This window comes from Halopseudomonas sabulinigri, assembly GCF_900105255.1.
Classification (GTDB): Bacteria; Pseudomonadota; Gammaproteobacteria; order Pseudomonadales; family Pseudomonadaceae; genus Halopseudomonas; species Halopseudomonas sabulinigri.
On sequence record NZ_LT629763.1, the window covers coordinates 1605503 to 1663173 of the forward strand.

Below are 57671 nucleotides of genomic sequence, written 5' to 3' on the forward strand. Positions count from 1 at the left end.
TCGAGGGGAACATCCAGCGGTTGTTATTGGTACTGAACAGCGGCTCGGCCTTGGCCAGGTTGGCATCTTCCTTCGACTGCGACTGCGAGCGCGCCATGTCACGGCGCAGCGCTCGACTCATGTCGCGCACCTGCACCAGGGCACCAAATTCCCAGTTGGGCATATTGTCGAGCCACAAACCGGGCGGCGCCACGTCGTTACTCAGGTAGCCACCCGGCTTGCTGAGCAATTCGCCCATCAACGAGTGCAGCGTACGCGCGGTGTATTCGCCGGACACCATCGGCCTGTCGTCGGCGCGCACCACCAGCGGCGAGAGATCAGGCTCACGACTCCAGTACCAACCCACCACCAGACAAATCAGCAGGTATACCAGCACCACACCCAAGGCGATTCTGCCCACCGTGGAGCCATCCAGGCTGCTGTCGCCAGCCGCATCTGTGCGCTTTCCGAATCTCATCTCTGCACTCCCGTTTCAGTTCGTTGCTCAGCATATCACGGGGCACCCCGCTCCACGCCAACCCGAGCCCACGCCAGACAAGGCACATGGCCATCTTTCATCAAGCTGTAACACAACTGACATTATGCTGGCGCCATCGTTCTAACACTCCCACCTCCAGCTCCAGCGGGTTTGCAATGCGCCTGAAAACACTTACCCTGTTCAATACCAGCCTGCTGGTCGCGGTCGGCATCGCGCTCGGCGCCAGCCTGTGGTGGTCACAACATGCATTAAAGACGCCTTATGCGTTGATGGACACCTACCTGAATATAGTTGCTCAGGTACAAAGCCTGCAGCGCGACACTGAAGCCTACCGTTTGAGTGGCGACGCCCTGCGCCATCAGCAGGCGCAGAACACCGCCGCCGAACTGGCCGATAACCTGCAGCGCCTGCCCGCCGACATTCGCCAGCCACTTGAACAACCTCTCGCGGATTTCACCGAGTTCGTCAGCGGTGATCTGCTGGCCATCGGCAAGCTGGCCGGCGACCCGCAGGCCCTGCTGGTACAGGCCGAGCGCGAACTGATGGCCGAACTGCACAACCTGACCGAGTACGCCAATGCCAGCGCCGAGCAAGGCAACCGCAGCGCACTGCAATACATAGTGCGGCTCGACAGCCTGCAGCAGGACTTGCTGCGCATCAGCCTGGCGCGCGCGCGGCTCTTCAATCAGAACGACCCGGCGTTGATGGACAATCTAAAGCGCCTAATCAGCACCGCCCAGCAGGACGCCGAGACCTTGCAGCAACTCCCCTTGCTTGGTGTGGTAAGCGAAACCGACAGCAGCGAAGACCCTTTCGCCGCGCTATTAGGCGTGGGAGGTAGCGAGGAAACCACCGAGTCCGATCCGGGCGAAGATTACAAGCGCGCCCTGCAATCACTGCTGTCGCGCTACCCGGCGGAGCTGCAGCGCACTGGCGAGCTGATTGCCGAGCGCGCCCGCTTGCAAGGTATTACCGTAGAGCGTACCAACGACCTGCAGCAAGGAGCCGATCTGATTCGGCCGGCTCTGACCGCGGAGCGTGACAACATTACCCACCAGGTGCGCAACGTGCAGCTGGCGATCATTGCCCTGATCATTCTGATCGCTCTGCTGATCGACCGCATTCAGCGCTCGATTGCCAACGCCATCAGCCATTTCGCCCCCACGCTCAGCACCTACGCCAGCGGCGACTTCCGTAGCGCGGTACGCACTCACAGCAACACCCGCGAGCTGGTGCAACTGGAACAGTCGGCCAATCAGCTACGCAACTACCTGATCGAGCTGGTCGCCACCATCAACCAGCAGGCCGAGGCACTCAGCGGTACCAGTCAGCAGCTGGAGCAGCTCTCGGCAGATACCCACGACCGCGCCGCGCAGCAGCAACGTGATACCCAGGCAATCAATCAGGACATTGGCGGCATGGAGGAAGCGGTGCGTCTGGTAGCCACCAGCGCCGGCGAGAGCGCTGAACTGGCGCGCTCGGCCAACCGCGAAGTGCGCGACGGTCAGCAGGTCATCGGCGGCACCATAGCGCAGATGCAACAGTTGGTTAGCGAGGTTGAGACCACCGCGCGCACCATCGATCGCATGGTCAGTGAGTCCGACACCATCGGTGGCGTGCTGCAGGTCATCCAGGGCATCGCCGAACAAACCAACCTGCTGGCCCTGAATGCCGCCATTGAAGCAGCGCGCGCCGGCGAGGCTGGACGCGGCTTTGCCGTGGTGGCCGACGAGGTAAGACAACTGGCACAGCGCACCGCTGGCTCGACGCAGGAAATCCGGCGCCTGATCGAGAGCCTGCAACAGGTTGCGCGGCAATCGGCCGAGCAAATGAACGAACAAGTTCAGCACGCACAGCACACTGCCGAACAGGGCCAGCGCGCGGACGCTGCCTTGAGCGGCATTGTCAGCGCCATCGTGCGTATCACCGAGCTGGCAGAACATATCGCCAGCCACACCGATACCCAGTCTGGCCAGGTACGCACCATTCGCGAGAACAGCCAGCAGATTCATCAGCTGACCGAGGAGAACCTGGGTATGGTTGCGCAAACCCGGGCGCACACGCAGCAGATCAGCCAGCGCAGCGGCGACCTGCTCTCGGCCGTCTCTGCCTTCAAGGTCTGAATCTCCAACCGGCCAGTGGAAGGATTCAGCAACGATTGCCGGGGCGCTGCGCCCCGGACGGCTCTTTCGCCCAACCCGACCAGCCTTTATGATGGCTATCCCTCAACTGGCCGGGTGTGCAATGCGACTGTTCCGTTTTTTCATCTTGCTGAGCCTGCTGCTCACGGCCAGCGCGCAGGCCGCCTTCCCCAGCAGCACCAGCGCATCCGGCTCCTCGCTCACCGGGCTGCTACAAGGCAGTAGCAATCAGGCCGATTTTCTACCCGTCCACGAGGCCTTTCGCCCCGGCCTGCTGGAGGCCAACGATCAGCAGATCAGCGTCATTTTCGATATTGCCCCCGGCTACTATCTCTACCGCCATCGTCTGCACTTCACACTGCAGGGTGAGCACGATCTGCCGCTGACTGCGCAGCTACCCGAGGGCAAGCACAAAACCGATGAGTATTTCGGCGACGTCGAGGTGTACTACAACCAATTGCAGGTAACCCTCGATGTCAGCGACCTGCCCGCCGCTGCCAGCAACCTTGCCGTGGGCTTTCAGGGTTGCGCTGACGCCGGCCTTTGCTATCCGCCGGAAGTCGTCAACCTGACGCTGACTGAGGCTAGCGCCCCTGCCAAGCCAGCTGACACCAGCGATGCGCCCAGTGGGTTTTCGCTTAGCAGCGAAACGGGCGGCCTTGCCCTGCTGCTGTTTTTTGTCGCAGGTCTGGGCCTGACCTTCACGCCTTGCGTCTTGCCGATGCTGCCGATTCTGTCCAGCCTGGTGCTGGGCCGCAGCGCCATCGGGCGGGGCCGCGCACTGGCGTTGGCGCTTGCCTATGTGCTGGGGATGGCCGTCACCCTGGCCATTGTCGGCGCCCTCATCGGCAGTTTTGGCGCGGCGCTGAACATTCAGGCGCGCCTGCAATCACCGTGGATTCTGGGCTCGTTCGCACTCTTCTTTGCGCTCTTTGCACTGGCCATGTTCGGCCACTTCGACCTCAGCTTGCCGCGCTTTCTGCGCGACCCGCTGGAGCGTATTCATCAACGCACCGAAGGCGGCTCACTGGCCGGCGCCGCCAGTATGGGCGCGCTGTCTACCCTGGTGGTTTCACCCTGCATTTCAGCTCCGCTGGCGGGCGCACTGGTCTACATCAGCACCACCGGGGACGCCTTGGGCGGCGGCTTGAAGCTCTTCGCCCTGGGCCTGGGCATGGGTGTGCCTTTGCTGCTGGTGGCGCTGTTTGGCAGCGCTCTTTTACCGCGCTCCGGTCCGTGGCTGAACACCGTCAAACACCTGTTCGGCTTTGGCCTGCTGGCAGTGGCTATCTGGCTGCTTGAGCGCCTGCTTCCGGGCTCGCTGAGCCTGGCTCTCTGGGCCGCGCTGGCCGCCGGCCTGGCGGTGCGCATTGGTCTGTTCAGCGCCGATCACGGCAACTACCTGCGTCGCACCCTGGCACTGCTGATCGCGCTGTACGCCAGTGCCGCCTTGTTCGGCGCTCTCGCCGGCGCTGAAGATCCCCTGCGGCCATTACAGCCGTTCAGTACGACGCGTGACAGCGCTGCGCAGCAGAGCGGCGAGTTCACCACCCTGACCGACCCGGCACAGCTGAACCTGGCACTGCAGAGCGCCGCGCGCCAGCAGCAACCGGCGATCGTCGACGTCTACGCCGATTGGTGCATCAGCTGCAAAGTCATGGAGCGGGAAATTCTCAGCCAGCCGGCGGTACGTGAGGCGCTGGCGGGTTATGCGCGGATCAAGCTCGATTTGACCGACAATACTCCGGCGCAACGCGCCTGGCTTACTCAACATCAACTGTTCGGCCCACCCGCCTACCTGTTCTACCGCGGCGATGGCGAGGAGCAGCGTAAGCTGCGCATTCAAGGCGAAGTAGACAAGGCCCACTTCCTGCGCCTCTTGCAACAGGCGGCCGATGGCAATTTAACGCCTTAATGCAGGCATCATGTCGGCATTTGGTGCTAACCTTCGGGTTGTGGACAGTCCAATCCGAATCCGGCAAACTGCCGGGTAAAGCACTGACCGCTTGGTCACACGGATTCAGCAACGGAATATAAGTAAAATGGCCAGCATACTGGTCCTGCATGGACCCAATCTAAACCGTCTTGGCAGCCGCGAGCCCGGCGTCTACGGCGCGACCACCCTCGAGCAGATCAATCAACACCTGCGCGAGCTTGCCAGCCAGCACGGTCATCATCTGCTCAGCCTGCAGAGCAACGCCGAACATGAATTGATCGAGCGTATTCACGCGGCTGGCGATGAGGCCATCGACTTTATCCTGATCAATCCTGCCGCTTTTACTCACACCAGCGTCGCAATACGTGACGCGTTGCTCGCGGTGAGCATCCCATTCATCGAAGTTCACTTATCCAACGTGTATAAACGCGAACCTTTCCGCCATCATTCCTACTTTTCGGACGTTGCCGAAGGCGTGATTTGCGGGTTGGGCGCCCAGGGCTATGAACTGGCCCTGCAGGCGGCAATACACAAAATAGAACAATCCTGAATACGATTAACCCTGCTCTGGAGTGCACGCATCAATGGATATTCGCAAAGTCAAAAAACTAATCGAGCTTCTGGAAGAGTCCGGCATCGACGAGCTGGAGATTCACGAGGGTGAAGAGTCCGTGCGCATCAGCCGGCACAGCCAGCAGCCCGCTGCACCGCAATACTACGCGCCTCAGCCAGCACCTGCCGCCCCTGCTCCAGCAGCGGCCGCCGCGCCCGCAGCACCGGTCGCTGAAGCAGCACCGGCCGAGCCGTCCGGTCACCTGGTTCGCTCGCCCATGGTTGGCACCTTCTACCGCTCACCGTCACCGACTGCCGCGTCCTTTGTCGAAGTAGGTCACACGGTTAAAGCCGGCGATGTGCTGTGCATCGTTGAAGCCATGAAGATGATGAACCACATCGAAGCCGACAAGAGCGGCGTGGTGCAGGCCATCCTGGTGGATAACGGCCAGCCGGTGGAATTCGATCAACCCCTGTTCAGCATCGCCTGAGCCCGGCCCGGAGGCTGCGATGCATAAAGTACTGATAGCCAACCGTGGTGAAATTGCGCTGCGCGTCATTCGCGCGTGCAAGGAGCTGGGGTTGAAGACCGTAGCGGTGCACTCCACCGCAGACCGTGAGCTGATGCACCTGGCCATGGCAGACGAGACCGTCTGCATTGGGCCGCCAAGTGCCACTGACTCCTACCTGAACATCCCTGCCATCATCAGCGCCGCCGAAGTCACCGGTGCGGATGGCATCCACCCCGGCTACGGCTTCCTAGCGGAAAATGCCGACTTTGCCGAGCAGATCGAAAACTCCGGCTTCACCTTCATTGGTCCCAGTGCCGAAGTGATTCGCCTGATGGGCGACAAGGTTTCCGCGATTGCTGCAATGAAGGCAACCGGCGTGCCGACCGTGCCCGGCTCTGACGGACCACTGCCGGAAAACGACGACGCAGAGTGCCTGCGCATCGGTCAACGCGTTGGTTACCCGGTGATTATCAAGGCGGCTGGCGGCGGCGGCGGTCGCGGCATGCGCGTGGTGCACGATGAGGCAGACCTGATCAAGTCGATCAAGCTGACCCGTACCGAAGCGGGCGCGGCTTTTGGCAACCCGATGGTCTACCTGGAAAAATTCCTCACCAACCCACGTCACGTGGAAGTACAGGTGATGTCGGACGGCCAGGGACACGCCATTCACCTGGGCGATCGCGACTGCTCACTGCAGCGTCGCCATCAGAAAATCATTGAAGAAGCGCCTGCTCCCGGCATTGACGAGAAAGCCCGCGCTGAAGTGCAGGCCCGCTGCGTACAGGCCTGTATCGATCTGGGCTACCGCGGCGCCGGCACCTTCGAGTTTCTGTACGAAAACGGCGAGTTCTATTTCATCGAGATGAACACCCGCGTACAGGTCGAACACCCGGTATCGGAGATGGTCACCGGCATCGACATCGTCAAGGAACAGATTCTGGTCGCCTCCGGCCAGCCGCTGAGCTTTACCCAGGACGATGTGGTGATTCGTGGCCACGCCATAGAATGCCGCATCAATGCCGAAGACCCGAAAACCTTCATGCCCAGCCCCGGCACAGTGAGCTTCTACCACGCTCCGGGCGGCAATGGCGTTCGCGTCGACTCGCACCTGTATAGCGGCTACAAGGTACCGCCCTACTACGACTCCCTGGTCGGCAAGTTGATTACCTATGGTGCCACCCGTGAGGAAGCGCTGGCGCGCATGCGCAACGCTATCGACGAGCTGGTAGTAGACGGCATCAAGACGAACACGCCGCTACACCGTGAGCTGGTGCGTGATCCTGGCTTCTGCAAGGGTGGTGTAAATATCCACTATCTGGAGCACAAGCTGGGTTTGAAATAACACCAGCTCAAGGCTGGAGGCCAGAAGCTGCAAGATGCAGTCCTCTTGAAGCCTGAAGTACCAAAGCCCGGGCCTACCCGGGCTTTTTTCTACCGGGCCACGACGTTAACCTGCGACACCAATTCAGCTCTGGCCAGGCACCATAACAAGGAGTGGTATATGAAAAAGGGATTATTGCTGTCACTGCTAGCACTGGCTTTATCCGCCCAGGCCCAGCCTGAGGAAGAAAAGGTCTACCTGCTGGCCGCGGTCAACGTCACCGATACCAGCGTGGCGCAAAGCATCTTTCTGCATGAGCCGGACATTACCGATCTGTCCGGTTGTCGCGAAGCAGTGCAGCAAGGCAAGCGCAACCGCGACTGGATGAGTTATCACCACATTCAACGCAAGGACAGAGCCCAAGGGTTTACCTTTCAGTTCCAGTATCACTGCGTCACCAGCGCGCAGACAATTGAGCCTTGGTATGACAGGGCGCGCTACGATCATGTTTATCTGCTCCGCGTCGACGAAGAGTCCAAACTTACCGTGAAAGCCATGAGCAGCATGGCCAATTGCTACGCAGCACACCGAGCGCTGTCGGGCGAGGAACAAGCTCTCAGCCATTGCGCAAAAAGCAATCAGCAAGTGCGCTGACCACATGGGTTTTGGTTGTACCAAAGCGGGGAAAAACGGATAGCTCCCCCGCCCCCGCCAAGCGGCCGGGGCGGCACCTCTCCGCGGCAGCGGCGGTAGCTTCGCCGAATATTGCACACAGCGACTCTTTTTCTCCGTAGCGGGCACAGCCATAATAGGGCCTGCTACAGCACCAGACGCAAGAGCGTCTTTTGCACACCTTATTGGAAACCCTTATGTCCTGGCTGCAACTCCGACTCGCCATCACCCCCGAACAGGCCGAAAGCCTCGAAGATAAACTACTGGAACTCGGTGCAGTGTCCGTCACCTTCATGGATGCAGAAGATCAGCCTATCTTCGAGCCAGACCTGGGCACCACCCCGCTCTGGTCCAACACCCATCTGCTTGCCCTGTTTGAGGCAGATACCGATGGGCCAGCGCTGCTGCAACACCTGCAACTGCTATGGCAAGGTGAGCTGCCGCAACACGAGCTGGAGCAGATCGAGGACCAGGACTGGGAACGCAGCTGGATGGACAACTTTCACCCCATGCGTTTTGGCGAGCGTCTGTGGATAGTGCCCAGCTGGCACGCAGCCCCGGAGCCCGAGGCGGTCAACCTGCTGCTCGACCCCGGCCTGGCCTTCGGTACCGGCACCCATCCCACAACCGCTTTGTGCCTGCAATGGCTGGATGGCCAGCAACTTAACGGCAAACAGGTGATCGATTTCGGCTGCGGTTCCGGCATTCTGGCCATCGCAGCCCTACTGCTGGGTGCAAAGCATGCGGTCGGCACCGATATTGATGTACAGGCTCTAGAGGCCTCGCGCGACAACGCGCAGCGCAACCACATCGAGGACCAGCGCTTCGATCTCTACCTGCCAGAGAACATGCCACAGCAACCGGCCGAAGTCGTAGTCGCCAATATTCTCGCGGGCCCGCTGGTCAGCCTGGCGCCGCAGTTGGCCAGCCTGGTACTACCGGGTGGCTTGATCGCCCTGTCCGGCATTTTGGCTGAGCAGACCGAAGACATTCTCGCCGCCTATCAGGATTACTTCGAGCTGGACCCGGTCGCCAATCAGGACGGCTGGATTCGCGTCAGTGGCCGTCGCAAGCCGTGACAGCCTGACTCGCTTGTAGGCAAAATACCCCCTCAAAACCGTTACGCGCACAGGACGTCCGGCATACCATGAGTGAACTGCAGGTCACGCAATGCCCTTACTGCAAAACCCATTTCCGCCTGTCTCAGGAACAACTGAGCGCAGCAGCCGGGAACGTGCGTTGCGGCGCCTGCCTGAAAGTGTTCAATGCGCTGAGTACCAACCCGGCACAAAGCCCACCAGCAGCGCCAATTGAGCGTCATAACGCCGCAGGCGAGCTCCTTATTCACGACGATCTGGAGCTGGACGACCTCGACCTCGAAGCCCTTGGGCTCGACGAATCCATCGTCGAAGAGGTTAACCCTCCCCTCTCGGCGAGCCGGGATGAGGCGCGACTGACCGCAGACGACAGCGAGCCAGGTCTCAGCGCCGCAGACGACGACTTCCTCGACGATGACCAGCCTCTGAGTCTTGCCGAGACCGCGCTGCCGCAGGAACCAACCGACCCGCAGCAGCCCGGCGCCCTGGATGACGACGACTTCGACCTGCACGAAGACTTTATCGCCACGCCACCGGCGCGGGATATCCAGCAGCGCCGCGAGCCGGCATTTTCCGAACCAGACCCGCTGCCGAGCAAACCAGCAGACGCACTACCCCCGCCGGCGCGCATGCTGCCGCTGCAGGATGCCACCGGCCCCGGGGGCATCTTTCTGCGTGACCGCCCAGCCAACGTACCCGAGGACGAACACGCCGAAGTCGAGACCGGCCTGACCGCCCGAGACGAGCCTGATATCGATGAAGCCGAACTGGATGATGTGCCAGAGGACAACATCGACACCCGCAGCGAGCCCAGGCTGGACGATGACCTGACCCTGCCCGACCTGGACGACGAGCCGCTGCTGCTGGATGAGCCGGTACGTGCCAAGCGCCGCGGTCGCCACAACTGGATCTGGACGCCCCTATGCCTGCTTGCTATCGGCGCCCTGCTGGCCCAGATCGTAACCTACAACCTCGAGGCCTGGGCACGCGACGAGCGTTGGCGCCCCACGCTCGAGGGCATCTGCCTGGTAGCCGGCTGCGAACTACCCGTACGGGTCGACATTAGCCAGGTACGCAGCAGCAATCTGCTGGTCCGCCCGCATCCCGACTTCCCTAATGCGGTCGCTATCGACGTGATCATCTACAACCGTGCCGACTATCCGCAGCCTTTTCCGGTGGTGCGCATGTTGTTTACCGATAATCGCGGCAACAGTGTCAGCGAGAAACGCTTCCGCCCGGAAGAGTACCTCGGCGGTGAACTGGCCGGGCGCAACCTGATGCCACCCCAAACGCCGATTCACATCGCCCTGAGCATGGTCGCCCCAGGACCGCAAGCGTCCAGCTATAACCTCGACTTCCTCAGCCCCTGAGCGCCCTAGCGGCGCTCAGGCACCTAGACGCAATCCTCCAATTAGTCAATGCAAAGCTGTACAAAAAACAGCCAGATCAGTCTTTAACCGGTCATGCTTTGCAGGTATCATTACCGCCCTTTTTCACACTTCTTCGTCTGCGACTGAGCCAAGAGTTCGGCGCCGTAGAAGTGACTCCGCAGAACAGACCACCGGGCAAGCGACCGGATAGTACAGGGATGGACCTGGCAGTGCTCAGCATCGGACCTTACCAACTACCGAACCCCGTTATTCTGGCCCCCATGGCCGGGGTTACCGATCAGCCGTTCAGGCAGCTTTGCCGCCGCCTTGGCGCCGGGCTGGTGGTATCGGAAATGGTCACCAGCGACACCCGCCTGTGGAGTAGCCGCAAATCCCAACTCCGCTTGAACCACAGCGGTGAGCCAGAGCCGCGCTCAGTGCAGATTGCCGGCGGCGATCCGCAGATGATGGCCGAAGCTGCCCGCATGAATCAGGACTTTGGCGCGCAAATCATCGACATCAACATGGGGTGCCCCGCCAAGAAGGTCTGTAACAAGGCTGCCGGCTCCGCGCTATTACGCGATGAAGCCCTGGTCGCCGAGATCCTTGAAGCCGTTGTAGCGGCGGTGCAGGTACCGGTTACGCTGAAAATCCGTACCGGTTGGGATCCAGATAACCGCAACGGTGTCAGCGTCGCGCGCATTGCCGAGGCCAGCGGCATCCAGGCACTGGCCGTGCACGGTCGCACTCGCTCCGAGCTGTATACCGGCCAGGCAGAGTACGCCACCATCGCCGCGATCAAGCAGGCCATCCGCATACCGGTCATCGCCAATGGCGACATCACCACCCCGCAGAAAGCCCAACAGGTATTGCAGGAGACCGGTGCCGATGCCGTGATGATTGGCCGTGCAGCCCAGGGGCGACCCTGGATTTTCGGCGAAATAGACCACTATTTGCGCACCGGGAACACCCTACCCGAGCCTGACCTTAATACCCAGCGCACGATCCTAAGTGAGCACCTGCAGGCCCTGCACCAGTTTTATGGCAGCGAGCACGGCGCCCGCATTGCGCGCAAGCACGTGAGCTGGTACCTGCAGACATTGCCCGGTGCTGGCGAATTCCGCCGCAGTTTCAACGCCATTTCCTGCGCAGAACAGCAACACCTGGCCATCAATCAGTATTTCAGCCGCCTGCTGGAAGGAGATCTGGCAGCATGAACCTCGAACCCTCTACCTTTTTTGACGGAAATCCCACCGTGAGCGACAGCAGTCCATCCACTCTTCCTGCCACTGGCAGCGACGAAGCCCGTAATCCGCGCCCCCTGCGCGACAGCGTGGAAGAAGCGCTGCAAAATTATTTCCAGCACCTTGAAGGCCAAGACGTCACCGACGTATACAACATGGTGCTTTCCGAGGTAGAGGCGCCGCTGCTTGAAAGCGTCATGAACTACGTCAAAGGCAACCAGACACGTGCCTCGGAAGTTCTCGGACTTAATCGCGGAACACTACGTAAGAAGCTCAAGCAGTACGGACTGCTCTGACCGACAAAGCGGTTGCGGCGACCCGCCGCAACCGGCTACAGCACATCGAATACCCATTACCTTGAAACTGGATCCAAGATGACCGACCAAACCACTCGCCTGCCCGTACGCCGCGCCCTGATCAGCGTGTCCGACAAGACCGGCGTTGTCGAATTTGCCCGCGAACTCAGCGCTTTGGGTACTGAAATCCTGTCCACCGGTGGCACCTTCAAGCTGCTGCGCGAGCAGGGCATTGCCGCGGTGGAAGTCGCTGACTACACAGGCTTCCCAGAAATGATGGATGGTCGTGTGAAAACCCTGCACCCGAAGATTCACGGCGGCATTTTGGGCCGCCGCGCGATCGATGGTGAGGTCATGCAGCAACACGGCATCCAGCCCATCGATATGGTCGTGGTCAATCTCTACCCCTTCGCTGCCACCGTCGCCAAATCAGACTGCAGCCTGCCCGACGCCATCGAAAACATCGACATCGGTGGCCCGACCATGGTCCGCAGCGCCGCCAAGAACCACAAGGACGTAGCCATTGTGGTCAACGCCGGTGATTACGGCAGCATTGTACAGGCACTCAAAAATGGCGGCCTGACCTACGCGCAGCGTTTTGACCTGGCGCTGAAGGCGTTCGAACACACCGCCGCCTACGACGGCATGATCGCCAACTACCTCGGTACCATCGAGCAGAGCCGCGACACCCTGAGCACAGAAGAGCGCAGCAGCTTCCCGCGCACCTTCAACAGCCAGTTCATCAAGGTGCAGGACATGCGCTACGGCGAGAACCCGCATCAGGCCGCCGCTTTCTACAGGGAAGCGGCGCCGACCGAAGCCTGCATCGCTACCGCAGTGCAACTGCAGGGCAAGGCGCTGTCGTACAACAATGTCGCCGATACCGACGCGGCGCTAGAGTGCGTGAAGAGCTTCAGCAAGCCGGCCTGCGTCATCGTCAAGCATGCCAACCCCTGCGGTGTAGCGGTCGTGCCGGACGCTGAAGGTGGCATTCGCCAGGCGTACGAGCTGGCTTACGCCACCGACAGCGAATCGGCATTTGGCGGCATCATCGCCTTCAACCGTGAGCTGGACGGCGACACCGCCAAGGCCATCGTCGAACGTCAGTTTGTTGAAGTCATCATCGCCCCGCGCATCAGCGCCGCCGCCCGTGAGGTGGTCGCCGCCAAGGCCAACGTGCGCCTGCTCGAATGCGGCGAGTGGGACAGTACACGCAGCGCCGACTGGGACTTCAAGCGCGTCAATGGCGGCTTGCTGGTGCAAAGCCGCGACATTGGCATGATTACCGCCGATGAGCTCAAGGTTGTCACGCAACGCGCACCCACCGAACAGGAGATCAACGACCTGGTGTTTGCCTGGAAGGTGGCCAAGTTCGTCAAATCCAACGCCATCGTGTACGCCAGCCAACGCCAGACTGTCGGTATCGGCGCCGGTCAGATGAGCCGGGTCAACTCAGCCCGTATCGCGGCCATCAAGGCTGAACACGCCGGCCTGCAAGTGCCTGGCGCGGTCATGGCCTCGGATGCTTTTTTCCCATTCCGTGACGGCATCGACAATGCTGCCGCCAATGGCATCAGCGCGGTGATCCAGCCAGGTGGTTCAATGCGCGACGCTGAAGTCATTGCTGCCGCCGACGAGGCCGGTATGGCGATGGTATTCACCGGCATGCGCCACTTCAGACACTAATTGCGAGCTGCAAGCTGCAAGCTGCAAGCCGCAAGCAGAGCGGGTGCCCCCACTCTGCTTGTAGCTGCCAGGTTGTAGCTGGTAGCTCTCTCCATAGGAGAGAGAAATGAACGTATTGATTATCGGTAGTGGCGGCCGCGAGCATGCCCTGGCGTGGAAAGTGGCACAGGACGAACGTGTCGAGAAGGTGTTTGTTGCGCCGGGCAATGCCGGCACCGCGATTGAAGCCAAATGCGAGAACGTCGCCATCGATGTGCTGGAACTGGACAAGTTGGTTGCCTTTGCCCGTGCCAACGTCAGCCTGACCATTGTCGGCCCGGAAGCCCCGTTGGTCGCCGGCGTGGTCGACCGCTTCCGCGAAAACGACCTGCCTTGCTTCGGTCCGACCGCAGGCGCGGCTCAGTTGGAGGGCTCCAAAGCCTTCACCAAGGACTTCCTCGCTCGCCACCAGATCCCTACGGCGAACTATCAGAACTTCACCGAAATCGAGCCGGCACTGGCCTACCTGCAAACAACAGGCGCGCCTATCGTCATCAAAGCCGACGGCCTGGCCGCCGGCAAAGGCGTGATCGTCGCGATGACCCTGCAGGAGGCGGAAGCCGCGGTACGTGACATGCTGGCCGGCAATGCCTTCGGCGAAGCCGGTTCGCGCGTTGTGATTGAAGAATTTCTCGATGGCGAAGAAGCCAGCTTCATCGTCATGGTCGACGGCGAGCATGTGCTACCCATGGCCACCAGCCAGGACCACAAGCGCGTCGGTGATGCCGACACCGGGCCGAACACCGGTGGCATGGGCGCGTATTCTCCAGCGCCGGTGGTGACCGATGAGGTTCATCAGCGCGTAATGCAGCAAGTGATCTGGCCAACGGTGCGCGGCATGGCAGCCGAAGGTAACACCTACACCGGTTTCCTCTATGCCGGGCTAATGATCGACCCCGCGGGCAACCCCAAGGTCATCGAGTTCAACTGCCGTTTTGGCGACCCGGAAACCCAACCCATCATGCTGCGCCTGCAATCCAGCCTGGTTGACCTGATAGAAGCGGCCGAAGCCGGCACCTTGGATCAGATCGAAGCCCATTGGGACCCACGCCCGAGCCTGGGCGTTGTACTGGCCGCTGGGGGTTATCCCGGCGATTATGCCAAAGGCCTTCCGATCAGTGGCCTGCAGGACGCCCAGGCAACCGATGGCAAAGTGTTCCATGCCGGTACTGCTCTGGCTGACGGTCAGGTCGTTACCAGCGGTGGACGGGTGCTCTGCGCCACAGCACTGGGAGCCGACATTCAAAGTGCTCAGCAGGCCGCCTACCGCCTGGCCGAGAAGATTCGCTGGGACGGCAGCTTCTATCGCAGCGACATCGGCTATCGCGCTATCGGCAGACAGTAGGAAAATCGGGCCAGACGGGACAGTTCGCTGTCCCGTCTGGCCCGTTTCAGCAGTACCGGCCTTGGTCTATACTGGGTCGGCTTTTGATTGAAACTGCAGTACCTCAGTATCACCGCCCAAGGACAGGACAACACCGATTGTGAAGCACTTTAGCTCGCTGATGCTCGCCCTTTTGACGGGCCTGGCCTTCACTCTCACGAGCTGGGTAACCTTGGCCGACAGCGTCCGCCCTGACTACAAAACCTTCGTCGATCCTGGTGGCCAGCTTGAACTTGCTGACATCCTCTCCAACCGCTACGCCAACCGCTTCATTCCCGCTCCCGACACCCCACTGACCGTTCCCGGCGAAAGCGCCGTGCTCTGGATTGAGCTTTCCATCGATAACGTACAGGACAAACTCCTTACGCTGAGCAATCCCGCGATCGCGCAGATTACGGTGTATCATCTGACACAGAAAGCCGCGAGACCGCTCTATCAAACAGGCGCCAGCACACCAGTCGCAGAACGCCCGCTGCCCTACCGCGGCTTTGCGCTGCCGCTGGCCGAACTACCCGCCACCAGCGCAACACTGCTGGTGCGCTTGCAAAACGACTACCCGCTAAGCACGCGCCTCAACGTAGTGGAAGAACGTAGCGCTGCAATGCAGCACGACTTGCAACAGAGCGTGCAAGGCATTCTCATCGGCCTGCTGCTGGCACTGTGGCTCCATTGTCTGCTGCAAGGCACGCTCGGGCGCGATCCCTATCATTTATTACTGGGCGCGATCAGTCTGCTGCTGGCGGTTAGCAACCTCGACAACCTCAGCTGGGCTGGCAACAGTCCGTTAAGCCTGCATGGGCACCTGGCCCAGTTGATGTTCCTCGCCGCCTATCCACTATTAACCCTGTTGCTGCTCAGCCGTCTACCGGCCCAATCACTCAACAGCCAGCGTCGAACAATCATTGGGGTCAGCCTTGCCAGCGCTGCAATCCTGGCTATCGCCGGCTTATTTCCGGCCCAGTTCAACCTGGTTTCAGACGTTCTGCGCATCGGCATTCCGCTGTTCGGACTGGGGCTGGCGCTGTATTTTCGTCTCAACGGCACCGCATTGAACCGGCCCTTTTGCGTAGGCCACCTGTTGTTACTGTGTAACGCAGCAGCAGAGCGCTACTTCAGCGGCTTGCCCAGCGGCAGCTATCTGGCCGATGTTCTGCTCTGGACCGCACTGGTCGCTTACAGCTGGAGCCTGTACCGACGCTTGCAGGGCAAGCTGAGCATGCGCATCCGCCAACGCCAGAACATTGCCACCGCGCATGCAGAGCAACGCGCGAAAGCAGAATTCCTCGCCCGTATCAGCCATGAGATTCGCACACCAATGAACGGTGTATTGGGGATGAGCGAGCTGCTGCTCGATACCGCCTTGTCCGCCAAGCAGCGTGACTACGTGCAGACCATCCACGGCTCAGGCAATGATCTACTCAACCTGATCAACGAGATTCTCGACGTATCACGGCTGGAGTCCGGTCAATTGGTGCTGGAGAAGGTGCAGTTCGACCTGCACGCACTGATCAACGATTGCATGGATATTTACCGTGCACGCGCCGAAAGTCAGAGCGTTGAGTTGATCGGTTTCGTACATCCGGACGTGGCGCGCACCATGCAGGGCGACCCCACACGGCTGCGGCAGATTCTGATGAACCTGCTGGCCAATGCCTTGCAGTACACCGACGAAGGCGAGGTAGTGGTGGTGGTTGGCCTTGACCGCAAGAGCGGTAGTCAGCAGCTGCGCTTCGCCATACAGGATACCGGTGGCGGGATGCCACAGGAAGCACGCGACAGCCTGCTCAGCAGCAACCTGAGCACCACTCGCCTGCTGGAACACACGGACAGCGATGGCTATCTGCCGCTAGTAATCGCGCGCCAACTGGTCGTCATGATGAAAGGTCAGCTGGGCGTCAAGTACGGCAGCGACCAGGGCACGACCATCTGGTTCACCTTGCCCGCGAGCAATCTGGATAACAGCATGGTCGCCGACCCCAGCGGGCGCTGCCTGCAGGACCGCAACGTGTTGATAGTCGACGACAACGCCACCTGCCGCAAGGTACTGCAACAGCAGACCGCCGCCTGGGGCATGCGCACCCAGTGCGCCGCCAGCGGCCGCGAGGCGCTCGCGATGCTGCGCACCCAGGCAAACCTTGGCAGCCCCTTCGATATCCTGCTGCTGGATCAGTCAATGCCCGGCATGAGTGGCGTCGAATTGGCCAGCCGTATCAAGGACGATCCGGTGCTGTCGAGCGACCTCCTGATCATCATGCTGACCGGGATCAATCAGGTGCCCAGCCGCGTCATTGCTCGCAACGCCGGCATACGTCGTATCCTCAGTAAGCCCGTGGCGGGCTACACCCTGCGCACCACGTTGATTGATGAGTGGAACCAAGTACGCAACGAAACCCCGGAAGCCACAATAGAGGCGGAAGCGCCGGTATCCCCTACCACCGATACACTGGATTTTCGCGTGTTGGTGGCCGAAGACAACGCTATCTCAACCAAGGTGATCCGCGGCATGCTGGCCAAACTGAAAGTCGCGGTCAGCAGTGTTGACAACGGCAAGCGTGCTCTGGAAGCGGTGCAGCAGGAGCAGTTTGATCTAGTACTGATGGACTGCGAAATGCCGGAAATGGATGGTTTCACCGCAGCAGAACAGATACGGGCGTGGGAAGCGCACAGCGGCAGCCATGCCGTGCCTATCATCGCGCTGACCGCACACATCCTGCCTGAGCACCGTGAGCGGGCACGCAAGGTGGGCATGAATGGTCATATGGCTAAACCCGTAGAACTGAACCAGCTACGCGAGCAGGTGCAGCACTGGCGCGATCAGAAAGCCGGCGACCGCATCAGCCAGCCCTGACCAGCACCGGTGAGGGCGCAGCAACACCGCCAGCCGCTGCAGCGTACTGACTGAGCAGCAGGGAGAGGACCGATAAATAGACGCGCATGGTATACCTCCAGTCGGAGCATCCAGTCCAAGCGCCGACGGCGTTTGCTGTCGACTACAACCTCAGACTAGTACAACTGACCAGGGCCGGCCATTAGCTATTTCCAATCACCTCGATAGCCCCGCCCCGCAGGACAGCTGAACGGTCAGCGCGACGGGCGGTTGCCCTTGCGGCCAGGCTTGCGAGCGGCACCGGTTTCCCGTGGCGGCAGGCCGGTATGCTGAGTTAGCACCCTTCCCGCCTTCTTGCTGCCCGCTGGCGTAGAGTTTTTGCGCCGCGCACTCTGATAACCCTCTACCGCCGGCTGGAACGTCGGGATCAGTTGCTGCTTGCCGTTGCCGATCAAGTCGCTGCGCCCCATTTCCTTCAGTGCGTCACGCAGCAGCGGCCAGTTCTTCGGATCGTGATACCGCAGGAAAGCCTTGTGCAGGCGGCGTTGGCGCTCACCCTTGACGATGTTCACGCCGTCACTCTTGTAGGTCACCTTGCGCAGCGGGTTCTTGCCCGAGTGGTACATTGCCGTCGCCGTCGCCATCGGCGAGGGGTAAAACGCCTGCACCTGATCGGCGCGGAAACCGTTGCGTTTAAGCCAGAGCGCCAGATTCATCATGTCCTCATCGGTGGTACCCGGATGAGCCGCGATGAAATAAGGGATCAGATACTGTTCCTTGCCCGCTTCCTTCGAGAACTTCTCGAACATTTGCTTGAAACGGTCATAGGAACCTATGCCGGGCTTCATCATCTTGGTCAGCGGACCGTCTTCGGTGTGTTCCGGCGCGATTTTCAGGTAGCCGCCCACATGGTGGGTTACTAGTTCCTTCACATATTCCGGAGATTCCACAGCCAGGTCATAGCGCAAGCCAGAGGCAATCAGGATCTTCTTCACACCCGGCAATTCACGCGCCTTGCGGTATAGACCGATCAGCGACGAGTGATCGGTATTCAGGTTCTCGCAGATTCCTGGAAACACACAGGAGGGTTTGCGGCAAGCGGCCTCAATCTCCGGGCTCTTGCAGGCGATCCGGTACATGTTGGCAGTCGGGCCGCCCAGATCGGAAATGACCCCGGTAAAACCTGGCACCTTGTCACGAATCTCCTCAATTTCGCGGATGATGGAGTCGTGCGAACGGTTCTGGATAATGCGGCCTTCATGCTCGGTAATCGAGCAGAAGGTACATCCACCGAAACAACCGCGCATGATATTCACCGAAAAGCGAATCATGTCGTAGGCCGGAATCTTGGCATCACCGTACGCCGGATGCGGAATACGCGCGTACGGCAGACCAAAAATGTAGTCCATCTCTTCCGTGGACAGCGGAATGGGTGGCGGTGCAAACCACACGTCGCGGTCGCCGTGACGCTGCACCAGGGCACGCGCATTACCGGGATTGGTTTCCAGGTGCAGCACACGGTTGGCATGGGCGTACAGCACCGGATCGCTTTTCACCTTGTCGAAAGATGGCAGGCGGATAACCGTGCGATCGCGCTCCAGGCGCGGATGCGGCAGTAGCTGGACTACCTGCACACCCTCGTCGGCTGCATCCTCAGTTGGGCCCTTGGCCTGCTCTACTGCACAGGCGCTGGTGTCCTGGGTATTGACGTAGGGGTTGATGATCTTGTCGATCTTGCCGGGGCGATCAATACGGGTCGAATCCAGCTCGAACCAGCCCTCGGGCGTGTCGCGTCGCACAAACGCGGTACCACGAATATCGGTTATATCGGCAATCGCCTCGCCGCGGCTCAAACGATGCGCGACTTCAACCACTGCTCGCTCGGCGTTGCCGTACAGCAGAATATCGGCCTTGGCGTCGATCAGCAGCGAGTGACGCACCTTGTCCTGCCAGTAGTCGTAATGGGCTATGCGGCGCAGTGAGGCTTCGATGCCGCCCAGCACAATAGGCACATCCTTGTAGGCTTCGCGGCAGCGCTGACTATAGACCAGACTGGCGCGGTCCGGCCGGCTACCGCCCTTGCCGCCAGGGGTATAGGCGTCGTCGGAGCGTACCTTACGATCAGCGGTATAGCGGTTGATCATCGAATCCATGTTACCGGCAGCCACCCCGTAAAAGAGGTTCGGCTTACCGAGCTTCATGAAGTCGTCTTTGCTCTGCCAGTCAGGCTGGCTGATGATGCCGACGCGAAATCCTTGCGCCTCCAGCAAGCGGCCAATGATCGCCATACCGAACGATGGATGGTCTACATAAGCGTCGCCAGTGACGATAATAATGTCGCAGCTGTCCCAGCCCAACTGATCCATTTCTTCCCGACTCATCGGCAGGAAGGGCGCCGGACCAAAGCATTCGGCCCAATAACGCGGAAAATCAAACAGTTGCTGCTTGGCCACCGGAATGGTGATCGACATGGGTTACTCCAGATCCCCGTAGCCGGCATAAGAGCCAGGCGCCAGGTTTTCAAAACGGGTGTATTTGCCCAGGAACGCCATGCGCGCGGTGCCGATAGGCCCGTTACGCTGCTTGCCGATAATCAATTCGGCAATGCCCTTGTCCTGCGTATCGGGGTGATAAACCTCATCCCGATAAACGAACATGATGACGTCGGCGTCCTGCTCGATCGCGCCTGATTCACGCAAATCCGAGTTGATGGGACGCTTGTTCGGCCGTTGCTCCAGCGAGCGGTTAAGCTGCGACAGGGCGACCACGGGGACGTTGAATTCCTTGGCCAAGGCCTTGAGCGAGCGCGAGATTTCCGAAATCTCGTTAGTGCGGTTCTCTGACGAGGCGCCACCGATGCGCATCAACTGCAGATAGTCGATCATGATCAAGCCCAGATCGCCGTGCTCACGCACCACGCGCCGCGCACGCGCACGCATTTCCATCGGCGACAGGCCGGCCGTGTCGTCGATAAACAGCTTGCGATCGTTCAACATGTTGACTGCAGAAGTCAGCCGCGGCCAATCCTCATCGTCCAAACGACCGGAGCGTACCTTGGTCTGGTCAATGCGGCCCAGGGACGACAACATACGCATGATCAGCGAATCACCTGGCATTTCCAGCGAGAACACCAGCACGGCCTTGTCACTGCGCATAACGGCATTTTCGACCAAGTTCATGGCGAAGGTGGTCTTACCCATGGAGGGACGGCCGGCGACGATGATCAGGTCTGCAGGCTGCAAGCCGGACGTCATGTTGTCGAGATCGGTGAACCCGGTGGAAAGACCTGTGATAGAGCCTTCGCTGTTGAACAGGGTGTCGATGCGGTCAATCGCCTTGGCCAACAGCGCGTTGACGCCTTCCGGGCCGCCCGTCTTCGGACGACTCTCGGCAATCGAGAAAATCTTGCGTTCGGCCTCATCCAGCACTTCGCTGGATTGCATACCCTTGGGATTGAACGCCGTGTCGGCAATATCGGTACTCACGCTGATCAACTGGCGCAGCGTCGAGCGCTCGCGGATGATCTGTGCATAGGCACTGATATTGGCAACCGAGGGGGTGTTTTTTGCCAGCTGCCCCAAATATGCCAAGCCACCTACCTGATCATTGAGGCCCTCCTTGTCGAGATCCTCTGCCAGGGTAACCACGTCGAACGGCTGGTTACGTTCAGCCAGACGTTTCAACGCCTTGAAGATCAACCGATGATCGTGCCGATAGAAATCACTTTCGGTCAGCAGTTCAGCTACCCGCTCCCAGGCCGTGTTTTCCAGCATCACACCGCCCAGCACAGCCTGCTCGGCCTCGATGGAGTGCGGCGGAATCTTCAACGCTGAGGTCTGCAGATCCAGCTCGGGACGTTCTGAGTAAAGCGATTCGGTCATGGGCTTGGGCTCGGAGACGGCATAGACACAAACAACAACACGGCGCCTGTCTGAGACAAGCGCCGTGTTGACAAGTCTAACTGCAAAGCACTGCTAAATCACCCGAGGCATAAAAGCCCGAATGCAGCGCTGCAGCCGCTGTTAACCAGCGACGACGATCAGCTTGACGGTGGTTTCCACATCGCTGTGCAGTTGCACAACAATGTCGAACTCGCCGACGTTACGCAGCGGACCTTCGGGCAGGCGAACTTCGCTCTTCTCGAGTTCAACGCCAGCCGCAGTCACGGCGTCAGCGATGTCACGAGTACCGATGGAACCGAACAGCTTGCCTTCTTCGCCAGCGTTGGCGGTGATGGTAACCGATACTTCAGCCAGCTTGGCGGCACGCGCTTCAGCTTCAGCTGTCTTCTCGGCTGCGATTTTTTCCAGTTCGGCGCGGCGCGCTTCAAAGGCTTCTACGTTGGCTGCGGTAGCCGGAGTAGCCTTGCCAAAAGGCAGCAGGAAATTGCGAGCGTAACCAGCCTTGACGGCGACCTTGTCGCCCAGGTTACCCAGATTCGCGATCTTTTCGAGCAGGATAACTTCCATTGCGATGACCTCTTAAATTCAACCTTGACCGTTTGACTCGTCGTCATCACCTGCACCGGAAACCGGCGCCAGACGGGAGCGAAAATCAAACAGACTATCAATAAACGCCAAAAGCATAATCAGGGGTACCAGCATCTGCGCGGCAATCACCAGTGCAACGTACATGACGATCAACCAGGCTACACTCGCCTGTTTGATACCAACCACGCCGTGCACCAAGGCAATACCGGCCACCAACAGCGGCACCGTTGCAACCGGTGCCAGCATGGCCAGAGAGCCGAACTGCGGGCCTAGAATCGCCAGCAACAACAGTGCAACGGCCATCCAACCCTTGAGCCGCAACCGGTGGAACTCCTCACGAAACCCACCCGGGTTGAACAGCCTGGCTTGCCAGGCGCGCGCCATAATCAGACTGGCCAGCGCCATAACAGCATGCACTGCACCCGTCAGACCGGCCAGTATCGGCAACATCAGGCCCTGTAAACGAGCCATATCGGCCTCGCTCAGATCCTTGCCTAACTCACCCAGCACCTGCGGCATCACTTTTTGCAGCTCGGTAGCCAATGCCACCATGGGCTCGTTCAACAGCGCCAACAGTAGTAGCGCGTAAACCAACCCAAGTGGTGCGGCAGCCAGCGCCACCCATTGCCAATTGCTGCGCTCACGCAGCAAAGCGGCCAGCAGCCCTGTACCCAGTAGCAATAGCAGCGGCGTGGGATCGCCCAGCATGGCCCAGGCCAATGCGGGCAAACCACCCCAAACCGCTACGGGCAGACCTTCGGAAAGGCCGCGGCGCAGAATAACCAGCGCCAACACTACCGCGCCGAACCAGAACAGCAGCGGAATTGCGACCGACAAACCAACCACCAGGGTTGCCTGCCGACGGCCGCGCATTATGTATTCCGCCAAGCCCTGCATCTGAATCCGACTTCCTGATTACTTACTTTTGGCTACCAATCAACGACCGTGGCCGTCGGTGTAAGGCAGCAGAGCCAGGTAGCGGGCGCGCTTGATAGCAACAGCCAGCTGACGCTGATACTTGGCCTTGGTACCGGTAATACGGCTCGGAACGATCTTGCCGGTCTCGGTGACATAGGCTTTCAGAGTGTTGAGATCTTTGTAATCGATCTCTTTAACGCCTTCAGCGGTGAAACGGCAGAACTTTCTGCGACGGAAAAAACGTGCCATGGCAGCGTCTCCTTAATTCTGGAATGTGAACTGGGAAAACTTACTCGTCGTCACCGTCATCGGTGTCGTCGCTGTTGTCAGCGTCATCGTTGGAGCTGTTGTCGTCGTTGTCATCGCTGCGCTCACGACGCTCACGACGCTCACCACGACCGCTCTCTTCAGACTTGAGCATGTCGGACTGTTCAGTCACCGCTTCATCGCGACGCATTACCATGTTGCGGATAACAGCATCGTTGTAACGGAAGTTTTCAGTCAGTTCTTCCAACGCTTTGGCGCTGCACTCTACGTTCATCAGGATGTAGTGTGCCTTGTGGATCTTGTCGATCGGGTAAGCCAGTTGACGGCGACCCCAATCTTCCAGACGGTGAATCTTGCCGCCGTCTTCTTCGATCAGCTTGGTGTAACGCTCAACCATCGCGCTAACCTGCTCGCTCTGGTCTGGATGAACCAGAAAAACGATTTCGTAATGACGCATAAAAGCTCCTTACGGGTTATAGCCAGCCACCCAAATATGGTCTGGCAAGGAGTGGAACATAGGGTTTGGGGCGGCCATTCTAGTGAAGGCGCCCTATGGAGGCAAGTTAAATGGCGATTATTTGCACAGCACGTATCTTGCGGCCAAACGCGGAAGCAGAAATCAGGCAGGCAGGCGCTGACGCACCGCCTCGAACAGGCAGACACCCGCTGCCACAGAGACATTCAGGCTACTGACCGCACCGGCCATCGGCAAGCGCGCGAGGTAATCGCAGTTCTCCCGGGTCAGCCGGCGCATACCGGCGCCTTCAGCCCCCATGACAATCACTGTCGGAATCTTTAGGTCCAGCTCGTAGATGTACTGCTGAGCTTCACCGGCGGTACCCACCACCCAAAGGCCGCGCTGCTGCAATTGCTTCAGCGTGCGAGCCAGATTGGTGACCGCTACCAGCGGCACGGTTTCAGCCGCACCACAGGCGACCTTACGCACCACCGGGGTAAGGCTGGCGGAGCGATCCTTGGGCACAATAACTGCCTGCACACCGGCAGCATCTGCACTACGCAGACAGGCCCCGAGATTGTGCGGATCAGTCACGCCATCGAGCACCAGCAACAACGGCACTGAATCCAGGCGATCAAGCATATGCGTGAGCATCTCTTCCGACCACACCTGGCTGGCCGTCACCTCAGCCAAAACACCCTGATGCACGCCCTCGCACAACTTGTCGAGCTCATCGCCCGCCACCCGCTGCACCGCAGCACCGGCCGCGCTGGCCTGCTCGAGCAACTGCTGCTGACGGTCATTCAAGCGTCCAGCCTGCAGCAGCACGCGTTTTACCCGCTTGGGATTGCGCTCCAGCAGTGCCTGCACGGCATGCACACCAAAAACCTGCTCGAGATCACTCATGCCGTACTCTCACTACTTTGACTTGCGCTTGCGCGGCCCACGCGGACCGGCATCAGACTTGTTACCTGCTGGCTTGCGTGACGCCGGCTTGGCAGCCGATGCACCCGGCTTAGCCGGCTTGCGGCCAGAGCCCGAACCCGACTTGCCAGACGCGTTGCGAGCGCCACTCTTACCCTGCTTTTTGCCATCGCCTGCAGCCTGACGCGCCTCGGCAAGCAGCTTCTCGCGCACAGCACGACTCGCCGACACCTTGCGATCCGGCTCAGGCTGCTGTTGATCTGTCGCCATCTCGAAGTCGATCTTGCGATCATCCAGATCAACCCGCGCCACCTGTACCCGCACCGGATCGCCAAGCCGGAACTTGCGACCGGAGCGCTCACCTGTGAGGCAGTGATGCACGGCATCGAAGTTGTAATAGTCCGCCGGCAATGCGGTGATATGCAGCAGGCCTTCAACATAGATATCGGTCAGCTCGATGAACAAACCGAAACTGGTGGCCGCGGTAACCAGACCATCAAAGGACTCGCCCACGCGGTCTTGCATGAACTCGCACTTGAGCCAACTGACCACGTCACGCGAGGCCTCGTCCGCACGGCGCTCGTGCTGCGAGCACTGCTCACCCAACTCGGCCAACCGTGCGTGATCATAAGGGTAGATCTTTGCCTTGGGCATGACCGCCGCACCACAGCGCTTGACCAGATCGGTACTGCGCCGCGAACGAATCACACTGCGAATAGCACGGTGCGTCAGCAAGTCGGGGTAACGGCGAATGGGCGAGGTAAAATGCGTATAGGCCTCGTAATTCAAGCCGAAATGACCCGCATTATCCGGACTATATACCGCCTGACTGAGTGAGCGCAGCATCACCGTCTGAATCAGTTGTGCATCGGGGCGGCCTTGCACCTTGGCCAGCACCGCACTGTAATCCTCCGGCGTAGGGTCGCCCTTCTTGCGCGTCAGGCTTAGGCCCTGCGCATTGAGGAATTGACGCAGCCGCTCAACCTTCTCCGCTTGTGGTGCATCATGCACGCGATACAGGCCTGGCAGCTCCAGATCCTGCAGGAAGCGCGCCGTAGCGACGTTAGCGCTGAGCATGCACTCTTCAACGATCTTGTGCGCATCGTTGCGCGTGGTCGGTTTTATATCGACCAGCTTGCGATTTTCACCGAATACCATCCGGGTTTCAGTGGTTTCAAAATCGATCGCACCGCGCCCTTGGCGCGCCTTGGCCAACGCCTTGTAAAGCTCGTACAGATTTTCGAGGTGCGGCACAACTTCGCTGTATTCCTCGCGCAGGGCCTTACCCTCACGCGTGCGCCCATGCTCCAGCATGGATGACACCTTGTTGTAGGTCAGCCGCGCGTGGGAGTGGATCACCGCTTCGTAAAACTGATAATCGGTGAGCTCGCCCGACTTCGACAAGGTCATCTCGCACACCATCGCCAGACGATCAACGTGCGGATTCAACGAACACAGACCGTTGGATATTTCCTCCGGCAGCATCGGGATTACCTGGCTCGGAAAATATACCGAGGTGCCGCGCAGCTCCGCTTCCTGATCCAGCGCCGAGCCCACAGGCACATAGTGGGAAACGTCAGCAATCGCGACGTAGAGTTTCCAGCCACCGGAAAACAGACGCCAGCCGCTGGCTTTATGCGGCTCACAGTAGAGCGCGTCATCGAAGTCGCGGGCATCTTCGCCATCAATGGTGACCAGCGGCAGATGACGCAAATCCACTCGCTTCTGCTTGTCTTTTTCCTCAACGTAATCTTTCAGCTTGCCCGCTTCATCGATGACCGCCTGCGGCCATTCGCTGGGGATATCATAGCTGCGCAGCGCGACTTCAATCTCCATGCCCGGCGCCATGTAGTCGCCCACCACTTCAATCACTTCACCCTGAGCCTGACGACTCATGGTCGGCCACTGGGTAATACGAACTTCGGCGTACTGTCCGTGCTTGACGCCCATACTGGCGCCCGGCGCAATCAGCACATCCTGGTTGATCTTGGCGTTGTCAGCCACCACGAAACCAATGCCGTTTTCTTCGTAATAGCGCCCTACCAGAATTTCGTGCGCGCGCTCGAGCACTTCGACCACAGCGCCTTCGCTGCGCCCGCGGCGGTCGACACCAGTCACGCGGCCCAGCACACGGTCACCGTCAAACACCAGACGCATCTGGGACGGGCCGAGGAACAGGTCTTCGGTACCTTCGTCAGGTACCAGAAAGCCAAACCCGTCGCGATGCCCTTGCACGCGGCCGCGGATCAGATCGAGCTTGTCTACCGGTGCATAAGCGCCCCGGCGGGTGTAAATCAGTTGCCCATCGCGCTCCATGGCGCGCAGGCGGCGACGCAGTGCTTCAATGCTATCCTCATCCTGCAGATCGAACTCTTGCTGCAACTGGGCACGCGTCGCGGGCGCGCCACGGGTCTCGAGCAGTTGCAGGATGAGTTCACGACTGGGGATGGGGTTATCGTATTTCTCTGCTTCGCGCCGGGCTTCCGGATCCTGCTGGATCCATTCATTGGTCATGGAAGTGGCCTGGGAAGATGATGTAGATTTGCTCGACGGCTTGGCCGAGACTTTGGATTGATCTTTTTTCGTCATAGACGCCTATTGAACCGCGAATCAAGTCTGTATGCACCTGTTTCCTCCAACAAATTTTTTTTATCGTCGGGGGTTTACAAGATCATTCTGGCTACGTAATATTCGCGCCGTCAGCACGAAACGGCAGCGACAAGAACCACAGGTTCAGCATAGCAGCAGTTTCAGATGACGCGCCCAGGTGGTGAAATTGGTAGACACGCTAGCTTCAGGTGCTAGTGGCCTTACGGCCGTGGAAGTTCGAGTCTTCTCCTGGGCACCAATTCAAAAAAAAAACCGAGCTTATGCTCGGTTTTTTTATTCCTGCGGCAATGTCAAAGCTCGCAACTCGCGCCACCACCAACACACTCAGCAAAGCCAAAGCGTCAGCCGAGCGATAAAAAGGCACTTGAGAAGGCTGCGTGAAAGCACACTGGCACGCCCTAGACCAAACACCCCAACTTGTTCAGGCGTGTGTTTTAGTGCTGAAAAGGCTCTTCAGTAGTATCCAGAACGATAATCGCCCACTGGCGACCGCCCTCTTCTTGCGTCACCTCGCGATGAAGAACAGGCAATGCCCTGCAGCAACGGCGGTCTGCAGGTTATGGGCATCCCTCCCCTCTCTGGCGCCCGCATCACCCGGGCATCGCTTTCGTGTGCGTTGAATTGCTTCAGCCCCGCCCATTGCATCAGGGCCATAACGAAAAATGCTCAGTATCTTCCGATACGGAGCATTCTCTTAAAACACCGCGCAGATTGCCTGGCTTTCACACAGCCTGCGCAGGCGCCTTTTTTCTACCACCACCCTGTCAGGACTGGAATACCTGACGCAGGATAACAGTCTCGTTGCGGTCAGGTCCGGTCGAGATCAGATCGATAGGCGCGCCTACCAGCTCTTCGATGCGGCGAATATAAGCCTGCGCATTGACTGGCAACCCTTCCAGGGTCTTCACGCCCAGAGTGGACTCAGTCCAGCCCGGCATGTCCTCGTAGACGGGTTCCAGACCGATGTAACTATCGGCATCAGTGGGCGCCTCGATCACATCACCGTGCTCGTTGCGATAACCGACACAGATACGGATCACGTCGAGACCATCCAGCACATCGAGCTTGGTCAAGCACAACCCACTGATGCTGTTGATTTCAATGGCACGACGCAGGATGATCGCATCGAACCAACCACAGCGACGCGCACGGCCGGTGGTAGAGCCAAATTCATGGCCGCGCTCAGCCAGACGCGCACCCACGGAATCAAACAGCTCAGTCGGAAACGGACCGGACCCGACCCGAGTGGTGTAGGCCTTGGTAATACCCAGAACGTAATCCAGGTAAAGCGGGCCGAAGCCAGAACCCGTGGCAGTACCGCCGGCGGTGGTATTGGAACTGGTAACAAAGGGATAGGTACCATGATCAATGTCGAGCAGTGAACCCTGCGCACCCTCAAACATGATATTGGCGCCCTCACGGCGCAGCTCGTGCAAACGAGCCGTCACATCCGTCATCAACGGTGCCAGCCACTCGGCGTAACCCAACGCCTCATCCAGGGTCTTCTGGAAGTCGACCGGCTCCACCTTGTAGTAATGCTGCAGGGCAAAGTTGTGGTAATCCAGCACCTCACCCAATTTGGCAGCAAAACGTTCGCGGTGGAACAGATCGGCGACGCGCAGGCCGCGACGCGACACCTTGTCTTCGTACGCAGGACCGATGCCGCGGCCGGTGGTACCGATCTTGGCTTCGCCGCGGGCCTTCTCACGCGCCTGATCCAAAGCAACGTGGTAAGGCAGAATCAATGGGCACGCCGGGCTGATCCGCAGACGCTCGCGCACCGGCACACCCTTGGCCTCGAGCTGACCCAGCTCTTTCAGCAGCGCTTCAGGCGATAGCACTACACCGTTACCGATGAAGCACTGCACGTTGTCACGCAGAATCCCGGAAGGAATCAGATGCAATACGGTTTTTTCACCATCGATGACCAGTGTGTGGCCCGCGTTATGCCCACCCTGATAGCGCACTACTGCCGCTACCTGATCGGTCAACAGGTCAACGATCTTGCCCTTGCCCTCATCGCCCCACTGGGTACCCAGGATGACAACATTCTTACCCATGTTCAGCCCATGCCTCGCTAGAAAATAATTGGCCCTAAGGCCAGGAAATCACGAATTCAATGCCGTTACCGACCAACTCCCGGCGTTAAAGCCGAGCACTCGATCACAGCCAAAATCTGTTGCTTCGGCGCTTGATTGACCAGGCAGCGCCATGATCACGCGCTCGCCCTGACGACGCAGCTGCGCGATCTGCTCATGCAGTCCCGCCTCGCTACTGTGCGGCGCCCAGATGGCAGAAAGCGTCTGCCCCAGACCGACCCGACCGCGCTGTACCAGGAAACGCAGATCCGTAGAAAAACCGGTCGCTGGTCGCGCACGGCCAAAATCACCACCGATATCGTCATAGCGCCCACCCTGCGCGACACTTTGACCAACACCCGGCACAAAGGCGGCAAACACCACACCTGTGTGGTAATGATAGCCACGCAACTCGCCGAGGTCGAAGTACAACGGAATCTGCGGATACCGGCGAGCCAGGATCTGCGCGATCTCAGCCAGATCATCCAGGGCCGCCATGACCGATTCAGGCGCACCATCCAATAACGCGTGGGCGCGATCGAGCACTTCTACCCCGCCGGACAGCTCTACCAGACTGCACAGCATTGCCGCCAGTGATGACTGCTCCAGACCGGCGGTCAGCTCAGCCACCTCATCACCCGCCTTGCGCTGCAGTGCGTCAAAAAGTGCGCGCTCGGTAACTTCATCCACACCCGCAGCCTGCACCAGACCACGGTAAATACCCACGTGACCGATATCCAGGTGAATCCCATCCACTTCACAGCTGGTCAGGGTTTCCAGCATCAGCGAAATGATTTCGATATCACTGGTAGAAGACGCATCCCCGTACAACTCTGCACCCAACTGGATCAGGCTGCGCGCGGTCGACAACGGACGCGGACGCGTATGCAAGACACTGCCGCAGTAACACAGGCGGGAAGGACCTTCGGCACCCAGGGTATGGGCATCAATACGGGCGACCTGCGGCGTGATATCCGCTCGCAGCCCAAGCATGCGCCCGGACAGCTGATCGGTCATTTTGAAGGTTTGCAACTCAAGGTCGTGACCGGCACCGGTCAGCAGAGATTCGAGGTATTCGATATGCGGGGTTATGACCAGGTCATAGCCCCAGCAGGAGAACAGATCAAGCAACTGTCGGCGGGCGGCTTCGATACTGGCAGCCTCCGCAGGCAATACCTCATCAATACCATCCGGCAACAGCCAGCGATCTACAGTCGGCATTTTGACAACCTTTTCATACACAGTGAACTAGGCTTGCGACGCGATTCATGCGCGTCGCACAAACCGTGCTGACCAGTACCGCAACACGCGTATCGAGAAGCACACATCGACGGCGTAAAGCACAGTAGACCGGTCACAAAAAAGCCGGGATTTCCCGGCTGCGCAAGTGTAACACGTTTTCTCGCCACCACACCCGCCGCGTTCAGTGTGCAGATCGGAGGCCAGACAAACAAAAGGGGCTGCCCGACCAGCGGACAACCCCTTTTAGAGTAAAAGCACATCAGGGCTGGCTAGACTGCCCTTGCATGTACTTGAAGAACTCGCTCTTCGGGTCCACCACCAGCACATCCGATTTGCTCGCAAAGCTTTCGCGATATGCCTGCAGGCTGCGTGAGAACGCGTAAAACTCGGGATCCTTGGTGTAGGCATCGGCATAGATAGCCGCCGCCTTGGCATCGCCGTCACCGCGAACCTTCTCTGCCTCACGGAAGGCTTCTGCAATAATCACGCGCTGCTGGCGATCAGCGTCTGCGCGAATACCCTCAGCCAACTCACGCCCCTTGGCACGATGCTCGCGCGCTTCGCGCTCACGCTCGGTGCTCATGCGGTCAAACACACTGCGGTTTACTTCGTTAGGCAGGTCGATAGCCTTGACGCGAACATCCAGCACCTCGATACCCAGCTCACGGCGCGCGCTTTCATCCAGAGTGGCAGTGATATCCGCCATCAACTGATCACGCTCACCCGAAACCACCTCATGCAGCGTACGCCGCGCCACTTCATTACGCAGACCAGACTCCAGCTGACGCGACAGGCGCTCCTCAGCAATCGCCCGCAGACCAGAGGTCGCAGTATAGAAGCGCTGCACATCAGCGATACGCCACTTGGCGTAGGAATCAACCATCAACGCCTTCTTTTCCAGCGTCAGATAGCGCTGCGTGGCTGTATCCAGCGTCAGCAGACGAGCATCAAACAGATGCGCTTCCTGCACGAAGGGCAGCTTGAAGTGCAGACCCGGCGCCACATCACTGTCAACCACGCGCCCAAATTGCAGCACAATGGCACGCTCGGTCTGGCTGACAACGAAGAAGCTGTTCCAGCCGACAATCAGCGCGGCCAGCAGCACGATGATGCCAAACAAAGATTTATTACTCATCAGCGGGACTCCCTGGAACGCAGATCGCGCTGCTGTGTGGTAGTAGGGCGAGATGAATCGCTCTGCGTGATGGCCGGCACGCCGCCAGAAGAGGCACTGCCGGAAGTAGAGGACTGCTGCATCAGCTTGTCGAGCGGCAGATACAGCAGATTGTTGTTGCCCTCACCACCGGAGACCAGGATCTTGCTGGTGTTGCTCATCACGTCCTGCATGGCATCGATGTACAGACGCTCGCGCATCACATCCGGCGCCAGACGATACTGCTCAACCAGCAGGTCGAAGCGTTTGGCTTCACCTTCTGCTCGGGCGATCACTTCATCGTGATAACCATTGGCTTCTTCCAGCATGCGCTGCGCCTTACCGCGCGCTTCAGGAATAACACCATTGGCATAGGCTTCGGCCTGATTACGCTCACGCACTTCGTCTTCCTTGGCGCGAATAACGTCATCGAACGCATCCTGCACCTCTGCTGGCGCCTGTGCGTTTTCGATGTTGACCTGCGTAACGGCAATACCCGTGTTGTAGCTATCCAGGTAGCGCTGCAACCGCTCGGTTACCTCCACCGCCATTTGCTCACGACCCTCAGTCAACACCTGATGCATCGGCGTAGAGCCCACGACATGGCGGACCGCGCTTTCGGTTGCATGACGCAAGCTGGTCTCAGGGTCTTCCACCATCAACACGAAATTCTGCAGATTGGAGATGCGGTACTGAATAGCTACCGGCACCTCAACGATATTCTCGTCCTCGGTCAGCATCTGACCCTGCTGCCGGTAGGAGCGAACCTGAGTAACGTTGCGCTGGAATTTGCGTTCGACCGGAGGGAAATAAAGATGCAGACCCGACCCGACGGTACGGTTGTATTCGCCAAAGCGCAGAATGACAGCCTGCTCCTGCTCGTCGACCATATAAACTGCATTGAACAGCCAGACCGCCAGTATTACCAGACCGGCAATGGCCCACAGCCCCTTAGGAATGCCGCCACCACCAATACTGCTACCACCACCGCCGCTGCCGTTCTTGCTGCGCTTGCTGGAGCCGAACATATTGTTCAGGCTGTCCTGCAGCTTGCGCAGCGCTTCATCAAGATCCGGCGGACCCTGCTTACCACCGCGCTTGCCACCGCCGCCGCTACCCCAGGGATCCTGGTCGTTTGAATTATTTCCGCCACCAGGCTCATTCCAGGCCATAGCGTTCTCCGTTGTCTGTAACCGTTCAAAGCTCTGACCACCCAGGGGCAGTCAGATCAGGGTGCAATCCTACCGTAAACCAGCCGACCAGCGCGAACCCTAGCCGGAGGCTTTCATTGCAAAGTATGTTGCTGCAGAAAAACCTCAGGCTGCCAGCCCTCGCGCTTCAGCAAGCGATTGAAATCACTGCGTTGCAGGCGCAGATCAAGCTGCTGCCGGCCGTCTTCTGCGGTCTGCTCGCCCAACACTGCGCCGGCCGCGTAAAACTGTGCGCGCAAGCGCGCCTCGGCATGCTCCAGCACAATACTTTCCTGTACCAGATCATTCCCCAGCCGTTCGGCGATGGCCTGACCAAGCAGATCCAGCCCCAGTCCCCGCTGCGCAGAAATCCAGACTCTGACGATGGTACCGTCTTCGTTGCGCTGCAGTTGAGGCTCGAAGCCTTCTATCAGGTCGATCTTGTTGTAAACCTCAAGCATTGGCAGCTCAATCGCGCCGATTTCGGTCAGCACCGAATGCACCTGCTGCATGTTTTCCTGCCGATCCGGATCTGCCGCATCAATGACATGCAGCAACAGATCTGCCTGAGCAGACTCTTCCAGAGTGGCGCGGAATGCCTCAACCAGCTTATGCGGCAGGTGGCGTATGAAACCTACGGTATCGGCGAGAATCACCGGCCCTATGTCCGGCAGCTCGATACGCCGCAATGTCGGATCAAGCGTTGCGAATAACTGATCGGCAGCGTACACATCGGAGGTGGTCAAGGTATTGAACAGCGTCGACTTGCCGGCGTTGGTGTAGCCCACCAGAGAAACCACCGGAATCTCCGCTCGACGGCGCGCCCGCCGCGCCTGATCACGCTGGCTACGCACTTTCTCCAGACGACGCATAATCTGCTTGATGCGGACCCGCAGCAGGCGGCGGTCGGTTTCGAGCTGGGTTTCACCCGGACCGCGCAAACCAATACCGCCCTTCTGCCGTTCGAGGTGAGTCCACCCACGCACCAGGCGCGTGCTCAGGTGATCGAGCTGGGCCAACTCAACCTGCAACTTGCCTTCATGGGTGCGCGCACGTTGCGCGAAGATATCCAGAATAAGGCCGGTACGGTCGATTACCCGACACTCCAGCTCCCGCTCCAGATTTCGCTCCTGACTGGGTGTCAGGGTGTGATTGAAGATGACAAGATCACCTTCATTAGCCTTGACCAGCGCCCGCAATTCTTCCACCTTGCCGCTTCCTACCAGGAACCGGGGTGTGGGCTTATGCCGGGGAATGGTCATAAATGCCGCATTTTCTGCACCGGCGGAACGCACCAGCTCAAGAAATTCCTGCGGGTCTTCACGGCGCTGTTCATCCAGGCCTTCGAGGTGAACGAGTACCGCACGCTCACCCCCTTCATGCCGCTCAAAAAACAATCAGGCCTCCTGTAGCATCAGGGATTGCTGGCCTCAGCCTCTTCACCACCTGCCTGCACCGGCAGACGCACCGGACGGCCAGGCACAACGGTGGAGATCGCATGCTTGTAAACCATCTGGCTTACTGTATTTTTCAACAGAATGACAAACTGGTCGAATGACTCGATCTGGCCCTGCAGCTTGATGCCGTTTACGAGATAGATGGATACCGGGACACGTTCCTTGCGCAGAACGTTCAGGTAAGGGTCTTGTAGTGAATGCCCTTTTGACATTGCCTCACTCCTTTAATGGAAACCGTATAGTTTTAAGCATTGTAATAATGCGATTTGGCCGGCTTGTCCATTATCCAAAAGACGAGCAGGCAGGTTAACTGCACAAACCTGGGCGGTAGAAGCGCCGGTAAACTCTATATTGCGACCTCTTGCAACGCTTTCAAGGCCTGCTCAAATCTTTTTGGGTCAAGGCTGTCAAACCAGTCAATCTCGGCGTGCCAGCCCCGCAACCAGGTGAACTGACGCTTCGCCAGCTGCCGTGTCGCGATGATGCCCCGCTCAACCATTTCTGCCTTGCTCAGCTTGCCATCCAGAAAGTCCCAGACTTGACGATACCCCACTGCCCGGATGGATGGCATAGCTGGATGCAGATCCCCACGATTGCGCAAGGATTCGACCTCAGAAATCAGCCCTTGTTTCATCATCAAGACAAAACGTTCAGCAATTCGCTCGTGCAGCACAGAACGATCCTGAGGTGCAACCGCCATATAACGCATAGTATAAGGTAAAACCGCCGACTCAGGCCGTTGTTCCACCGCTTTTTCTGCACCTTGGCGGGCGTGTAATTGTGTCAGTGTAATACCACTGACGAGAAACACCTCATAAGCACGCTGAATTCGCTGCGGATCGTTGGGATGGATGCGCGCCGCTGCCACCGGGTCAACCTGCGCCAACTCGGCATGTACTGCCTCCCAACCTTGAGCTTGCGCCATCGCTTCGATCTTCGCGCGCACTAGCGGGTCGGCTGACGGCATTTGTGCCAGGCCACCGGCCAAGGCCTTGAAATAGAGCATGGTGCCACCGACCAGCAGCGGAATACGGCCGCGCGCGGTAATGTCGGCCAACAGTGGCGTGACATCTTCGCAAAACCGGGCGGCCGAGTAAGACTCAGCCGGATCAAGAATATCGATCAGGTGGTGTGGGTAGCGCGCCAGTGTCTGCGCATCCGGTTTGGCCGAACCGATATCCATGCCGCGGTAAATCAGCACAGAATCAACGCTGACCAACTCACAGGGGAACCGATCGTACAGGTGCATGGCCAACTCGGTTTTGCCGGAGGCCGTAGGCCCCATCAGGCAGATAACCGGCGGCCGCGCTGCAGTGCTCACGGCGCAGCGTGCGACTGAATCATCTCAGCGCCCCCGCAGAAACAGTTTGTCCAGCTCAGCCATACTCATCTGCGTCCAGGTAGGCCGCCCGTGATTGCATTGCCCGCTTCGCTCAGTCTGCTCCATATCACGCAGCAGGCCATTCATCTCTGCCAGCGTCAGCCTGCGGTTGGCGCGCACTGCGCCATGGCACGCCATAGTGCCCAGCAGCTCATTCAAATGTGCCTGAATGCGATCACTGGTGCCGTACTCCAACAGATCACTGAGTACGTCGCGCACTAACTGCTCGGCGTGTGCCTGGCGCAACAGTGCCGGCACCTCGCGAATCGCCAGCGATTCTGGCCCTACGCGCTGCAACGACATACCCAGGCGCGTAAACCAGTCAGCGTGCTCCTCCGCGCAATCCGCCTCGCGCTGACTGACCGCCAGACTCTCCGGCACCAGCAAAGGCTGACTGCGTAGCCCCTCCTGATCCATGGCGAGCTTCAGACGCTCATAGGTGATTCTCTCGTGTGCGGCATGCATGTCTACTACCACCATGCCGGCAGCATTTTCCGCAAGAATGTACACCCCGTGTAACTGCGCCACGGCGTAGCCAAGCGGCGGTACATCGCCATCCTCCGGGGGCATGGCTGACGCGGCGCCCTGGCTGCCGTAGAGATTGGCATAAGCGCTTACCGCAGCGGCCGGCGGAGGCGTTGGCGGTGCATAACCACCCATGGGCGCTGTCGACTCTGCCCGCCACGCGGCGGAAGGCTCATTCAGCGCCATAGGCTGCTGACCGGAAAACACGCCGGCATCCAACCCGCTGGCGACTGGTTGCGTCACCGCGGAACCTATTGGCACCGCCTCAGCCCCACCTTGTGTTGCTTCAGGCTGATCACCCGGGCGCTGATCGGCCAGCGCCCGATACAGCGTGCTGAACAGAAAGTCATGCACCATGCGCCCGTCACGAAAGCGTACTTCGTGCTTGGTCGGGTGCACGTTGACGTCGACCACGCCAGGGTCGAGCTCCATGAACAGCACAAAAGTCGGGTGGCGGCCGTTGAACAGCACATCGCGGTAGGCTTGACGCACCGCGTGGGCCACCAGCTTGTCCTTGATCATCCGGCCATTAACGAAGAAATACTGCAAGTCCGCCTGGCTGCGCGAAAACGTAGGCAAGCCGACCCAACCCCACAACCGCAGCCCGGCACGCTCGCTGTCAATGGATCGAGACTGCTCCACAAAGGCCGGGCCACACACCGTTGCCACCCGGCGGCGCGCTTCCTGCTCGGTATGCGCGGGACGCAAGCTGAACACGCTACGCCCGTTGTGCCGCAGATTGAACGCCACATCGAAACGAGAAAGAGCAAGGCGTTTAACCACTTCTTCCAGGTGGGAAAATTCGGTCTTTTCAGTGCGCAGAAACTTGCGCCGAGCCGGCGTATTGAAGAACAGGTCACGCACTTCGACCGTGGTGCCCTGCGGATGCGCCGCTGGCTGCAGGTTGGGCGCCATATCACGCCCCTCTGTCTCGACCTGCCAGGCCTGATCACTGCCCGCCGGGCAGGACGTCAGCGTCAACCGCGACACTGAGCTGACTGAAGCCAACGCCTCGCCACGAAACCCCAGGGTGGCAACGCGCTCCAAGTCGTCCAGGTCGCGAATCTTGCTGGTGGCATGACGAGATAAGGCCAGCGGCAGGTCATCCTGCTCGATACCACCGCCATCATCACGCACCCGCAACAACTTGACACCCGCCTGCTCGATATCGATATCAATGCGCTTGGCTCCAGCATCCAGGCTGTTTTCCAGCAACTCCTTGATCACCGAGGCAGGTCGCTCGACAACCTCACCCGCCGCGATCTGGTTGGCCAGACGCGGGCTTAATAATTGAATTCGGGACATATCAGCGTTCGTTCTGTACGAGCATGCTGCTGGCCGGCACCTTGATTACCTGACCCACTCGTATGTTGTCATCGGACAGATTATTGGCGTTGCGCAGACCACTGAGCGAAACCTGGTACAACGCTGCAATCATCGACAGGCTATCACCGCGCCTCACAACGTGTTCACGTGGCCCCTGCGCCAGCTTGCCGCTGGCCTTGAGCGCAGCAATGCGCGTACCGGGTGGCGGATTGCGATGGAAGTAACTTTTTACCCCGGCATGAATCGAACGCGCCAAGGCCTGCTGGTGACTGCGCGTCACCAACTTGCGCGCTTCACCCGGATTGGAGATAAAACCGGTCTCGACCAGAATTGACGGAATATCGGGGGATTTCAACACCATGAACCCGGCCTGCTCTACCCGCGATTTGTGCAGGGAATTTACCCGTCCCACCGAGGACAGAACCTGCTGCCCCACATCCAGACTGGCTGACAGGGTGGCCGTCATCGACAGGTCAAGCAGCACGCTGGCCAGCACCTGATCCTTGTTATCCAGACTCACGCCACCCACACCACCGATAAGGTCCGAGCGGTTTTCCCGGTCGGCCAACAGCCGCGCGGTTTCAGAGGTCGCACCACGATCCGACAGGGCAAAAACCGAAGCACCGTTAGCACCGGCGCGGGTAAAAGCGTCAGCGTGAATGGATACGAACAGATCAGCATTGTGCTGACGGGCGATTTCGGTGCGCTTACGCAACGGGATGAAGTAGTCGCCGGTGCGTACCAGCTGACCCTTGAAACCGGGCTCAGCATCGATCATGCCCTTGAGATCGCGGGCAATCGCCAGCACTACCTCTTTCTCCCGGGCGCCGCCATAACCGATTGCACCTGGGTCTTCGCCGCCATGCCCGGCGTCGATGGCAATGATGATATCGCGCTCCCCTGCTTCGCTGGCAGAACGCACCGGCGTTTGCGGCAATGGCGAGGCACTGGGCGCCTGCGGCGGATCGATCGCACTGGGCTTGCCGTCCTGATCAAACAGGTCAATAACCAGGCGATCGCCGTATTGCTGGTTCGGCGGCAATACAAAGCTCTTGGGATTGACCTGCGCGGAGAGATCCAGCACCACGCGCAGACCATTGCCATCCCGCGGCGCGGAGCGCATGCCGGTCAACGGCGTATTGGTCAGCGCCAGACCGGCGGTATCGGCGTTAAAAGTGGCATTGTCGATATCAATGACAATCCGCTCGGGATTGGACAGGGTAAACAGGGTATGGTTGGCCGGCCCGCTCAAGTCAAATACCAGCCGAGTGTTGTCCGGCGCTCGCCACAGGCGCACGCTCTTGATGTCGGCCGCCAACGCGGCTTCAGTAACAAGGCACAATAAACTGACAGCGCACCAACGCAGCAGCATCTGGCATTTCCCCCCGGTCATGCTAGTCACGCTATGCCTTACTCCGTTCTTGTTGCAATCGATGGCAGCTGGCCTGACCGTGCTCGGTCTGACCGTTCAGCAAAAGGCGCCTGCCGTCGCCCTCCACACTAATGGTAATCGTCAGGTCGGGTCTTGGCAAAACGCCCCGCCCCTTTTCCGGCCACTCGACCAGGCAAAGACTCTCATCCGAGAAGTAATCACGCACCCCGAGAAATTCCAGCTCTTCTGGGTCAGCCAAGCGATACAGGTCAAAGTGATAAACCGTTGCCGCAGGCAACTCGTAGGGTTCTACCAGGGTAAACGTCGGGCTCTTGACCGCCCCTTGATGCCCTAAACCCCTGATCATGCCGCGGCTGAGCGTGGTCTTGCCCATACCCAGATTTCCTTCGAGGTAGACCACACCACGCCCATCTAGTGCCCGAGCAATCTCAGCGCCTAGCGCTTGCATGGCGTTTTCGCCTTCTACCTGCACTGTGTAGCTCATTCTGCTTCCCGTTGATTCAACAATGCCTTGATGGGGATGAACATATCGCTCGCCCGCATACCCACTTGCCCACCACTGGCGGCGCTTTCACCCGCAAGGGCGTGCACCAGCACAGCATAACGCGCTGCCCGCGCGGCGGGAATGCGCTGTGCCAGCAGCGCACCGAGCAAGCCAGATAACACATCACCCATGCCGCCGACAGCCATACCCGGATTGCCATCAGTACAGACTGCCGGCAACGCCGCATCGGTGCTGGCCACCAGACTCCCGGCACCCTTGAGAATTACCGAGCAACCCAGCAGATCAACCAGGCGCGCCAACGCAGCGGGCCGATCCGACTGCACGCGCGCATTGTCCCATGCCAGCAACCGCGCGGCCTCCGCCGGATGTGGAGAAATAACGGTGTCGGCACCAAGGGTCACCGGTGCAGCGCGCTCTGCCAGCAAATTCAATGCATCGGCATCCAGCACACGCGGACCCTGCCATGCCAGCGCGGCCTCCAACAGCGCCTGCGCCCAGCTGTCGCGCCCCAGGCCCGGACCTATCACCAGTGCATCGGCCTGCTCCAGCAGCCCTTGCAACTGTGCTACCCCGTCGATACCGCGCACCATTAACTCCGGACAGCGACTGAGCAAAGGCGCGACATGCTCAGGTCGCGTCGCCACGCTGATCTTGCCAGCCCCGCTGCACAACGCAGCCTCTGCCGCCAGCATAATGGCGCCGCCCATACCCTGGCCCCCGCCGACAATCAGCAGATGACCAAAGTGCCCCTTGTGAGCCGCCTGCTTGCGTACTGGTAGGGTTTTGGCCCAGCGCGCCATGCTCAAGCGCTCAAAGCTGGGATCCGTTGCCTCGCCGTCAACAAGCGCGGCGAACAGCAGCTCTCCCACATAATCTGGCCCCTCACCGGTCAACAGGCCCAGTTTGAGGCCGATAAAAGTCACCGTCAGATCAGCAACAACGGCGCAGCCCAGGGTCACCCCACGATCTGCGTCCAGACCGCTGGGCAGATCAACGGACAACACGGGACCGCTCGCAGCATTGATCTGCGCAATTGCATCAACATAATCCCCCCTCACCTCGCCCGACAAACCTGTGCCGAGCAAGGCATCCACCAGCACTCCCGCAAGCAGCGCCTGCCCATGCCAACGCTGAATATTGACGCCATCTGCGCGCGCCGCATGCAGAGCCCACGCCGCATCGCCCTGCAGCGTCTGCGGGTCGGCAACAGCCCAGACCACCACCTGCCAACCAGCCTGCAGCGCCAGCTTCGCGAGTAAATAGCCATCGCCGGCGTTGTTACCGCCACCGCATAGCACCGTCATTTGACGCTGATTGGGCCAACGCTGCTGCACGGCTTGCCACAGGGCCTCGGCCGCACGTTGCATCAGCTCAATGCCCAGGGTACCAGCGGCTATCAGCCGAGCATCCAGCTCCCTGACCTGGGCGGCGGTGTAGACCCTGTCGGGCAGAACGTAAGGCATGAATAGGCTCCAGGCGTCGATGTCTGGCACAATTATACGAGAAGCGCCGTGCATTCCCTCAACCCCCGAACCAGGCCATGTCCGAATCCATCGATTATCACGACCTTGCCGAGCAGATCCGTAGTCTGGCCAGCCAACTCGGCTTCCAGCAACTGGGCATCAGTGCGCCGGACATCGGGGAGCATGAGCAGCATCTGGAACAGTGGCTCGACGCCGGTTACCACGGCGAGATGGATTGGATGGCCAGCCACGGCAGCAAGCGCACTCAACCGGTAGAACTGGTACCCGGCACGCAACGGGTGATTTCCGTGCGCATGGACTATCTGCCAGGCGACAGCAGCATGGCACAACGCCTCAGCGAGCCCGACGCAGCCTATATTTCACGTTACGCGCTGGGACGCGACTATCACAAACTGATCCGCCGACGGCTGCAGAAACTGGCCGACGCTATCCAGGCGTTGATCGGGCCATTCGGCTACCGCGCCTTTGTCGACAGCGCACCGGTTATGGAGCGTGCGCTGGCGGCTGGCTCCGGCTTAGGCTGGATCGGCAAGAACAGCATGCTGATCAACCGCAAGGCCGGCAGCTATTTCTTCCTGGGCGAGCTCTATACCGATCTGCCGCTCCCGATCGATGCGCCCCAACAAAGCGAACATTGCGGCAAATGCACCGCCTGCCTGGAGCGCTGCCCAACCCAGGCTTTTGTCGGCGACAAGGTGCTCGATGCACGGCGCTGCATCTCCTACCTGACCATCGAACTGAAAGGCGCGATTCCCACCGAATTACGCGCACCTATGGGCAACCGGGTGTTTGGCTGCGATGACTGCCAACTGGTGTGCCCCTGGAACCGCTTTGCCAAACCCACCGATGAAGCCGACTTCAGTCCGCGTCACCGCCTGGATCAGGCGAGCCTGGCGGAATTGTTCCGCTGGGATGAGGCTACCTTCCTGGCCAATACCGAGGGTTCGCCCATTCGCCGCATTGGTCATGAGCGCTGGTTACGCAACCTGGCAGTGGGGCTGGGCAATGCCAGCAGCAGCATCCCGGTGATCGAAGCACTCAAGGCACGCCGCAACCACCCCTCCGAACTGGTCCGCGAGCACGTCGCCTGGGCGCTGCAACAACACGGCAGCAGCGCCGCCGCTGACTGATCAGAACTTGATAAAGTGCTCGCGATAATGCTGCAGCTCGGCAATGGAGTCGCGAATATCGTCCATGGCCAGATGGCTACTCTGCTTCTTGAAGCCGTTTTTCACTTCCGGCGCCCAGCGCGCCGCCAGTTCCTTCAGGGTCGAGACATCCAGATTGCGGTAATGGAAGTACTCCTCCAGCTCACGCATGCCGCGATACAGGAAGCGGCGATCCTGGCAGATGCTGTTGCCACACATGGGCGAACGGCCCGCCGGCACCCATTCGCGCAGGAACGCCAGGGTCTGCTGTTCCGCCTCGGCAGCATTGACTTTACTGTCGCGCACCCGCTGGGTCAGACCGGAGCCGCCATGCTGGCGGGTATTCCATTCATCCATGCCATCGAGCATGGCATCGGGCTGCTTGACCGCAATCGCCGGCCCCTCGGCCAGCACGTTCAGGTTGGCGTCGGTCACAATGGTGGCGATTTCAATGATGACATCGTTGTCCGGGTCCAGCCCGGTCATTTCCAGATCGATCCAGATGAGGTTATCGGGGCTTTGCATGCTGACTCCTGGCGCACGTGAAACTGACTCTGAGTAAAGGATACCGACGCCAAACCGCAGGGCGCCAGATCAACTGCCGCCAGTATAACTGCCGCGTGCTACACTGCGGCTGTTTCTTCAGACACTGACCCCATGGCCAAGCGACACCTTACCCGGCGCCAAAGCTGGCGCATTGAAAAAATCCAGGGCGAGCGCGCCGCGCGCGCCGACCGCCGCGCCGACAAGGCCGAGCAGAGTTTGCTGGGCGGCGACCTGGGCCCGGAACAAAACGGCCTGGTGATCGCCCACTTTGGCGTGCAGATGGATGTAGAAGCCACCGACGGCAGCAACGTTGGCGAGGTGCGCCGCTGCTATCGCCGCGCCAACCTGCCGGCACTGGTCACCGGCGACAAGGTAATCTGGCGGGCCGACAACCAGGGCTCTGGCGTCATTGTGGCGCAACTGCCCAGGCAGACAGAGCTCTGCCGCCCGGACCATCGCGGCCAACTGAAGCCCGTGGCGGCCAACGTCGACCTGCTGGTGATTGTGTTCGCGCCACTGCCCACGCCCTACGCCAATCTGATTGATCGCTATCTGGTTGCCGCGGAACAGGCCGGGCTGGAACCCCTGCTGGTGATGAACAAGTCCGACCTGCTCGACGCCCAGCAACACGGGGAGCTGCTGCAATGGCTGAGCGACTACGCGGCGCTGGGCTACCGGGTACTCAGCCTTTCTGCTGGCGACGGCACGGGTATGGACGACCTCAAAGCCACACTGAAAAACCGCATCAGCGTATTTGTCGGGCAGTCGGGGGTGGGTAAATCATCGCTGATCAACGTTCTTCTGCCGGGCGAGGACCTGCGCGTGGGCGCCCTCTCAGAACAGACCGGCAAGGGTACGCATACCACCACTACCGCCAAACTGTTCCATTTCCCGGCGGGCGGTGACCTCATCGACTCGCCCGGTATTCGCGAGTTCGGCTTGATGCATATCAGCCAGGATGAGCTGCTTGACGGTTTTATCGAATTTCGCCCCTACCTTGGCACCTGCCGTTTCCGCGACTGCCGCCATCAGCAGGAGCCTGGCTGCGCGCTGCTTGGCGCCGTCGCCGACGGCAAGATAGCCAAAGCACGCATGGCCAGCTATCGGCATATTCTGTCGACGCTGGACGCCGACTAAAGCCCGTTATTGGCGCAGACGGCCTGCAGGGTCGGACGAGTCCTCAAACAGATTCAGACTACGCGGGGCCGGCGCCACATCGCCAGGCGCAGTGGCCGGCTCGGCGGCTGCCGGTAACGCGGATGCGGGCTCCGGCGCGGGCGATGGCACCGGCGGCGCAGGTGCTTCTTGCAACGCCTGCTCCACCGCCTCGGCGGCCGCCGGCTCGGTCTCCGCCGACTCGCGCAGTTGGGCCTCGGCCTGGTGATTCAACACCACGATGTCGATACGCCGATTGGTCGCACTCAGCGGATCCTCCCGATCAAACAGGGCGGAGTCGGCATAACCCACCACCCGCGCGACCTGCCGGTCTGGATATCCGGCCGCCAACAAGGTGCGCCGCGCCGCATTGGCTCGATCAGACGACAGCTCCCAGTTGCCGTACCCACGCCGTCCGCGATAGGGCTCGGCATCGGTGTGCCCACTGACACTGATTTTCTTTGGCACCTTGGCAATGGTGTCGCTCAAGGCCAGCAATATCTCTTCGAAATACGGCTGCAGCTCGGCGCTGCCACTGGCAAACATCGGGCGATTTTCCGCATCGATGATCTGGATACGCAAACCATCCTGGGTAATCTCGATCAGAATCTGATCCTTGAAACGCTGCAGCACAGGCTCTTCATCGATCTGGTTCTGAAGTTCCTGCAGCAGCATTTCCAGTTCACGCTGCTCTATCTGGTCCGCCAACTCCTTGGCCGCAGACTCATCCACCAGGTTTTCGTCCTGCGGGTCCTGTTCCTCGCTCAGGGTGATATTGGGCGACACCTGCGGCGAACCACCCAGATCAATCGGGTAAGGACTACCGCCCTCGGAAAAACCCACAGGATCGTTGAAGTAACCGGAAATATTTTTCAGTTGCTCAGGCGTGGCCACGGTAATCAGCCACATGACCAGAAAGAACGCCATCATCGCCACAGCAAAGTCGGCGAAAGCGATTTTCCAGGAACCACCATGGTGCCCGGCCGCCTTGCGGGTAATACGCTTGACGATAATCGGCTGATTGTTGTCCATGAATCAGCGGCCCTTGACCGACTCTTCCAGCTCCATAAAGCTGGGGCGGTGCTCGGGCAGCAGCGATTTGCGGCCAAACTCGACCGCCAGTGCCGGTGGCAGGCCCTGGGCGCTGGCCACCAGGGTCATCTTGATGGCCTCGTAGGTATTGGCTTCCTCGTGCGCGTCATGCTCCATGGCACTGGCGAAAGGTCCAACAAAGCCATAGGCGGCAAGAATACCCAGAAAAGTACCGACCAACGCGGTGCCCACTTTCTCACCAATTTCGGATTTTTCTGCATCGCCCAAAATGCTCATGGTGATGACGATACCCAGCACCGCTGCCACGATACCGAACCCAGGCAGCGCATCCGACACGCGGGTAGCGGCATGCGAGGGCTCCAGCAACTCTTCGGTAAGACTGGAAATTTCCACATCGAACAGCGCCTCAAGCTCGTGCGGCGCCATATTGCCGGTCGACATGATGCGTAGGTAATCGCAGACAAACTCGGTCATGTGCTTGTCTTTCAGAATCGCCGGGTATTTGCTGAAGATGGGACTTTCTGCCGGCTCTTCGATATCGACTTCAATCGACATCATCCCCTCACGCCGGCTCTTGTTGAGCACTTCGTACAACAGGCCCAGTACATCCAGATAATAGGCTTTGCTGAATCTGTGGCCAAACATGATCTTGGGCCCGGCAGCCAGCGTCTTCTTGACCACAGCACCGCTGTTGGCAACCAGAAAGGCGCCAAAGGCCGCGCCGCCGATAATCAGGATTTCAAAGGGGTGCCAGAGCGCTGCAATGTGCCCGCCGGAGGCCATGAAACCACCCAGCACAGCACCAATAACGACAAGAAAACCAGCGATCTTCAGCATAAATCAGAATGTCCGATGTAGCAGGATGCATGCAACGAGCATGCAGGAGCGGCAGAGAACCGCAGTTCGAGTTATAGTCGCGCAAACGACAAGTATAAAGCCGCGAGTCCCATGAGCACAGTCCAGCCCAAACCAAACGGCAACAAAGACATTATCGGCAGCCTGCGCGAGAAACTGAACGCTACCGTATTGCCAATCACGCCAGCGCAGCAACAAGACCTGCTGGCGCAGCTGAACAGTGACATGCTCAGCCTCGGAGAGCTGTCATTGCACATCATGAGTGTGCCAGTGGCAGCACTGCACATCTGTCGCGCGGCAGGCGAAGCGGCGCGCAACCGCGACGTTGATATCCTAACGCTGGAGCAAGCCTGCAACCTGCTGGGTACGCAGCGACTAACTCGCCTGATAGAAGGCATTCCAGTGGTAGAGGCGCAGCAACTACCGGCCGCCTACCGACAGCTCATCAGTATCAGCGAGCATGCCGTCAGCCAGGCGCATGGCTTGTTCTCGCAACGCATTGCCCGCTTGTGGCACGAGATGTCCCTGGCAACCCTGCTGTTTCTCTCACCCCTCTGGGCGCTGACCTACATCAAACCGCACATCTTCGAACAATGGGACGCCATGAACCGCGGCGTGCTACCCGCCAATGTCAGCAAGCGGCAGATCGCCGAGACCACGGCCGCAGGCTTTGTCTTGGTTCAACAGGTTGCTCAGGACTGGTGGCTACCGCCGTGGATCCTGCAGGGCTACCGGTCGATGAACAGCAGCCGCCGTACCATGGTCAAGGCGCTGCATATCGCCCGCAACGCGAACAATCCACAGGACCAGCAGGCGCGCCTGGACAGCGACCGCGAGCTGTATCGCTGGCTTACCCAACCCGCCAACAGCCTGTTGATGGCCACCGGCATCGCGCTCGGCGCGCACCACAACTGGTACGCCATTCATACCCTGCGCTGGCAGCAACTCAGCGCACTCTATCTTGGCTGCAGTGTCGATCAGACGCAGCACATCAGCCATGAAAGCGCCGTTAACAGTGCTCGTGCGCAACATCAGGCCAACCCAGGCCAGAATTGGCTACCCGCCGTATCACTGCCTTGGCCAGCCGATTACGCACCAACCTTGGAGCCCGCGGCCAAACCGGCCAGTGCGCCCGCCGGCCAAACACCCGCGGCGCCGATCCGACCGGAACGCTGGCGTCAATTGTGTCTGACCCTGAACGCTCAACCTACGCCCTTCACCACCCTGCCCGAACTGCTCGACTGTGCACTCAAAGCCATGCATGACGGCCTGGGGCTGCAGCAGTGCTGGGTTGCTCTGTTCAACGGCAAAGCCCAGCAATTGGTGGTGGGTGCGGCGCTAGGCTTTAGCTCGGAGCAGAGCGTCACTGGCGTACGCCTGGGTAACCCACGCGCCTCGACCTGGGGCAACTGGCTGAGCAGCGACACTTGCCATCACCTCGACAGCGCCGAACTTACCCGTCTGGGGCCCATACTGCCTGGCGCACTGCGCAGCATGGCCCCAGACAGCACCTTCGAACTGGTGCCCATCCTGCACAACGGTCAAGTACTGGGCCTGCTGTTTGCCTGCAATCCCGGTAACCAGCGCTTGCTTGACCAACAGCGCCAGAAAGCGCTGATCAAGACGGCCAATTGCGTACTCAACGCGCTATTAAACTTCAAACAACGCGCCTAGCCTGCAGGGTCGAGCAGCGATAGACCCAGCGTGGCAATCCGCTACAATGCGCGTTCATGGGCACACCCTCGCCCGACCTCAATCGCCCGGAGATGCGTCAACTATGACGACGACTGCCCTGCCCCTGCTGATCGAACCGGAGGCACTCGAACTGTCGCTGGACCAGCAGCTTTTTCGCCTGGTAGACCTGAGCAAACGCGAAAACTACCTCGCCGGCCACCTGCCCGGCGCCGTGCACCTGGCACCGTCGCGCACCGCTGCCGCAGCGCCGCGGCCGGGTTTGCTACCGGACACTGACACGCTGCAGGCAATGTTCGGCGAGCTCGGCCACCATTCGAACCTGCACTACGTGGTGTACGACGACGAAGGCGGCGGCTGGGCCGGCCGCTTCATCTGGCTACTGGACTGCATCGGGCACCCGCACTACAGCTACATCAACGGCGGCCTCACGGCCTGGAAACAGGCCGGCCACGCGCTGGAGACCATGGTGAACCAGGCTCCTGCCAGTCAACCGCAGCTGACCTTGAACAGCCGCCATACTGTAACCGCCGATGAGCTGCTGGCCGACCTCAACAACCCGGAACGGGTCATTTGGGACGCCCGCTCACCCGAAGAGTACCGGGGTGAAAAGGTGCTGGCCGCCAAAGGCGGACATATTCCGGGCGCGGTCAATTTCGAGTGGACCGCGGGCATGGACCCCGCACGTGGCCTGCGGCTGCGCCGCGACCTTGCTGACCAGATACAGGCTCTGGGCATTACGCCTGATAAGCAGATAGTCACCCACTGCCAAACCCATCACCGCTCCGGCTTTACCTATCTTGCCGCCAAGGTGCTGGGTTACCCCAATATCCAGGCCTACGCCGGATCCTGGTCCGAGTGGGGCAACCACCCAGACACCCCTGTCGAATCCTGAGGACTTTTCATGCGCGCGCGCTTATTCATTCTGATGCAGTATCTGCTCCCCCATCACCTGCTCTCGCGCCTCGCAGGCTGCCTGGCGAATTGCACCTGGGCCTGGGTAAAGAACCCGTTCATCACCTGGTTCGTCGGTCACTTCAAGGTCGACATGAGTCAGGCGCTGGAAGAGAACCCAACTGCTTACAGCAACTTCAACGCCTTCTTCACCCGTGCACTGAAACCGGATGCACGTCCGCTGGACAACACTGCTGGCGGAATCCTTTGCCCGGCCGATGGCACTGTCAGCCAATTGGGTAAAATTGAACACGGCCGTATCTTTCAGGCCAAGGGACACAGCTTCAGCGTGACCGAGCTGCTTGGCGGTAATCCACAGCACGCAGCGGCCTTTCAGGGTGGCGAGTTTGCCACCGTGTACCTGTCGCCCCGTGACTATCACCGGGTTCACATGCCCTACAGCGGCACCCTGACTGAGATGATCTATGTGCCGGGACGGCTGTTCTCAGTCAACCAGACGACTGCTGAAAACGTACCCGAGCTGTTCGCCCGCAACGAACGTGTGGTCTGTCTGTTTGATACCGACGTAGGCCCGATGGCCGTCGTACTGGTCGGCGCAATGATCGTCGCCTCAGTGGAAACCGTGTGGGCCGGCCTGGTTGCCCCACCCAGCCGGGAGTTGCGCACCACGGCCTACGGCCAGGCAGCACCCAGCCTGGACCGAGGCGCGGAAATGGGCCGTTTCAAGCTGGGCTCAACTGCCATAGTTTTGTTTGGGCCCAATGTCGCCAACTGGCAGGCCGAACTGAAAGCCGGCAGCGCCGTGAGTATGGGCCAGCTGCTGGGCACCACGCGCGCCTGATCAGGCGCGACGCAAATCAAAGGCAATTACCTGATCAATACGGCTGGCGTCCAGCGCCAGCATGATCAGGCGATCCACCCCCAGTGCCACCCCGGCACACTCAGGCAAACCCGCTTGCAGGGCTGCCAGCAGCGGCTCATCCAGGGGCAGCACCGGATACCCCAACTGCTCGCGCTGCGCCTGATCCGCCGCAAAGCGTCGCGCCTGCTCCTGCGCGTCGGTCAGTTCAAAATAGCCGTTTGCCAGCTCCATGCCGGCGACAAACAGCTCGAAGCGCGCCGCACTCGGCAGCCTGTCGTCACCCTCGACCACCCGCGCCAACGCCGCCTGCGACGCAGGAAAGGCATACACCATGGTGGGTTCCAGCAACTGCGGCTCAACACAGTGGGAGAACAGCAGATTCAACCAGCCATCGCGCTGCAGTTCACCCTCGAATCCACAGCGTGCGTATGCCAGCGCCTGCAATTGCGCATCGCTGCAGGTATGAATATCCAGCCCTGTATGCTCAAGAAAAACTGCCGCATAGGTGACCCGCCTGGCCGGAGACGAACCCAGCACCTGCATCACCAGAGCATCCACTTCGTCCATCAGGCGATGATGATCAAAGCCCGGCCGATACCACTCCAGCATGCTGAACTCGGCATTGTGGCGCCCGCCCACTTCGCCATTGCGGTACACCTTGCATAACTGCCATATCGCACCACTGCCGGCGGCTAAAAGCCGTTTCATCGGGTACTCGGGGGAGGTGTGCAAATACAGACGCTGCGCGGCACCACCGCCCTCCGGCACGTAGTCGGTCGCAAACGGGAACAGAAAGGGGTCGCTCACCGCCGCATGGGACAGGCTTGGGGTATCCACCTCGAGCACGTCGAGGTCGGCAAAAAAACGCCTGATCTGATTGATGATCTCTGCCCGACGGCGCAGTGCGGCCAGCGAGGCACCCGGTTTCCAGTCGATACTCATGAACAGTCTCCCATCGGGCACAAAAAAACCGGAGCCAGGCTCCGGTTTCTTGCTGCCAACTAAAGGTCAGGCGCGGCCAACATACTCGCTGGAACGGGTATCAACCTTGAGCACATCGCCAGTGTTGATGAACAGCGGCACCTTCACCACGGCACCCGTCACCAGCTTGGCCGGCTTGGTACCGCCGCCGGAGGTATCGCCACGCACACCAGGATCGGTTTCTACCACTTCCAGCTCAACGAAATTCGGCGGCGTAATTGCGATGGGGGCACCGTTGTACAGCGTGACCTGGTAAACAACCTGCTCTTTCATCCAGTTGATGCAGTCGCCCACGGCTTTTTCATCGGCACCATACTGCTCGAATGAACCGTCAGTGGCCATGAAATGCCAGAACTCGCCGTCGGCGTACAGGTATTCCATCTCGCGATCCATCACATCGGCGCCTTCCAATGAATCGCCCGATTTGAAAGTACGCTCGTTGACGCGACCGGTTTTCAGGTTGCGAACCTTGACCCGGTTGAAAGCCTGCCCTTTGCCCGGCTTAACGTACTCGTTTTCCAGGATCGAGCAAGGGTCACCATCGAGCATCACCTTAAGACCCGGTTTGAATTCATTGGTAGAATAATTGGCCATACAGACATTCCCACTTTCAATTAAACGGATAATCCGACAACGCGCCGTTCTGACAACAGTTGGAGGCAGCCAGTCGGATACCCTGACACCCATGCGCGGAAAAACGCCAATGATACATGGTTCTTCAGCTCGTGTTGAGTCTGCCAGCTGGCAAAACCTGCTGGCGGGCAGCATTACCGATCCACGGGTTCTGCTGACACGACTGCAACTCGACCTCAGCCTGCTACCCGGCGCCCTGGCCGCCGACCGAGATTTCCGGCTGCGTGTGCCCGAGCCTTACCTGCAGCGTATGCAGCCAGGCGACGCCAAAGACCCTCTGTTGCTGCAAGTGCTGCCTCTGTCAGCTGAGCTGGATGAGCAGCCAGGCTATGTCAGCGACCCCTTGGGCGAGCAGCACAGCAACGCGCAGCCTGGCATCATTCACAAATATCACGGCCGTCTGCTGCTGGTAGTTACCGCCGGCTGTGCGATCAACTGCCGCTACTGCTTTCGCCGGCACTTCCCCTACGATGACAACAACCTCAGCACTGCGGAGTGGGAACAGGCGCTGAATTACATCCGCGCGGACAGCTCCATCAATGAGGTGATCTACAGCGGCGGCGATCCGCTCGCGGCCAATGACCGCCGGCTCAGCTGGCTGACCCGGCAGATTGCCGACATCCCCCACATCAAACGGCTGCGTATCCATACGCGCTTGCCTGTGGTAATCCCTCAGCGCATCACCGACGACCTGATTACCGCTCTGTGCGGCACTCGCCTGCCGGTCACCATGGTGCTGCATTGCAACCACGCCAACGAGGTGGATGCGCAAATGCTCGGCGCCACCGCACGTTTGCGCCAAGCCAATGTAACCCTGCTGAACCAGGCGGTGCTGCTGCGCGGCATCAACGACAACCTGGAGGCACAGATAGCCCTGAGCGAAGCACTAGGCGACAATGGCATATTGCCCTATTATCTGCATTTGCTTGACCATGTCAGAGGCGCGGCCCATTTCCATTGCGCCGATTCCGACGCCAAGCAGCTTGTCGGCCAGATGCTGACGCGGCTACCGGGCTACCTGGTGCCCCGCCTGGTAAGAGAGGTTGCCGGCCAGCCTGGCAAGGTCCCCATACCTGTCGAACTCGCTGGCAGCTGAAGCGACACAGGCCAAGGAAACAGCCTCACTGTTCAGGCAAGGCGCGCTAGAAGGCATCTGATAACGACTGTTTTAAATCGCGGTTGGCAACGCAGGACATTCTTCATTGGCCTGCAACCAGTCGTTGAATCAACCGGAACACAGATAACAAGGGCATTGTGGCGGCCCGTGTAAGCGCTGAATGCGGCGCTTAGCCAGTTAGAGACTAAGCTGCTACAGTGTCTTCAATAGAAGACTTGACCCTTAACGTGCCGAGTATGTATCAGCCACCTGGCTGACAGGCTTTGGCCGGAACCGCTTGTACTGGATAAGACTGTTATGGATAGCACATCGCAAAAATTGCATTTGCGTATTCCTCAGCAAACACTCAGCAGTTTGAGTTTTGCAGAAGGCACAGAAAAGGGCATTACCCAGTGGCTGGCCAACCTGCCAAAAGCCAATATCGGGGAAACCGCCCGTCAGCTATATCAGGGACTGATAGAACTGAACCAGTTTGAAATTGCGGCCGACAAGCGGCTGGCCATACTGGAGCGCATCCGACCTGAAGTGCACTACGTATGCACGGCATTGTCGAAATACTATCTCGGGCAATCCATCGTCCTTGAAGACAAACCGCGCAAGGTTGCCAACCTCTCGCAATCACTGCAAAACCACTTGGCCAATGGCTACAAGATCGTGGTGGCACAGGAGCGCAGCATCAAATCCCGTGATCATGCCAACCAGATGACGCTGGCGCTGCAGCGCTCGATACGCAGCCTCTGTGGCCCACTGCTACGCGCCTTCCAGCTCTACTGCCCGGTCGCAGATGGGGTCTGGCTCGAACTGCACCAACTGTATCAACTGGCGCGCAAGCGCAAGCTGCACCTCTCCCCGGTTCCCGACAAGGAGAGCACGAACAAAAAGCCTCTGAGCATTGAGCAAAGCTACATCATTGCCCTGCTGATGGGCTCCGCGCGGCCGAACCAGATGCGTCAAAGCGCCATGGGCCGCCTGTTCTCGACGCTGGAAGACTGGAGCCGCGTGGCGCACATCGTGCAGCCCACCGACGCCAAAGCACTGTTTATCATCAATCCCGACATGGACTGCCCGCCTCGTTACAAGTCCTTGATTCGCGATGAAAGCCTGGACAACAGTCTCGGCCTGGATACCAGTGAACTGGTCGAATGCATCAAGAACTACATGCTCAGCAGCGGCGACTACCGCGGCGAACTGCATATCCCCGAGAACATGGGTGTCGAGTTGCTGCAACACGTCAGCCAATCCTGGGGCGACCTCGCCGAGCGTACCTTCAATCGCATTCTCAGCGGTGGCCAGCTGAAAGTCAGCATTGGTATAAGCGCCACGCACTACCGCATTGCCGGCAAGGCCTTCGCCCGCTTTGTCGATGCCGAAGAGATGGAAACCAACCCCTTTTCCGACGCTGCCCAGCGCAGCAAGCAGAGTGGCTGGACCGGCGCTTTTGACGGCGCCCATTCGGTTGACTGGAACGGCGCCGGTGTCGAGCAGATCGACTACAACGGTGCAGCGGGCGCGGATGATGAAGAGGGCGAGGAAAGCTATCCCATCCACAGCCTGCCCATTGTCAACCACAGCCCCGGCGGCTTCTGCCTGACCTGGCCAAAAGAGGTGCCAAAGCAGTTGCAAGCCGGAGAACTGCTAGGCATTCAGGAAGCCAACGAAGAGGACTGGAGCCTCGCCGTTGTGCGTTGGATCAGGCAGGTTCGCGGTGGCGGCACACAAATGGGTATCGAATTGGTCGCACCACATTGCACACCTTGCGCTGCCAAGCTGCTGCGCAAGACCGGTGAACCAAGCCAGTTCCTGCGTGCGCTGATGCTGCCAGAAGTAACGGCCATTGATCGCCCGGCCACCATCATCACCCCGCGCCTGCCATTTCAGATCAACAGCAAAATCATCATCCATCGGCCCGGTCATTCCCAGCGTGCCCACTTGACCGAGCGCATTACAGCTACCGGGAGCTTCAGTCAGTTCCAGTACCATCTGATTGAACAGGTCAAGGAAGAGAAACCTCAATCTGAGACTAATCCCTCATCCCTGACGGTCAGCACCGAGGATGACTTTGACTCCCTTTGGAAGTCTCTGTAAATTCAATCGTCTAATTATCAAGGGCTGCGCACTAGCCAGCCCGCTCTGTGCGGACGACCATGGGCAAAGAAAAACAAGCCATCAAGCTGCTGATTCTGGACGACTCGCAAAACAACGCAGAGCGCCTGGTAAGCCTGTTGCGCAATGCCGGACATGCGACACGCGCGCATCGCATCACGTCGGTCGAAGACCTTCAGGAATCCCTGCAGCAAACGTGGGATCTGTGCCTCGCCAGGCCTGAAACCAGCTTCATGACGGCGCACGAAGCCGTCGCCTTGATTGCCCGCCAGTCCCGCGACATTCCCTTTATCCTGCTAACTCCAGCGCCCAGCACAGAACTGCGCATTGACGCTCTGCGCGCCGGGATGCAGGACGCCTTGAGCGATGAAAGCGATGCGCTGCTGACGCTGGTTGCCAATCGCGAGCTGGCCAACCTGGATGCGCGCCGCAAGCGTCGTATTGCGGAACAAAGTCTGCGCGAAGCGGAGAAGCGCTGCCAGTTGCTGCTCGACAGCTCGGTGGATGCCATTTCCTACGTGCACGACGGCATGCACATCTACGCCAACCGCTCCTATATCCAGATGTTTGGCTATGACGATGCCGACGATCTCGCTGCCGAACCCATGGTGGGCCTGATCGCGTCAGAGGACCAGACACGCTTCAAGGACTTCCTGCGTACGTACGTGCAGCAGGGCGGCCAGAACGAGATTCGTTGCAAAGGTCTCGACAGCAGCGGCAAACAGTTTCCCATCCAGCTCAGCTTTTCGCCGGCCAGCTACGACGGCGAGCCCTGTACCCAGGTAGTCATCCGAGCAGAAACCGCCAGCGCCGAGTTCGAAGAAAAACTCAAGGTCATGGCCAGCCGTGACCTGGTTACCGGCCTGTTCAACCGCGCCTACTTTCAGGACGAACTGGAAGCGATCCGCGACAATGCCGTGCGGCTGGGCCAAACCAGCAGCCTTGCCTACATGAGCATTGATGGCTTCAGCACCCTGCAGGCCGACATCGGACTGGGCGGCGCTGATCTGGTGCTGACCGATATAGCGCAACTGCTACGCGAGCATTTCGCCGAGGGCACGCTGATTGCCCGGTTCGGCGATGATGCCTGCAGCGTTTTGATACCCGGCAAAGAGCCGGAGGCAGCAGTAGAGACACTCGATAAACTGCGCCAGAAAGTCGAAGCCAACCTGTTTGAAGCCAATGGCAGAACAGTACAGATCACCTTGAGTATTGGTGTATCGGCCATCAGCGAAACCAGCGCAGATCCGGCCGAGGCAGTCAATCGCGCGCACCGCTTGGCAGATCAGATAAGCCATGCCAACGGCAACGCGGTCAAGGTGTTCAACCCACTCGAGGAGCTGGCCCATCAGGCCAACCGTGGCAACCTGATTGCGTTGATCAAGCATACGCTTGAGACCAATGGTTTCCGCCTGCTGTTCCAACCCGTCATCAGCTTGCGCGGCGATGAAGCAGAGAACTACGAGACCTTTTTGCGCCTGCTCAATCACGAAGGCGAGGAAGTACCGGCAGCAGACTTTCTGCCTGCCGCGCAAGAAGCCGGACTGGCCGCAGAGATCGATCGCTGGGTCATCACCCAGGCCACGCGCCTGCTCAGCAGTCATCGTAACAAGGGCGCAGACACCCATCTGCTGCTTAACCTCAGTAGCGCCAGCCTGCAGAACCCGGAGCTCGTCGAGTGGATCGCGGGGCAGCTCAAAGAGGCCAGGTTACCGCCGGACTCGATCATTTTTCAGTTCAATGACGCCGATGTGAACACCTACCTCAAGCAGGCCAAGGCGCACACCGAAGCGCTGCACGCCATGCATTGCAAGGTTTCGCTAAGCCACTTCGGCGGTGCGTTGAACCCTTACGCCTCTCTCAAGCACGTGCATGCCGATTACATCAAAATCGACGGTTCTTTTGCCCGCGATCTGTCTGATCCCAATGCAGTTCAGGCACTAAAGGAAATGGTCTCGACGCTGCACGCGCAAGGCAAGCTGACCATAGTCCCTTATGTCGACAGCGCCGCCATGATGCCGACCCTATGGCAGGCCGGGGTCAACTATATTCAGGGCCATTATCTGCAACCCCCCAGCGACACTATGAATTACGACTTTTCAGCTGACTGAATAAAAAACACCCGGCGAGCCGGGCGTTTTTTATTCACGTCTGACCGCGCTCAACCACCCTCACGATCGCGAAAGCCCAGCAAGTAAAGGATACCGTCCAGGCCGAGGGTAGAGATGGCCTGCTTGGCCGACTGCTTGACCAAGGGTTTGGCGCGGAAGGCCACACCCAGACCGGCGATCGACAGCATAGGCAGATCGTTGGCGCCATCCCCCACCGCGATGGTCTGCTCCAGACTGATACCTTCTTGCTGCGCCAGTTGACGCAATAGCTCCGCCTTGCGCTGCCCGTCCACAATCGGCTCCTGCACTGCGCCGGTTACCAGACCGTTTTCCACCGGCAGCGCGTTGGCGAACACGTAATCAATCCCCAAACGACGCTGCAACTGTTCGGCAAAGTAGGTAAAGCCGCCAGACAGAATGGCGGTCTTGTAGCCCAGTCGGCGCAACTGCGCGATCAAGGTCTCGGCGCCCTCGGTCAGGCGCAGCGACTCGCCGATTTGCTCCAGGGTGGAGATTGGCAGCCCTTTGAGCAACGCCATACGCTCGCGAAAGCTGGCCTTGAAATCCAACTCGCCGCGCATCGCACGCTCGGTGATCTCCGCCACCGCTTCGCCAACTCCAGCCGCCTTGGCCAGTTCGTCGATCACCTCGGCATCAATCAGCGTCGAGTCCATATCGAACACCACCAGACGGCGGTTACGCCGAAAGATACTGTCTTGCTGGAAGGCGATATCGACACTCAATTCCTGCGCGATGGCGAGAAACTCGGCGCGCAAAGCCGCCGGGTCATCCGGCTCGCCACGCACGGAGAATTCGATACAGCCCTTGCCCTGATCCGCCGGCAGGCCCTCGGGGATACGGCCAGACAAACGGTCGATATGGTCGATATTCAGCCCATAGCGCGCAGTAATTTCGCTAACCCGCGCGATGTGCTCTGCCGTTACTCGTCGCGCCAGCAGCGTCACTATGTGCCGCGCCTTGCCCTGACCGGTAACCCAGCGCCCGTACTCGTCGGCACTGACCGGCGTGAAGCGCACCTGTTGGTCCAGCTCGTAACCACGAAAGAGCACATCCTTGAGCACATCCGACAGGCCCTCTTCACCAGTCATCTCAACCAGTATCCCGAACGAAAGAGTGTCGTGGATAACGGCCTGGCCAATATCCAGAATGTTAACCTCGGCCTTGGCCAGCAGGCCGGTAATAGCCGCTGTCAGCCCCGGACGGTCGGGGCCGGTAATATTGATCAGGACGATTTCCTTCAAGGTAACCTCATGCGCCAAGCTGAAAACGACATTCTACCCGGAATTGGCAACGGCCTCACAGATGAACCCTTTTTCCATGCAGAGGGAATGGCTATACTCGGCGCTTGAGCCGCCAGCGGCCAGCCTTTGCCCACCCCTGCCAACGTCGAGTCCACTTTGAGCCGCTCAAGCCCTACCCCAGATAACCTGTTTCTGCGCAGCTATACCCAGTTTCGACAAAGCTGCAGCAAGTTTCGTTACGCGGTTCCGCTACTGGCCGTCGTGCCCTTATTGGTGCTTTTTC

At 59.6% G+C, this 57671-nt stretch carries 48 protein-coding genes and 1 tRNA gene (2 of these 49 running past the window's edge); 23 read left to right on the forward strand and 26 right to left on the reverse strand.

The window, feature by feature from the left end:
- On the reverse strand, window positions 1–457 hold the beginning of the coding sequence (locus BLU26_RS07255) for a DUF2333 family protein (RefSeq protein ID WP_092285242.1). 509 nt of this gene lie to the left of the window's left edge; the window shows 457 of its 966 coding nt (coding positions 1–457); the start codon lies at window positions 455–457; its stop codon lies off the left edge, out of view.
- Window positions 458–633: 176 nt separating this feature from the next.
- Between BLU26_RS07255 and BLU26_RS07260 the strand changes: the two genes are divergently transcribed.
- The 13 genes from BLU26_RS07260 to BLU26_RS07320 all read left to right on the forward strand — a co-directional run bounded on the left by BLU26_RS07260 (window position 634) and on the right by BLU26_RS07320 (window position 17576).
- Window positions 634–2601 carry a methyl-accepting chemotaxis protein gene (locus tag BLU26_RS07260; protein ID WP_157719324.1) on the forward strand — a complete coding sequence of 656 codons (1968 nt, stop codon included), beginning with the start codon at window positions 634–636 and terminating at the stop codon, window positions 2599–2601.
- Between the two features lie 121 nt (window positions 2602–2722).
- Entirely contained in the window at window positions 2723–4534 is a 1812-nt protein-coding gene (gene dsbD, locus BLU26_RS07265; protein WP_157719325.1) for a protein-disulfide reductase DsbD, read from the forward strand.
- Window positions 4535–4661: 127 nt separating this feature from the next.
- Window positions 4662–5105 (forward strand): type II 3-dehydroquinate dehydratase, encoded by a 444-nt coding sequence (gene aroQ / locus BLU26_RS07270; protein ID WP_092285248.1) that lies wholly within the window; start codon window positions 4662–4664, stop codon window positions 5103–5105.
- 34 nt (window positions 5106–5139) lie between these two features.
- Entirely contained in the window at window positions 5140–5598 is a 459-nt protein-coding gene (gene accB / locus BLU26_RS07275) for an acetyl-CoA carboxylase biotin carboxyl carrier protein (protein ID WP_092285250.1), read from the forward strand.
- Window positions 5599–5617: 19 nt separating this feature from the next.
- A complete protein-coding gene (gene accC / locus BLU26_RS07280; RefSeq protein WP_092285252.1) occupies window positions 5618–6961 on the forward strand; it encodes an acetyl-CoA carboxylase biotin carboxylase subunit in 1344 nt (447 codons plus the stop codon).
- 159 nt (window positions 6962–7120) lie between these two features.
- Complete coding sequence (locus BLU26_RS07285) at window positions 7121–7594, forward strand: hypothetical protein (protein ID WP_092285254.1); 474 nt, start codon at window positions 7121–7123, stop codon at window positions 7592–7594.
- A 215-nt stretch (window positions 7595–7809) separates the two neighbouring features.
- The gene (gene prmA, locus BLU26_RS07290) at window positions 7810–8691 is read left to right on the forward strand and encodes a 50S ribosomal protein L11 methyltransferase (RefSeq protein WP_092285256.1); all 882 of its coding nucleotides are present in this window, start codon (window positions 7810–7812) and stop codon (window positions 8689–8691) included.
- A 68-nt stretch (window positions 8692–8759) separates the two neighbouring features.
- On the forward strand, window positions 8760–10079 hold the full coding sequence (locus tag BLU26_RS07295; RefSeq protein WP_092285258.1) for a zinc-ribbon and DUF3426 domain-containing protein: 1320 nt from the start codon (window positions 8760–8762) through the stop codon (window positions 10077–10079).
- Window positions 10080–10297: 218 nt separating this feature from the next.
- Window positions 10298–11296: a tRNA dihydrouridine synthase DusB gene (gene dusB, locus BLU26_RS07300; protein ID WP_407920341.1), complete on the forward strand. Its 999-nt coding sequence runs from the start codon at window positions 10298–10300 to the stop codon at window positions 11294–11296.
- Window positions 11293–11619, forward strand: coding sequence for a DNA-binding transcriptional regulator Fis (gene fis / locus BLU26_RS07305; RefSeq protein ID WP_092285260.1), 327 nt, complete (start codon window positions 11293–11295; stop codon window positions 11617–11619). The genes dusB and fis overlap by 4 nt, the downstream gene beginning before the upstream one ends.
- A gap of 78 nt (window positions 11620–11697) precedes the next feature.
- Window positions 11698–13305 (forward strand): bifunctional phosphoribosylaminoimidazolecarboxamide formyltransferase/IMP cyclohydrolase, encoded by a 1608-nt coding sequence (purH, locus tag BLU26_RS07310; RefSeq protein WP_092285262.1) that lies wholly within the window; start codon window positions 11698–11700, stop codon window positions 13303–13305.
- A gap of 106 nt (window positions 13306–13411) precedes the next feature.
- Window positions 13412–14689, forward strand: coding sequence for a phosphoribosylamine--glycine ligase (gene purD, locus BLU26_RS07315; protein ID WP_092285264.1), 1278 nt, complete (start codon window positions 13412–13414; stop codon window positions 14687–14689).
- A 211-nt stretch (window positions 14690–14900) separates the two neighbouring features.
- Window positions 14901–17576, forward strand: coding sequence for a response regulator (locus BLU26_RS07320; protein WP_172830648.1), 2676 nt, complete (start codon window positions 14901–14903; stop codon window positions 17574–17576).
- A gap of 233 nt (window positions 17577–17809) precedes the next feature.
- Here BLU26_RS07320 and BLU26_RS07325 read toward each other — a convergent pair whose 3' ends face one another.
- From BLU26_RS07325 to rnr, 8 genes are all read right to left on the reverse strand, one after another.
- Window positions 17810–20026, reverse strand: a complete 2217-nt coding sequence (locus BLU26_RS07325) for a YgiQ family radical SAM protein (RefSeq protein WP_092285269.1) — start codon at window positions 20024–20026, stop codon at window positions 17810–17812.
- A gap of 3 nt (window positions 20027–20029) precedes the next feature.
- A complete protein-coding gene (dnaB, locus tag BLU26_RS07330; RefSeq protein WP_092285271.1) occupies window positions 20030–21436 on the reverse strand; it encodes a replicative DNA helicase in 1407 nt (468 codons plus the stop codon).
- 141 nt (window positions 21437–21577) lie between these two features.
- Complete coding sequence (gene rplI, locus BLU26_RS07335; RefSeq protein WP_092285273.1) at window positions 21578–22024, reverse strand: 50S ribosomal protein L9; 447 nt, start codon at window positions 22022–22024, stop codon at window positions 21578–21580.
- 18 nt (window positions 22025–22042) lie between these two features.
- Window positions 22043–22918 carry a hypothetical protein gene (locus tag BLU26_RS07340; RefSeq protein WP_231702023.1) on the reverse strand — a complete coding sequence of 292 codons (876 nt, stop codon included), beginning with the start codon at window positions 22916–22918 and terminating at the stop codon, window positions 22043–22045.
- A gap of 63 nt (window positions 22919–22981) precedes the next feature.
- Window positions 22982–23212, reverse strand: coding sequence for a 30S ribosomal protein S18 (rpsR, locus tag BLU26_RS07345; RefSeq protein WP_083723771.1), 231 nt, complete (start codon window positions 23210–23212; stop codon window positions 22982–22984).
- Window positions 23213–23252: 40 nt separating this feature from the next.
- A complete protein-coding gene (rpsF, locus tag BLU26_RS07350) occupies window positions 23253–23687 on the reverse strand; it encodes a 30S ribosomal protein S6 (protein WP_092285277.1) in 435 nt (144 codons plus the stop codon).
- Window positions 23688–23849: 162 nt separating this feature from the next.
- A complete protein-coding gene (gene rlmB / locus BLU26_RS07355; protein WP_092285279.1) occupies window positions 23850–24593 on the reverse strand; it encodes a 23S rRNA (guanosine(2251)-2'-O)-methyltransferase RlmB in 744 nt (247 codons plus the stop codon).
- Window positions 24594–24605: 12 nt separating this feature from the next.
- Window positions 24606–27125, reverse strand: a complete 2520-nt coding sequence (rnr, locus tag BLU26_RS07360) for a ribonuclease R (RefSeq protein ID WP_092285281.1) — start codon at window positions 27123–27125, stop codon at window positions 24606–24608.
- Window positions 27126–27372: 247 nt separating this feature from the next.
- Here rnr and BLU26_RS07365 point away from each other — a divergent pair.
- Window positions 27373–27459 (forward strand) — tRNA-Leu (locus BLU26_RS07365).
- A gap of 526 nt (window positions 27460–27985) precedes the next feature.
- Here the strand turns inward: BLU26_RS07365 and BLU26_RS07370 are convergent.
- From BLU26_RS07370 to BLU26_RS07420, 11 genes are all read right to left on the reverse strand, one after another.
- Complete coding sequence (locus tag BLU26_RS07370; RefSeq protein WP_092285283.1) at window positions 27986–29281, reverse strand: adenylosuccinate synthase; 1296 nt, start codon at window positions 29279–29281, stop codon at window positions 27986–27988.
- A gap of 48 nt (window positions 29282–29329) precedes the next feature.
- On the reverse strand, window positions 29330–30520 hold the full coding sequence (locus BLU26_RS07375) for an ATP phosphoribosyltransferase regulatory subunit (protein ID WP_092285285.1): 1191 nt from the start codon (window positions 30518–30520) through the stop codon (window positions 29330–29332).
- Window positions 30521–30800: 280 nt separating this feature from the next.
- Complete coding sequence (hflC, locus tag BLU26_RS07380; RefSeq protein ID WP_092285287.1) at window positions 30801–31676, reverse strand: protease modulator HflC; 876 nt, start codon at window positions 31674–31676, stop codon at window positions 30801–30803.
- The gene (hflK, locus tag BLU26_RS07385; protein WP_092285289.1) at window positions 31676–32866 is read right to left on the reverse strand and encodes an FtsH protease activity modulator HflK; all 1191 of its coding nucleotides are present in this window, start codon (window positions 32864–32866) and stop codon (window positions 31676–31678) included. Before hflK ends, hflC begins: the two co-directional genes overlap by 1 nt.
- A gap of 113 nt (window positions 32867–32979) precedes the next feature.
- Complete coding sequence (hflX, locus tag BLU26_RS07390) at window positions 32980–34281, reverse strand: ribosome rescue GTPase HflX (protein WP_092285291.1); 1302 nt, start codon at window positions 34279–34281, stop codon at window positions 32980–32982.
- Between the two features lie 17 nt (window positions 34282–34298).
- The gene (hfq, locus tag BLU26_RS07395) at window positions 34299–34553 is read right to left on the reverse strand and encodes an RNA chaperone Hfq (RefSeq protein ID WP_092285293.1); all 255 of its coding nucleotides are present in this window, start codon (window positions 34551–34553) and stop codon (window positions 34299–34301) included.
- 134 nt (window positions 34554–34687) lie between these two features.
- Window positions 34688–35626, reverse strand: coding sequence for a tRNA (adenosine(37)-N6)-dimethylallyltransferase MiaA (gene miaA, locus BLU26_RS07400; protein WP_092285295.1), 939 nt, complete (start codon window positions 35624–35626; stop codon window positions 34688–34690).
- Window positions 35627–35686: 60 nt separating this feature from the next.
- Entirely contained in the window at window positions 35687–37552 is a 1866-nt protein-coding gene (gene mutL, locus BLU26_RS07405; protein ID WP_092285297.1) for a DNA mismatch repair endonuclease MutL, read from the reverse strand.
- Between the two features lies 1 nt (window position 37553).
- Complete coding sequence (locus BLU26_RS07410) at window positions 37554–38966, reverse strand: N-acetylmuramoyl-L-alanine amidase (protein WP_197674540.1); 1413 nt, start codon at window positions 38964–38966, stop codon at window positions 37554–37556.
- A 10-nt stretch (window positions 38967–38976) separates the two neighbouring features.
- Window positions 38977–39450, reverse strand: a complete 474-nt coding sequence (gene tsaE / locus BLU26_RS07415) for a tRNA (adenosine(37)-N6)-threonylcarbamoyltransferase complex ATPase subunit type 1 TsaE (RefSeq protein ID WP_197674541.1) — start codon at window positions 39448–39450, stop codon at window positions 38977–38979.
- Entirely contained in the window at window positions 39447–40934 is a 1488-nt protein-coding gene (locus tag BLU26_RS07420; RefSeq protein ID WP_092285301.1) for an NAD(P)H-hydrate dehydratase, read from the reverse strand. Before BLU26_RS07420 ends, tsaE begins: the two co-directional genes overlap by 4 nt.
- A 77-nt stretch (window positions 40935–41011) precedes the next feature.
- Here BLU26_RS07420 and queG point away from each other — a divergent pair, with 77 nt between their 5' ends.
- On the forward strand, window positions 41012–42085 hold the full coding sequence (queG, locus tag BLU26_RS07425; RefSeq protein WP_092285303.1) for a tRNA epoxyqueuosine(34) reductase QueG: 1074 nt from the start codon (window positions 41012–41014) through the stop codon (window positions 42083–42085).
- On the opposite strand, the gene orn is transcribed toward queG, so the two are convergent.
- Entirely contained in the window at window positions 42086–42628 is a 543-nt protein-coding gene (gene orn / locus BLU26_RS07430; protein ID WP_092285305.1) for an oligoribonuclease, read from the reverse strand.
- Between the two features lie 132 nt (window positions 42629–42760).
- Between orn and rsgA the strand changes: the two genes are divergently transcribed.
- Window positions 42761–43786 (forward strand): small ribosomal subunit biogenesis GTPase RsgA, encoded by a 1026-nt coding sequence (gene rsgA / locus BLU26_RS07435; protein WP_092285307.1) that lies wholly within the window; start codon window positions 42761–42763, stop codon window positions 43784–43786.
- A 6-nt stretch (window positions 43787–43792) separates the two neighbouring features.
- Here the strand turns inward: rsgA and motB are convergent, their stop codons facing one another.
- Window positions 43793–44836, reverse strand: coding sequence for a flagellar motor protein MotB (motB, locus tag BLU26_RS07440; protein ID WP_092285309.1), 1044 nt, complete (start codon window positions 44834–44836; stop codon window positions 43793–43795).
- Window positions 44837–44839: 3 nt separating this feature from the next.
- Window positions 44840–45694, reverse strand: a complete 855-nt coding sequence (gene motA / locus BLU26_RS07445; RefSeq protein WP_092285311.1) for a flagellar motor stator protein MotA — start codon at window positions 45692–45694, stop codon at window positions 44840–44842.
- Between the two features lie 111 nt (window positions 45695–45805).
- Between motA and BLU26_RS07450 the strand changes: the two genes are divergently transcribed.
- The 3 genes from BLU26_RS07450 to asd all read left to right on the forward strand — a co-directional run bounded on the left by BLU26_RS07450 (window position 45806) and on the right by asd (window position 49160).
- Window positions 45806–47386, forward strand: a complete 1581-nt coding sequence (locus tag BLU26_RS07450; protein ID WP_092285313.1) for an HDOD domain-containing protein — start codon at window positions 45806–45808, stop codon at window positions 47384–47386.
- A gap of 103 nt (window positions 47387–47489) precedes the next feature.
- Window positions 47490–48299 (forward strand): rhodanese-like domain-containing protein, encoded by an 810-nt coding sequence (locus tag BLU26_RS07455; protein ID WP_092285315.1) that lies wholly within the window; start codon window positions 47490–47492, stop codon window positions 48297–48299.
- A gap of 9 nt (window positions 48300–48308) precedes the next feature.
- Complete coding sequence (gene asd / locus BLU26_RS07460; protein WP_092285317.1) at window positions 48309–49160, forward strand: archaetidylserine decarboxylase; 852 nt, start codon at window positions 48309–48311, stop codon at window positions 49158–49160.
- Here the strand turns inward: asd and epmA are convergent, their stop codons facing one another.
- Together epmA and efp are read right to left on the reverse strand one after the other, a co-directional pair.
- Window positions 49161–50123 carry an EF-P lysine aminoacylase EpmA gene (gene epmA, locus BLU26_RS07465; RefSeq protein WP_092285319.1) on the reverse strand — a complete coding sequence of 321 codons (963 nt, stop codon included), beginning with the start codon at window positions 50121–50123 and terminating at the stop codon, window positions 49161–49163.
- A 66-nt stretch (window positions 50124–50189) separates the two neighbouring features.
- On the reverse strand, window positions 50190–50756 hold the full coding sequence (gene efp, locus BLU26_RS07470) for an elongation factor P (protein ID WP_092285321.1): 567 nt from the start codon (window positions 50754–50756) through the stop codon (window positions 50190–50192).
- Window positions 50757–50865: 109 nt separating this feature from the next.
- Between efp and epmB the strand changes: the two genes are divergently transcribed.
- The 3 genes from epmB to BLU26_RS07485 all read left to right on the forward strand — a co-directional run bounded on the left by epmB (window position 50866) and on the right by BLU26_RS07485 (window position 56126).
- On the forward strand, window positions 50866–51891 hold the full coding sequence (gene epmB, locus BLU26_RS07475; protein WP_092285323.1) for an EF-P beta-lysylation protein EpmB: 1026 nt from the start codon (window positions 50866–50868) through the stop codon (window positions 51889–51891).
- Between the two features lie 318 nt (window positions 51892–52209).
- Window positions 52210–53997 carry a molecular chaperone gene (locus BLU26_RS07480; RefSeq protein ID WP_092285325.1) on the forward strand — a complete coding sequence of 596 codons (1788 nt, stop codon included), beginning with the start codon at window positions 52210–52212 and terminating at the stop codon, window positions 53995–53997.
- Between the two features lie 59 nt (window positions 53998–54056).
- Complete coding sequence (locus tag BLU26_RS07485; RefSeq protein ID WP_092285327.1) at window positions 54057–56126, forward strand: EAL domain-containing protein; 2070 nt, start codon at window positions 54057–54059, stop codon at window positions 56124–56126.
- 50 nt (window positions 56127–56176) lie between these two features.
- On the opposite strand, the gene serB is transcribed toward BLU26_RS07485, so the two are convergent.
- Entirely contained in the window at window positions 56177–57388 is a 1212-nt protein-coding gene (gene serB, locus BLU26_RS07490; protein ID WP_092285329.1) for a phosphoserine phosphatase SerB, read from the reverse strand.
- A gap of 156 nt (window positions 57389–57544) precedes the next feature.
- On the opposite strand from serB, the gene BLU26_RS07495 reads away from it, so the two are divergent.
- A protein-coding gene (locus BLU26_RS07495; protein WP_157719326.1) for a hypothetical protein crosses the window boundary here: on the forward strand, window positions 57545–57671 show its 5' portion. 1388 nt of this gene lie beyond the right edge of the window; only the first 127 of its 1515 coding nucleotides appear in the window; the start codon lies at window positions 57545–57547; the stop codon falls past the right edge of the window.

Bases quoted from the DNA above. Each gene is read 5' to 3' on its own strand.
- accC (WP_092285252.1), top strand. From the start codon at position 5,618: ATGCATAAAGTACTGATAGCCAACCGTGGTGAAATTGCGCTGCGCGTC.
- mutL (WP_092285297.1), bottom strand. From the start codon at position 37,552: ATGTCCCGAATTCAATTATTAAGCCCGCGTCTGGCCAACCAGATCGCG.
- BLU26_RS07295 (WP_092285258.1), top strand. From the start codon at position 8,760: ATGAGTGAACTGCAGGTCACGCAATGCCCTTACTGCAAAACCCATTTC.
- dsbD (WP_157719325.1), top strand. From the start codon at position 2,723: ATGCGACTGTTCCGTTTTTTCATCTTGCTGAGCCTGCTGCTCACGGCC.
- epmA (WP_092285319.1), bottom strand. From the start codon at position 50,123: ATGAGTATCGACTGGAAACCGGGTGCCTCGCTGGCCGCACTGCGCCGT.
- orn (WP_092285305.1), bottom strand. From the start codon at position 42,628: ATGCAAAGCCCCGATAACCTCATCTGGATCGATCTGGAAATGACCGGG.
- dusB (WP_407920341.1), top strand. From the start codon at position 10,298: ATGGACCTGGCAGTGCTCAGCATCGGACCTTACCAACTACCGAACCCC.
- rnr (WP_092285281.1), bottom strand. From the start codon at position 27,125: ATGACCAATGAATGGATCCAGCAGGATCCGGAAGCCCGGCGCGAAGCA.
- hflC (WP_092285287.1), bottom strand. From the start codon at position 31,676: ATGAGTAATAAATCTTTGTTTGGCATCATCGTGCTGCTGGCCGCGCTG.
- hflK (WP_092285289.1), bottom strand. From the start codon at position 32,866: ATGGCCTGGAATGAGCCTGGTGGCGGAAATAATTCAAACGACCAGGAT.
- prmA (WP_092285256.1), top strand. From the start codon at position 7,810: ATGTCCTGGCTGCAACTCCGACTCGCCATCACCCCCGAACAGGCCGAA.
- BLU26_RS07420 (WP_092285301.1), bottom strand. From the start codon at position 40,934: ATGCCTTACGTTCTGCCCGACAGGGTCTACACCGCCGCCCAGGTCAGG.
- BLU26_RS07260 (WP_157719324.1), top strand. From the start codon at position 634: ATGCGCCTGAAAACACTTACCCTGTTCAATACCAGCCTGCTGGTCGCG.
- BLU26_RS07480 (WP_092285325.1), top strand. From the start codon at position 52,210: ATGGATAGCACATCGCAAAAATTGCATTTGCGTATTCCTCAGCAAACA.
- BLU26_RS07285 (WP_092285254.1), top strand. From the start codon at position 7,121: ATGAAAAAGGGATTATTGCTGTCACTGCTAGCACTGGCTTTATCCGCC.
- hfq (WP_092285293.1), bottom strand. From the start codon at position 34,553: ATGTCAAAAGGGCATTCACTACAAGACCCTTACCTGAACGTTCTGCGC.
- BLU26_RS07340 (WP_231702023.1), bottom strand. From the start codon at position 22,918: ATGCGCGGCCGTCGGCAGGCAACCCTGGTGGTTGGTTTGTCGGTCGCA.
- motA (WP_092285311.1), bottom strand. From the start codon at position 45,694: ATGCTGAAGATCGCTGGTTTTCTTGTCGTTATTGGTGCTGTGCTGGGT.
- purD (WP_092285264.1), top strand. From the start codon at position 13,412: ATGAACGTATTGATTATCGGTAGTGGCGGCCGCGAGCATGCCCTGGCG.
- BLU26_RS07455 (WP_092285315.1), top strand. From the start codon at position 47,490: ATGACGACGACTGCCCTGCCCCTGCTGATCGAACCGGAGGCACTCGAA.
- tsaE (WP_197674541.1), bottom strand. From the start codon at position 39,450: ATGAGCTACACAGTGCAGGTAGAAGGCGAAAACGCCATGCAAGCGCTA.
- miaA (WP_092285295.1), bottom strand. From the start codon at position 35,626: ATGGGGCCTACGGCCTCCGGCAAAACCGAGTTGGCCATGCACCTGTAC.
- purH (WP_092285262.1), top strand. From the start codon at position 11,698: ATGACCGACCAAACCACTCGCCTGCCCGTACGCCGCGCCCTGATCAGC.
- BLU26_RS07450 (WP_092285313.1), top strand. From the start codon at position 45,806: ATGAGCACAGTCCAGCCCAAACCAAACGGCAACAAAGACATTATCGGC.
- rpsR (WP_083723771.1), bottom strand. From the start codon at position 23,212: ATGGCACGTTTTTTCCGTCGCAGAAAGTTCTGCCGTTTCACCGCTGAA.
- asd (WP_092285317.1), top strand. From the start codon at position 48,309: ATGCGCGCGCGCTTATTCATTCTGATGCAGTATCTGCTCCCCCATCAC.
- BLU26_RS07485 (WP_092285327.1), top strand. From the start codon at position 54,057: ATGGGCAAAGAAAAACAAGCCATCAAGCTGCTGATTCTGGACGACTCG.
- fis (WP_092285260.1), top strand. From the start codon at position 11,293: ATGAACCTCGAACCCTCTACCTTTTTTGACGGAAATCCCACCGTGAGC.
- efp (WP_092285321.1), bottom strand. From the start codon at position 50,756: ATGGCCAATTATTCTACCAATGAATTCAAACCGGGTCTTAAGGTGATG.
- BLU26_RS07370 (WP_092285283.1), bottom strand. From the start codon at position 29,281: ATGGGTAAGAATGTTGTCATCCTGGGTACCCAGTGGGGCGATGAGGGC.
- BLU26_RS07375 (WP_092285285.1), bottom strand. From the start codon at position 30,520: ATGCCGACTGTAGATCGCTGGCTGTTGCCGGATGGTATTGATGAGGTA.
- aroQ (WP_092285248.1), top strand. From the start codon at position 4,662: ATGGCCAGCATACTGGTCCTGCATGGACCCAATCTAAACCGTCTTGGC.
- rsgA (WP_092285307.1), top strand. From the start codon at position 42,761: ATGGCCAAGCGACACCTTACCCGGCGCCAAAGCTGGCGCATTGAAAAA.
- rplI (WP_092285273.1), bottom strand. From the start codon at position 22,024: ATGGAAGTTATCCTGCTCGAAAAGATCGCGAATCTGGGTAACCTGGGC.
- dnaB (WP_092285271.1), bottom strand. From the start codon at position 21,436: ATGACCGAATCGCTTTACTCAGAACGTCCCGAGCTGGATCTGCAGACC.
- queG (WP_092285303.1), top strand. From the start codon at position 41,012: ATGTCCGAATCCATCGATTATCACGACCTTGCCGAGCAGATCCGTAGT.
- BLU26_RS07410 (WP_197674540.1), bottom strand. From the start codon at position 38,966: ATGACCGGGGGGAAATGCCAGATGCTGCTGCGTTGGTGCGCTGTCAGT.
- epmB (WP_092285323.1), top strand. From the start codon at position 50,866: ATGATACATGGTTCTTCAGCTCGTGTTGAGTCTGCCAGCTGGCAAAAC.
- motB (WP_092285309.1), bottom strand. From the start codon at position 44,836: ATGGACAACAATCAGCCGATTATCGTCAAGCGTATTACCCGCAAGGCG.
- BLU26_RS07325 (WP_092285269.1), bottom strand. From the start codon at position 20,026: ATGTCGATCACCATTCCGGTGGCCAAGCAGCAACTGTTTGATTTTCCG.
- rpsF (WP_092285277.1), bottom strand. From the start codon at position 23,687: ATGCGTCATTACGAAATCGTTTTTCTGGTTCATCCAGACCAGAGCGAG.
- accB (WP_092285250.1), top strand. From the start codon at position 5,140: ATGGATATTCGCAAAGTCAAAAAACTAATCGAGCTTCTGGAAGAGTCC.
- rlmB (WP_092285279.1), bottom strand. From the start codon at position 24,593: ATGAGTGATCTCGAGCAGGTTTTTGGTGTGCATGCCGTGCAGGCACTG.